The sequence below is a fragment of the Dactylosporangium sp. NPDC051541 genome, assembly GCF_044454505.1.
Classification (GTDB): domain Bacteria; phylum Actinomycetota; class Actinomycetes; order Mycobacteriales; family Micromonosporaceae; genus Dactylosporangium.
In genome coordinates, this window is the sequence record NZ_JBITDU010000008.1 from 117,818 (window position 1) to 175,488 (window position 57,671).

Here is a 57,671-nt window from a genome sequence, read left to right on the forward strand (position 1 = left end):
ATCGTCGCGGCGACACCCACGCTGCACGTCGCCGTCCGCCCCCGCCACCTGCCCACCGACGCACTCGAACAGACAGTCGCAGTCGCACACTAGGCGTACGTCGCGCCCGGCCGGATCGTCGCGGCGACACCCACGCTGCACGTCGCCGTCCGCCCCCGCCACCTGCCCACCGACGCACTCGAACAGACAGTCGCAGTCGCACACTAGGCCGACGTTGCAGCGCTCATCAACGACCGTCGCACTCGCTCGCCCAGACCACGTCCGTCGGACAAAGCCGGACGAACGCGCAGCCCGTCGTCGGACAAAGGCGGACGAACGCGCAGCCCGTCAGGCGTAGTCGGCGAACACCTTTTGGGCGGCGCCGTCGACGGTCATCCGGCCGCCGTGGGGCAGGATCCACTGCGGCCGGGTGTGGCCGAACGGGATGCCGACGCACACCACGGCGTCCGGGTTGTAGCTGGTCACGACCTCGACGACCCGGTCGCGCTGCTCCGCTCGCAGCCGGTCGCGCTCAGTTGCGGACGGCCGGCGCGCGAAGTCGGACACCGGCGGGCGCGCGAGGAGTACCGCGGCGACGGCGGCCAGCAGACCCCGCTCCCCCAGCGACCGCATGATCCAGGCGACCTCGCGGGCCGGCAGCAGCTCCTCGGATGTCTCCACGAGCAGTACCCCGCCGTCGAGCGCGTCCGGTCCGAACGGGAACCGCCCCGCGGTGAGCACCCATTGGAGCACCTCAATGCAGCCGCCCCAGGTGCGGCCGGTGACAGATCGTTCGGGTCCGTACCAGTCCCAGGGTGTGGTCGGCTCCCGGGCGCCGTACTCGGTCAGCGCCCGCGGGTCGTCCCACGACACGCCCGTGTCCTCGGACTCGCCCGGGTCGGTGATCTCCAGACGTTCGCCGGTGAGCAGAGCGGCCCGCAGCGAACGGGCGTGCAGGTCGTCCACGGCCGGGCCGGGGCCGAGGTGCACCTGCGTCGAGCCGCCGTAGAAGCTGGCGACGCCATGGGTCCACAACCACTGGTGCACGTTCGTGTTGTCACTGGTACCGACGAATGGCTTGGGATCGGCCAGCGCCAGCCCGGGATCGAGGTGCGGCACCACCGTGATCTGGTCGTCACCGCCAATCACGGCGTGAATCGCCCGGATCCGCGGGTCGGCGAAGGCGGCATTGATGTCCGCGGCCCGATCCTGCGGTGTCGCCCCGGGCCGGCGGGTCGTCGGGTACTCCACCGGCACGAGCCCGGTCACCTCGGTCAGCCGCCGCATCGCCTGCCCGTGCACGGCCGGGAACAGCGCGGGCGCGGCGAACGACGGCGACACGACAGCGATGCGATCGCCGGGCCGCGCCTTCGGCGGATGGATGAGTTCACGCGTCACAAGTGTCGATTCAAGCACGCTGCTACCGTCCAGACATGAACGATTTCGTCGACCGCGAGCTGCCAGGTGCGCGTTTCACGAACGTCAAACTCCCCGACGCGCACCTCACGGACGTCGACCTGCACGGTGCGCAGTTCACGGACGTCAACCTGCGCGACGCGCACTTCACGAACGTCGGCCTGCATGGTGCACGCATGCGCGGTGTCGACTTGAGCGGCGGGCACCTCACGGACGTCGACCTGCACGGTGCGCAGTTCACGAACGTCGGCCTGCGCGACGCGCACTTCACGAACGTCGGGCTGCACGGTGCACGCATGCGCGGTGTCGACCTGAGCGGCGGGCACTTCATCGGTGTCGACCTGTGCCGCACGGTCATCGACGGCGACGTCGAAGGGCTCGTCATCAACGGCGTCGACATCGCACCCCTGGTCGAGGCCGAGCTCGACCGCCGCGACCCGGAGCGGGTCAAGATGCGCCCGACAACGCCGGAGGGCTTCCGCGCGGCCTGGGACCTCGTCGAACTGCGGTGGTCACAAACCGTCGACCGCGCGCGCACCCTGCCGCCGGAAAAGCTGCACGAATCTGTCGACGGCGAGTGGTCGTTCATCGAAACCCTGCGCCACCTGGCGTTCGCGACAGACTGCTGGGTGCGCCGCGCCATCCTCGGCGACCCCGCCCCGTGGCACCCGCTGGACCTGCCCTGGGATCAGATGGAGGACACGCCGGGGGTACCGCGCGATCGCGCCGCCCGCCCCACGCTCGACGAGGCCCTGGCCCTGCGCCACGACCGGATGGCGACCGTGCGGACCCTCGTCGACAGCCTCACCCCCGAGTCCCTGGCCGCGAGGACGACCCCGGTCCACGGCCCCGGCTGGCCCCCGCCGGAGGCGTTCGGTGTCGGCGAGTGCCTGCGGGTGGTGCTCAACGAAGAGTGGTACCACCGGAAATTCGCGGAACGCGACCTGGCCGCGCTGGAAGCCTGACCGCGCATGTGGCTGCGCGTATCGACAGTAACGCTCATCGTCGTGTTGCTGTACGGCGGAGGCGTGCACGTGTACCAGCTCGCCGTGGACGGCTGGCCCCCGTACGCGTGGGCACCGCCGTGGCTCGCCGCGTACTTCACGGCCCTGACCGTCCTCGACCCGCTGGCCGCGATCCTGCTCTGGACCCGCCGCCCGGCGGGCGCGTACCTGGCCGCGGCCGTCCTCGTCACCGACGCCCTCGCCAACGCTTACGCCACATACGTCCTGCTCGAACCGGAACCGTTGGCCCGCATCGGCCAGGCCGTGATCACCGCCCTGGCCGTCGTCGCCATCGCCACCGCCCGGACCGGGCACCGCCGCTCGGCCACCGCCCGGACCGGGCACCGCCGCTCAGCCACCGCTCCGATGTCAAGTGCCGATGCGGATGCCGAGGACACCTGAAGACCTCGTGCTCGCGAAGGAGTGGCAGCCACATCAGGGTAGGTCGAGTGTGATCGGGAGGCGGCGGAGCCAGTGGTCGAGGCCCAGGATCAGCTCCACCGCGCGGCGGGCGGCGGCGTAGGGCGGGGGTGCGATCGGGGCTACCACCAGGTGCCAGGCGCGCTGGCGGTCGAGCAGGGGCAGGGCCGGGCTCGCCGAGTCCTCCAGGACGTGCAGCAGTTGAGAGCGGAGGGCCAGTTCGTACTCGGGGCCGGTTGGTGCCGGGTATGGGCTCTTCACGCGGTTGAGGACGACCGGCGGGATGTCGGTGGCGACCGCCTCGCGGAGGAGGCGTTTCGACTCCGCGGGCCAGGGGATGTTGGTGACGTACTCGACCAGGTGGTGGTCGCAGAACGGTACCCGGGCCTCCACGCCGCAGGCCATGCTCATCCGGTCCATGCGGTCCAGCAGGATCGGCAGGAGGCGGGTCAGGTGGAGGTGGCGCCGCTCGCGGACCCGATCGGCGGGCCCGTCGCCGGTCCGCTCCACTTCGGACAGTGCTTCGCGGTAGGCGTTGTCACGGTACGCCTCCAGGTCCAGGGCCTTGCTGAGCACCGGGTCGAGGACGTCCGTCGGCGGGCCTTCCGGGTCGGCCTGGACTCCGTGCGGCGGGGTGAGCCACGGGAACGCGCCGCCGGGGGCGTCCCACCAGGGGTAGCCGCCGAAGAGTTCGTCGGCGGCCTCGCCGGTCAGGGTCACCGTCGAGTGTTCGCGGACGGCCCGCATCAGCAGGTACAGGGAGGTGTGGAACGCGCCGAGGCCGGTCGGGAACTCCAGCGCCTGCAAGGCCGTCGCGCGGTTGATCGGGTCGGCCAGGTCGGCGGGGGTGATCGTCACCTCCTCGTGGTCGGTGGCCAGAAGCTGGGCGGCGGCCCGCGCCGGGGTGGCGTCGACCGGCTCGGCCAGGGTGACCGTCCGCAGTGGACGTGGGGCCAGGGCGGCTACGGCGGTGGAGTCCAGGCCGCCGGACAGCAGGGCGCAGACGGGGACGTCGGCGCGGGACTGGGTGGTGACGGCGGCGGCCAGCAGGCTGCGGACATTGTGGACGGTGGTGCGGTGGTCGTCCCGGTGTTCGGCGTTCGGCGGGCTCCAGTAGCGCACGGCGTGCAGGCCCGCGCGGTCGACCCGGATGAGTTCGCCGGGGCGGACCTCGCGCAGGTCGCGGTAGGCGGTGCGGCCGGGGGTACGGACCGAGGACAGCAGTTCGCGCAGGCCGTCCAGGTCGACGCGGAGCCTCGCCCGGGGGTGGGCGGCGATGGCCTTCGGTTCGGAGGCGAACAGGACGCCGTCGGGGAGCGGGAGGTAGTACAGCGGCTTCACGCCCATCCGGTCGCGGACGAGGAGCATCGTCTCGCGGGCGGCGTCCCAGAGGGCGAACGCGTACATGCCTTCCAGGCGGGTCACGAAACCCTCGCCCCACCGCAGATACGACCGCAGCACCGCCTCCGTGTCGGTGCCCGTCCGCGCGTCCAGGCCCAGGGTGCGGAAGTTGTACGTCTCGCCGCCGTAGGCCAGGGCGGCCCGGACCTGGCCGGCCCGCATCGCCAGCATCGGCTGGGCGCCGTGGCCCGGGTCGAGCACGGCCAGACGGCGGTGGCCGAGAGCGGCGTGCTCTGAGAGCCACACCCCTTCGCCGTCCGGCCCCCGCAGTGCGAGGGTGGCCGTCATCGCCCGGAGCACGGCGGCGTGGACCCTGAGGTCACCGTCGAAGGCGACCCAGCCCGCGATCCCGCACTACTTCAGGATAAGCCCAGGTCAGGGCCGTACACCCGGGCATTGCTCAGAAGATGTCGACCGAGCGCAGGTCCCGGTGCGCGTGGTGCACCTCGACGATCCCGGCGAGGGCGTCGCGACCCAGTGCCCGATAGGCGCCCGTGAGGAGCTCCGTCGACTCGGGCCGGTACTCGTCGGCGTCGAGCCAGTGCAGCTCCCCGCCCACGACCAGGGCCAGCGCGGGGCGGCCGGCGGCCAGCTCGGACCGCGCCGCCGCGATGACGGGGGCGGCCCTCGCCGGGTCGCGGTAGGTGTCGAGCCGCTCGCCGGACTCGGCCGCCCTCGGGTCACCGGCGTCCTCCGGCAGGACGGGGCCGATGGTGATGGCCACGCGCGGCCGCGGCGCGCCGGCCCACGTGACCGGGCCGTCGGCGGCGAGGGCGGCGGCGTCGGCGTCCGCGTAGGCGTCGAGGGCGGCCTCGAGGGGCTCGAACGGGGGCATGCCCTCGTAGTGCTCCGGCCCGTCGAGCTCCACGTCCCGCTTCGCGTCGGCGAGGCGGATGCGGATCTCGTGCAGCAGCGTCGGGGCGTGGTGGCTCCAGGTCTCGGCGGAGTCGCGGGCGTAGTTGTAGGCGATGAAGCTCGGGAGCTCGGCCGGGTCGTCGTACCAGAGTCCGAAGTGCAGGCCGTCGGTGTCACCGCCCATGACGGTGACGAACTCGGCCGGGTCGCGGCGGAACCGGCAGTGGAGGCGCTCATCGAGGCCGTCGCGGGTGACCCGGTCGAGCCCGCCGTCCTCGAAGTATTCGGTGATGCCCCACGGAGACAGGCCCAGCCGCTCACTCAGGCACCGGGCGGCGTTGTCGGAGAGGCCGGCCCAGAAAGCGGCGTAGACGGCCAGGTGCCGGGGCAGCCTCAGGGAGTACACCCGGCGGAAATGCTCCTCGACGCTCGGGAAGCGCGCCTCCATGGTGGCGAGCGCGGTGGGCGGGTCCAGTCCTTCGGGTGTTGTCCGCATCCGCCTTTGATATCAGGTGGCTTCGGGGCCGCCGCGCAGGGAGCCGACCATGCTGCGCAGGATGCGGAGCGCGGCGATCCGCTCGGGCGCGGTCAGGCCGGCGAGCATGCGCAGCTCGACCTGGCGGACCGCCGCGGACGCCTGCTCGAGGCCGCGGCGGCCGCGGGGCGTGAGGCGGGTGGGCAGGACCTTGCCGACCGGGGCCTCGGCCGGTCTGGTGACGAGGCCCTCCCGCTCCAGGGCCTGCAGCAGCACGTTCATCGACTGGCGGGTCACGAACGCGCCCCGGGCGAGGTCGGAGTTGGACAGGCCGGGGCGCTGGGCCAGCAGTTCGAGGCACGAGTAGCGGGTGACGTTCATGCCGAGCGGCCGCAGGACCTCCTCCATCGCCACGCGCAGCGCGCTCGACGCCTCTTTCAGCAGGTAGCCCAGGGACGTCTCGAGGTCGACGCCGGCATCGTCTTGACTCATGTCAGCATTCTGACATACCTTGGTACGTGTCAGGATACTGACACGCTTACACCCGAGGAGTGCACCATGGCCGTCACCGGACCCGACTTCATCTCGCTGCAGACCCGCGACCTTGACGCCGCACAGGCGTTCTACGAGCGGTACCTCGGCCTGGTTCGCTCGCCGGCCGGGCCGCCGCACGCCGTTGTGTTCGACACGAAGCCGATCGCATTCGCACTGCGGGACCTCGTGCCCGGCACCGACCTGGCATCCGCGCCGCAGCCCGGCGTCGGCGCGGCGATCTGGCTCCACGCCACCGATGTGCAGGCCATTCACGACTCGCTCGCGGCCGACGGGCACACCATTGTCTCCGCGCCGATCGACGGGCCGTTCGGGCGGACCTTCACCTTCGCCGACCTCGACGGGTATCAGATCACGCTCCACGACCGCGCTTGATTCTTAGTCTGCGCACAGATAGTCTTCGCGCATCCTAATTGCTCGGGAGGGCGAATGTGGGCTTATCAGCACAGCGTGGAGACAACGGCGGCGCCTGAGGTGCTCTGGCGGCACTGGTCGGCGGTCGCGCAGTGGCCGGAGTGGAACGCGGGGGTCGCGCGGATCTCGATCGACGGGCCGTTCGAGGCCGGGACGTCGTTCACCATGACGCCGCCCGGGGAGGAGCCGCTGCGGATGCGGCTGACGGAGGTCGTGCCGGGGAAACTGTTCACCGACGAGCTGGACGCCGGGGAGTTCGTCGTCCGCACGGTGCACTCGCTGGAGCCGGGCGCGGCCGGCACCACCCGGGTGGTCTACCGGACCGAGATCAGCGGGCCGGCCGCAGACGCAGTCGGGCCGCAGGTCGGGCCGGCGATCACCGCGGACTTCCCCGATGTCCTGGCCGCCCTGGTCCGGCTGGCCGAGAGCTGAGCCTCGTGGCCCTGGATCCGAACGACAGTCCCGGGTTTCTGCTCTGGCATGTCACGCTGCGCTGGCAGCGTGACATCGCTGCGGCGCTGGCCCCGCTGGACCTCACGCACGTGCAGTTCGTGTTGCTGGCGACCACGTGGTGGCTCAACTCCCAGGGGTCGTCGCCCAACCAGCTCAGCGTGGCCCGGCAGGCCGGGACCGATGTGAAGATGACGTCCCAGGTGTTGCGCAAGCTGGAGGCCAAGGCGTTGGTCCGGCGGGAGGTCGATCCGGCGGACACGCGGGCCAATCTGCTGCGGGTGACCGACCGGGGGGCGGAGGTCGCCGCGCGGGCGGTGGCGGCCGTGGAGGCCACGGACGCCGCGTTCTTCCAGTCCGTCCGCGACCCCGCCGCGCTGCTGGAGACGCTGCGCGCGCTCAGCCGTTCGGGGCGGCGGTCAGCAGACGTCGACTGAGCCGCGCCGCGAGCAAGCCGGCGCCCACCAGTGCGAGCGACCCGCCGCTCACCGCGGCGCCCGGCGAAAGCGTCGAGCCGGTAGCCTTCCCCCATGACGTCGCCGCCGCCCGGGACGGACCTGACGCTCGCCCGCATCGGGGAGGCCGTGGCGCTGCATCACGGGCAGGGGCAGCGCGCGGCGGCGCGGGCGATGTTCGCGGAGATCTGGGCCGACATCGGCGGCGAGCGGGGCGACCCGCTACACGTCTGCGTGCTCGCGCACTCGATGGCCGACGTGCAGGACGACGTGCGCGACGAGCTGGAGTGGGACCGCCGCGCCCTGGCCGTGGTCGGGCGGATCACCGACGAGCGGGTGGCACGGGCGGGCGTGCCGTTGTCGGTCGCCGGCCTGTATCCGTCGCTGCACCTCAACCTGGCCGATTGCCACCGCCGGCTCGGCGACCGGACGACCGCCCGCGAGCACCTGGAGCTGGCCCGCGGCGGGCTCGAGGCACTCGCCGACGACGACTACGGGCAGCTGATCAAGGACGGCTTCAAGCAGGTCGCCGCGCAGCTGGAAGCCGAATGAACACGGCGCGGCGCGAGGGATCATGGGCCGGGGGAAGCGGCCAATGCACCTGACCGGCTCGGCGCGGGGGCCGGTCCGGTCGGGTGGTCATGCGGTGTGGGCGGTCACTAATTCCCGGACTTGCCCTTCACGTCGGCGGCGCGGTCGATGGCCTCCTGGCTCACGTGCAGGCCGGCTCCGAGCTCGAGGATCTGGTCACGGGTGAGCGGGACATCGACCTGGATGGTGGCGAAGACCGTCGGCGCGACCTTGATGAGCAGCTGCCAGGTCGGGCCGATCGGGTGCATGATGGCCTGGTGCCCGCCGACGGTCACGGTGTCGCCGCTCAGGTCGCCGTGGTAGGACTGCAGCTCGAGGTAGACGGCGATCTTGCCTTCCAGGTTCAGCGGGTCGTAGATCGGGTCCTTGGACGGGTCCACGCCCGGGCTCGGGTGCTTGACCCGGTCGGGGGCGATGGTCAGGCCGCCGTAGTCGTCGGCCTGGATGAAGTAGCCCGCGGGCACCTTGTCGATCGTGAAGAACTTGGGCTGAGGGCCGTGATATGCGACCAGGGTGAGGCCGCCGGCCGACGACTCCGCGACGGCCTGGCCGCGGTCCGCGTTCGTGACCGGAGCCGTGGTGCCCCCGCCGAATGCCAGCGCGGCGGCGAGCGCGGCCACGCCGACAGCCGAGCCGGTCGCCAGGACGGTGGTGCGGCGGCGGCGCACGGCGCGGCGGCCGCGGTCGAGGTCGGCCGCGATGCGCTCGGCCGGCACCGGCTCGATCGGCCCGCCGAAGCGGTCGAGCCGCGAGTGCAGATCCATTGTCACTTGACTCCTTCTGGGATTGACTGCAACCTTGCGCGGAGCTTGCTGAGGGCTCGCGCGGTCTGGCTCTTGACGGTTCCTGCCGAGACGCCCAATGCCTCGGCGGTCTGCGCGACGTCCAGCTCGTGGACATACCGGAAGACGACCGCCGCCCGCATCCGGGGCGGCAGCTCCCGCAGCGCGGCGGCCAGCTCCGGGTCGTCGGCCCCGGCGACGGCCGGCCCGGCGCGGTCCGGGAGGTCCGGAACACTGCGTTCGAACCGCCGCCAGACCCGCCGGCGCTCGTCGGTCAGCGCGTTGACGAGCACCCGCCGCACGTATCCGTCCGGGTTGTCCGCCCGCCGGAACGCCGACCATGAGACATACAGCTTGGTCAGAGCCGTCTGCACGAGATCTTCGGCCAGATGCCCATCGCCCGCGGTCAGCAGCCGCGCCGTGTGCAGCAACGCACCGCGCCGCCGCGCCACGAACTCGTGGAACTGCTGATCACGGCCGCTGTCGTCCGGCCTTCCAATGAGTCTCACGTCCACCTTGACCGGCTCCATACAGCCTCAGGTTGCACCGGGCCGTCGCCAATCGGACAGCGCGCGGCCGCGCACCGTGTGCCACCCTCGCACGCATGAAACCCGTCGTGCGGGACGTGCTCAGTGTGGTGCTCGGGCTGGCCGGAGCGGCCGCCATGTGGGTCGGGATGAACTGGCTGCTCAACACCGGCAACTGCGCGTCGGGCGGGCCGTACATCAGCACGCGTTCGTGCCCGCCGGGGACGATCACGTTCTCGTTGGTGCTCGGCGGCGGGACGCTGCTGTGGCTGGCCGGGATCGCCGCCAGCCGCAAGGGGCTCAACGCGCGGGGCACCGGGCAGCTGGTGTGGCTCATCGGGTTCGTCGGGCTCGGCCTGGCGGTGATCCTCAAGGCCGCGCTGCAGGACTCGATGCCGTCCGAGTCGCGGCTCGGCGCGTTCATCATGGGCGGCGTCTTCATCCCCGTCGGCATCGGCTTCGTCGTCCAGCGCAAGTCGGAGACGACAGCGGCGCCGGAAGACCCCAGATCGCCCCGCAAGCGGCTGCGGCGGCTGCGCGACAACGGGGTGCTGGACGCGGAGGAGTTCGCGCGGCTGCGCAGCGTCATCGGCGAGGAGGGCGCGGCGGACCGGCTCGACGTGCTGGAGCGGGCGGTCGCCGACTACGCGTCGGGGCTGCTCAGCACGCCCGAATACGAGGATCGCAAGCGCTCCGCAACTTTCACGGGCTGACCTGGGCGAAGGCCGCGGCCGGGGCGGCTTCCTGGCCGACGGCTGAGGATCTTGCCAGTGTCGATGCATGGTCAAACGCCTGTTCGCCATCGGTACCGCCCTGGCCGCCCTCGTCGCCGCGATGTTCCTGGCCGTCGGCACCGCGAGTGCCGAGTCCAACGGCGGCGTGAAGGTGATGCCGCTCGGCGACTCGCTCACCGAGGGCCTCAGCGTCGCCGGTGGCTACCGGATCGACCTGTGGAGCAAGCTGGTCGCCGGCGGATACAAGGTGGACTTCGTCGGGTCGATGTCCAACGGCCCGTCGACCCTCGGCGACCACGACCACGAGGGCCATTCGGGCTGGACCATCGCGCAGATCGACGCCCAGGTCGGCAGCTGGCTGCCCACGTACAACCCGCGCACGATCCTGCTGCACATCGGCACCAACGACATCTACGGCAGCGACCCGGCGGGCGCACCGGCCCGGCTGGCGACGCTGCTGGACCACATCACCGCGCTGGTGCCCGACGCGGACGTGTTCGTGGCCCAGATCATCCCCGTGCAGTGCTGCGACGCGACCGTGCGCACCTACAACGCGGCCATTCCCGGGATCGTGCAGACCCGGGTCAACGCCGGCAAGCACCTGCACCTCGTCAACATGTACAGCGCGCTGACCACCGCCGACCTGCTCGACGGCATCCACCCCGGGACCGTCGGGTACGGCAAGATGGCGACGGTCTGGTACGACGCCCTGCGGTCCGTGCCCGGCAGCCTCGGCAGTACCCCCGGATCGCCTTCTGCTTCTGCTTCCGCCTCTGCTTCGGCGTCGGCCGGCCCGTCGAGGTCGCCGTCCACCCCGCCCCCGGCCGGGGCCTGCAAGGTGGCCTACACCGTCAACGCCTGGAACACCGGCCTGACGACCAACGTCACCATCACCAACACGTCGGCCGCCGCGGTCAACGGCTGGGCGCTGAACTTCACGCTCCCGTCCGGGCAGAGCATCACCGCCGCCTGGAACGCAACCTACTCCCCCGCGAGCGGCGCGGTCACCGCCCGCAACGTCGGCTACAACGCGGCCATCCCGGCCGGCGGCTCGACGAGCTTCGGCTTCCAGGCCACGCACACCGGCAACAGCGCCGCCCCGGCCGCGTTCACGCTCAACGGCACGGCCTGCGGCACCGCCTGAGCGCGCGTACGGCGGGAACCGCCCCGGCGGTTGCGGTCTGTGGCATGTTCCATCCAACGAATCCGGCCTGCGGGGGCCCCGCGAATCCACCGGTGACACAGCCAGTCACCGATTGGAAAGGGGCCCCTCCCATGACGCTGCGCCGCTCGCTGGCCGCGTTCGCCGCCTGTGTAGCCGCCGGGATCTTCGTCGCGCCACTGCCCGCGCACGCCGCCGGCGCGAGCAAGGTGTCGGTCGTGCACGGCATCCCGGGTCAGCCCGTCGACGTCTACGTCAACGGCAAGAAGACCCTGGACAACTTCCAGCCGTCCAAGGTCGCCGGGCCGCTGGAGCTGCCGGCCGGCAAGTACGACATCGTGATCGTCAAGCCCGGTGACCCGGTCACCAGCCCGATCATCAAGGTCGACCAGGCCGCCGTGCCCGCCGACGCCAACATCAGCCTCGTCGCGCACCTCACCGCCGACGGTAAGCCGACGCTCACGCCGTTTGTCAACGACGTGTCGACGCTCGCCCCGGGCAAGGCCCGCCTGGTCGTGCGCCACACGGCGGCCGCACCCGCGGTCGACGTGCGCGCCGGTGGCCAGCCGGTGTTCAAGAACCTCAGCAACCCCAACGAGGCCAAGGCCGACCTCGCGGCCGGCTCCGTGAGCGCCGACGTCGTCCTCGCCGGCACGACGACGGTCGCGATCCCAGCGGCGAACCTCGACCTCAAGGAGGGCACGTCGACCATCGTCTACGCGGTGGGCTCGGCCGAGGGCAAGACACTCGGCGTTGTCGCACAGACGATTTCCGGCCTCCATGGTACTCCCGGCAGCGTCAACTCCGGCAGTGGCGGGACGGCCGACCAGGGCCCGGGCGCGCTGGTCTACGTCCTCGGCGGGGCCGGTCTGATCCTGCTCCTGGGGGGCGTGCTCGCCCTGCGCCGGGTCCGGACCCGGGCCTGATGCAAGGCCGGAGGCTCGGCGGCTGGTGCGCTGTGATGGTCGGTGGCGTCGTCGCGCTCGGCGCGGCCGTCACCGCCTGCGGCGACCGGCCGCCACCCCCGGTCGGCGCACCGGCCGCCGAAGCGCTCGCCTCGGCGTCCCCGGCCACGCCGGCCCCGGCGGACTCTCGGTCGCCGGTGGAGAGCCCGCCGGTGCCCCCGGCCAAGCTGCGCATCGACCGGCTCGGCCTCACCGCGCGGGTCGACCCGGTCGGTGTGGAGGCGGACACCGGCGACTTCGCGGTCCCGCCGAGCGTCGACGTCGTCGGCTGGTACAAGTACGGCCCCGCCCTCAACGCCACGACCGGCTCGATCGTCATCGCCGGCCACGTCGACAGCGCGAAGCAGGGCGGCGGCGCGTTCTTCCGGCTGCGCGAGCTCGGCCCCGGCGACGCGGTCGCGGTCACCGGCGCGGACGGCACGGTGCGCCGCTTCACGGTCGTGGCCCGCGAGATCTACCCGAAGCCACAGCTGCCCATGGACCGGCTGTTCGCCCGCGACGGCGCCGCCCGGCTCACGCTCATCACCTGCGGCGGTCCCTTCGACCGCGGCAGCGGCCACTACCGCGACAACGTCGTCATCACCGCCGAGCCGGGCCCGAACGGCTGACCCGCCACCCGGCTTCCGCATACCGGGCCAACCGGCCGCCGGGGCGTGGTGTGCTCGGGGGGGAGGCGCCGACCGAGCGGCGCCCGGCACACGGGGGTGGCCAGCATGGAACGCAACATCCGACGCACCGGCACGGCGATCGGCGCGGCGACGATCGCCGCGGCCGCGCTGATCGCACCGGCGGCACCCGCGGCGGCGGGCGCCGCATCCGACGCCCGGCGCGCCGCCCCGGCCACCCAGATCGTCCTGGAGCGCTCGGGCGGCTTCGCCGGCGAGCACACCGCGTTCGTCGTGGACGAGACGACGGTTGGCGGCCGGCCGGCGCTGCGCCTGGCCGGCACGCGCCGGTTCCAGCGCCTGCACGCCGCGTATCAGCCGAAGCACACCTGCTGCGACCGCTTCGCCTATCGGGTCACGGTCACGTTCCCGGGTGACCGCCACCAGACCGTCGCCACCATGCAGGGGGCCAAGGCCCCGCAGATCCTGTGGGACGTGATCGCGCAGTCCGAGCGCTACGGCGTCCGCCCGTTCGCACCCAGGTAGAGCTCGTCGAGCCGGGACCGGACCCGGCCCGCCTCCGGCACGTCGAGCCGCTCGTAGAGCTCCAGCGCGCGGGCGTAGTGCGACCGGGCCTCGTCCGGCCGCCGCCATTCGCGGCACGCGTCGCCCAGGCAGGCCTGCGCCCGGGCCTCCTCGTAGGGGTCGTCGACCGCGGCCGCCACCGCCGACGCGGCCGCGTGGCGGGCGGCGGACTCGGCGGGCCGACCGGCTCGCCGGGCGAGCTCGCCGAGGCTGTTGAGCACGACCGGCTCGGTGCGGCGGTCCCCGATCTCCCGGGCGATCGCCAGGGCCCGGAGCAGGGCGGCTTCGGCCTCGTCGAGCTCGTCCAGGCCGGTGTGCGCGATGGCGAGGCCGTCCAGCGCCATGGCCTGCCCGGCCCGGTCGCCGAGCGGCGCGAACAGGGCCAGCGCCCGCCGGTGGAGCTCGGCCGCGGGGCGGTGCCGGCCCCGGGCCTGCTCGACGCAGCCCAGGTTGTGCAGCGTGTATGCCTCACCGCTGTGATCGCCGTGGCGCCGGTACAGCGTCACCGCGGCCTCGAAGCACGCCTGCGCCGACGTCAGCCGGCTCTGGTTCAGCGCGACCAGCCCGACCAGGCTGTGGGCCTTCGCCTCGCCGATCTCGTCGCCGGCCACGCCGGCGATGGCGAGCGCCGGGCCGGCGTGATCCAGCGCGCGGTCGTATCGGCCGGACATCCATTCGATCATGCCGAGGCTGTATCGGGCCCGGGCCTCGCCGGAGGGCTCCGCCGCCCGGCGGAACAGCGACAGCGCCCGCTCGGCCAGCTCGGCCGCGGCCTGCCGGCTGCCGAGCTGCACATGCGCGTCGATGAGGCCGAGGAGGGCGTGGCCTTCCCCGGGCCCGTCACCGGCCGCGCGGGCCGCCCGGCGGGCGTGCTCGTGCACGACCAGGCCGTCGCTGTAGAGACCGCCGGCCAGGTAGCGGAACAGCGTGGCCGACATCCGCGCGCTGTGACCGGCCCGGCCGTGCCGGGCCGCGTGCTCGGTCATCACGACGAGCGTGGCGCGCTCGTCGTCCAGCCAGCGGCGCGCCGAGGACGGCCGGTCGAGCCGCGGAAGCTCCGGGGGCCGGGGCGGCGGTGGCGGCCGTCGGTGCCGCTCGGCCGGGAACAGGCCGTCCATCGCCGCGGCGGCGGCCGCGAGGTAGTAGTCCAGCAGCCGCTCCCGCGCCGCGTCCACGGCGTCGGTGCCGGTGTCGGCGGCGGCCAGCGCGCCCGCGTAGGCGCGGAGCAGGTCGTGCATGCCGTAGTGGTCGTGCTCGCCGGCCCTGATGAGGTTGGCCCGCGCCAGCAGCCGCAGGGCGGCCCGGGTCGGTTGCAGGCCGGCGCCGGTGAGCGCGGCGGCGGCGTAGGCGTCGAAGCCCGGCCCGGGGTGCAGGCCGAGGAGCCGGAAGGTGCGAACCGCCGCCGCCGGCAGCCGCCGCAGTGACCACGAGAACACGGTGGTGACGTCGGCGTGGGCGTAGCCGCCGGCGTCGAGCAGCTCCAGCCGGTCGCGGTGTTCGGCGAGCTCGCGCACCAGGTCGGCCAGGGACCGGGCGGGCCGGGCGGAGGCGAGCTCGGCCGCGATCCGCAGCGCCAGCGGCAACCGGGCGCACTGCTGGATCAGCGTCGCCGCGGCCGCCGGCTCCGCGTCGACCCGGCCGCCGATCAACCGGCGCAGCAGCAGCGCCGCGTCGGCCTCCGGCAGCAGGTCGAGGTCCATCCGGTGGGCGCCGTGGACCGCGACCAGCCCGGCCACGCTGTCGCGGCTGGTGATCAGCACGGCGCCGGGTCCGGTGCCGGGCAGCAGGGGCCGGATCTGCTCCGCCGACACCGCGTTGTCGAGCACGATCAGCACCCGCCGGTCGGACGCCGCGAACCGGTATCGGTCGACCCGCTCGGCCGGGTCGATCGGGATGTCCCGCTCGCCGACCCCGAGCGACAGCAGCAGCCGGGTCAGCGCCTCGGCCGGCTCCATCGGCCGGTCGGCGTCGTGGCCACGCAGATCGAGGTAGAGCTGCCCGTCCGGGAACCGGTCCCGGGCCCGGTGGGCCCAGTGCACGACCAGGCCGGTCTTGCCGACTCCGGCGGTGCCGGTGACCGCCACGATCACCGGCGGCGACCCGGCATCGGTGGCCGGCTCGGCCAGCAGGCGCTCGAGCTCGGCCAGCTCATCGGCCCGGCCGGTGAACGCCCGCACGTCGGCCGGGAGCTGGCGCGGCACCGGCCGCGGGGCCGCGGTGAACGAGTCCGGCCCGGCGTATGCGGCCTGAGTGAAACGCTCGCGTTCCGCACCGTGCAGGCCGAGCGCCGCCACCAGCAGCGCCACCGACGACATCCGGGGCGTCCGGATCTGACCCGCTTCCAGCCGGCGGAGGCTGCGCTCGCTCAGGCCGGCCTTCTCCGCGAGGCTCTCCTGCGTCAGGCCCAGCCGGAGCCGATGCGCGACGATCATCCGACCGAACATGTCCGCCCCCCGCAGAACATCGTCGTCCTCGAATATACCGCGCAGCGGCCAGGAAATGTCCGGTCGATGGCCTGTCCTCCCGGGCGCCGGTTCACGAGAGTGTCCCTGACGGTCGCGGCAGAGTCGACGGGGGTGCCGGGGATGACATGTCGAGCGCGGGGGCTGATCTCACGAGCGGCCGTCCTCATCGTGGTGGCGGGGCTGGCGATCCACGTGTGGGAGGGTGGGGGGACGGCCGCGGCGGTGGCCACGGTTGCGTGCGGCGACAGCGAGCGGGACGCTCGCAGGGCCGCAACCATGGCCGCCGCCTGCGGCCGGAGTGTGGAAGACCTGTCCGGCCGGTCGCCGACCGCGCGGACCCTCGCCCGCCCCGACGGCAATCGGGAGCTGGTCGAATACGCGCAGCCGCAGTGGGTCCGGCGGGCGGACGGCTCGTGGGACTCGATCGACACGTCGCTGCGCCACGAGGGCGCGGCCGTGAAGCCGGTGGCGACGACCGTCCCGACCGAGTTCTCGGGAGGTGGCGACGCCGCGCTCGCCCGGCTGACCAGCGGTGCCGGGATGCTGGCCATGACCTGGACGCAGCCGCTGCCGAAGCCGGTGCTCTCGGGCGACACCGCCACCTATCCGGAGGTGCTGCCCGGCGTCGACCTGCGGCTGACCGCCACGCCGACCGGGTTCGAGCAGGTGTTCGTCGTCAAGACGCGGCGGGCGGCGGACAATCCCGCGCTGGCCGCGGTCCGGTTCGGGCTGTCCACGGCGGGCCTGTCGGTGTCGGCCGTCAAGGGCGGCGGGCTGGAGGCCCGCGACGCCTCCGGCGCGCCGGTCTTCACCTCCCCGCCGGCGCTGATGTGGGACTCCACCGGCGAAGCCGCGACGGGGCCCGGCGGTCTGGCCCGGTCCGCGGTCATGGGCGAGCACCTCGACGCCGGCGGTGTGACGGTCGTGCCGGACCGGGCGTTCCTGACCGACCCCAGGACCAGGTATCCGGTGTTCCTGGACCCGTCCTGGGCCGGCGGCGTGTCGGGCAACGTCTGGAAGGTCGTGGCCGACCGCTCGGACCTGGTCAACAGCTCGACGTTCGTCATGAACAACGGCGCGGCCAAAGGCGACGCCGGGTCCGGCCGGACGTGCGACGAATTCAGCGGCAACACCTGCCTCAGTCCCCAGTACCGGGTGCGCTCGTTCGTCCGGATGGACATCAACGGCGCCCGCGGCAAGCACGTGCTCGCCGCCACGTTCAACATCACGCAGAAGTGGGCCTGGACCTGTGCCCCGGCGTCGCCGGCGAAGCTGTGGGTGACGAGCGCCATCTCGTCCGCGACGACCTGGAACACGCAGCCGAACTTCCGGGACGACCTCGTCGCCACCGCCAACGCGTCCTTCCGGGCCGGGGGCGGCGCCGGCTGCGGGGACACGGGGACCGTGTCCTTCAACGCCAAGACGATGGTCGACACGGCGTACGCGAGCGGCTGGGGCGACCTCACCCTGGGCCTGCGCGCGATGGACGAGGGCGCCACCGCGCAGTGGAAACGCTTCGACCACAACTCCGCCGCACTGTCCATCGTGTACAACACCGTGCCGAACCTGCCCGATACGCAGAGCACGCACGGCCAGGCCTGCGCGACCGGCTCGGGCCGGCCCGTGGTCGCGGTGACCACCCCGGTGCTGTCGGCCCGGGTGAGCGACCCGGACGGCGCGACCGGCGGCGACATCGGCAGTGTGCTGCGCGGAGAGTTCGAGTGGGAGCGGTTCGACGCGGCCACGAGCACCTGGACGGCGGCCGGGTCGGCCACCGGCACGCCCCAGTCCGGCGGGGTCACGTCGCCGTCCCCGGCGCCCGCGTTCAGCACCGGCTCGGTGTACCGGTGGCGGGTGCGGGCCGGCGACTCCTGGTCCTACGGCGGGACCTCCGGCAAGGACACCTCCGGCTGGACCGGGTGGTGCGAGCTCGAGGTGGACGCGGTCGCGCCGAGCGCGCCGCAGGCGGCCGCCGACCCGGCCAACCAGCCGTTCGCGGCGGGCCGGACGGTCCGGCTGACCCTCGCCGCCGGCGGCAGCCCGGCCGACACCGACCTCACCGGCTTCCAGTGGTGGGTCGTGGACGGCGCCGGCACCCACGCCCCGTCGTTCGCGGCCGGGACCTCGGCGACGATCGCCTGGACGCCGATCGCCGGGCAGGGCACCATCCACGTCAAGGCCAAGGACCGCATCCAGCTCAGCGCCGCGGAGACGACGTACGCCTTCAACGCGGCCCAGGCCGCCACCGAGGTGGCCCGGTGGCCGCTCACCGACCCGGCCGGGTCGACCGGCGCGGCCGACGTCACCGGGCACGGCCACAACGCGTTCGCGAATCTCCAGGGCGACTCGCGGTTCGGCGCCCCCGGCCGGACCGTGAACGGTGACTCCGCGCTGTACATGAACGGCGCCACCGACACCGACCTGCGCCTCGACGGGCCGGTACTCGACACGAGCCGCAACTTCACGGTCGCGGCCTGGGTCAAGCTCGACGACAACTCCGAGACCCGGGAGATCCTGACCATCGCCGGGACCAACTTCGGCGCCGTGTACGTGCAGTACGACCGGCCGTACGACCGGTGGGTGGTGGGCTCGCCGTCCGCGGACGTGCCCAACCCGCAGTGGGACGCGGCCCGCTCGCGGACCGTGCCGAAGCTCGGCGTGTGGACGCACGTGACAGCGGTCTACGACGCCGCCGCGCCCAGCCTGAGCATCTACGTGGACGGCACCCTGGAGACCACGCTGACCGGCCGGACCCTGTTCGCCGGGGCCGGCCGGCTGTGGATCGGCCGGAGCCAGGGCGGCGCGCACTGGACCGGCAGCCTGTCCGACATCCGCCTGTGGGACCGGGCGCTCGGGGCCGCGGAGATCGCCGCCGTCGTGGACCCGACCCAGCCGGCGGCGAACCTCAACGTCGCCCGCTGGCTCATGAACGAAGGCAGCGGGGGTACCGCCTTCGACTCCTCCGACTACTTCCACGACCTCAACCTCACCCTGGAACCGGGTGTGACGTGGACGGCCGGCGGTCAGCAGGGCTCGGCGCTGTCCTTCGCCGGCAACGGCGCCGCGCGCAGCATCGACCCCACGACCGGATCACCCGGGCCGGTCCTGCACACCGACCAGTCGATGACGGTGTCGGCCTGGGTGCGCCTTGACACAATGCCGGCCTGGAACTTCACCGCCGTGGGGCAGTCCGGCGAACGAGTCAGCGGTTTCTATCTCGGCGTGCGGCAGTTCGGCCAGGGGTTCAAGTGGTCGTTCTCGCTACCGGACGTCGACAGCGAGAGCTCGGCCGGATGGGTCCATGCCGCCGCGCCGGCCGCGCTGACCGCGGCCGACCTGGGCACCTGGGTGCACCTGGTCGGCGTCTACGACGCCGTCTCCGGCGCCGTGTCGCTCTACGTCAACGGGACCCTGGCCGGCACCACGACCCGGACGGCCGCCGGCTGGAATGCGACCGGCCCGCTGACCGTCGGTGGCGCCCAATGGACCGATGCCGGCGGCAGCACCCCCACCCGCCTGATCAACTTCTGGCATGGGGCGATCGACACGGTCACCGTGTACCAGGGCGCCGTCCCGGCCGCCTCCGTCGCCACCATCCCCTGATCCTCAGTCGCCCGGAGGCAGCGTCGTGTCCACTCTGAAGATCGTTGCGGTGCGGCTGCTGTGCGTCGCGCTCGTGGTGACCCCGGCCGCGGTGGCCCGGCCGGCGGCCGCCGCCCCGCCATCCGCCCTGCTGCCGACGCAGACCGACCGGCCGATCCCGGGCGTCCCCCTCGCGGCGCAGTCCCGGCCCGCCGATCCGGCGGTCGCGGCCGCGGCCCGTACGGCGGCCCGCGCCGCTCCCGTCTGGCCGGCCGCCTCCGCCGCCGACGTCCGGGCCGAGTCGATCGGGCCGGCGGCTCCCGGCCTGCGGCTCACCGTGCTCGACCAGCAGGCGGCCGGCGCCGCGGGCGTGCACGGCACCCTGATCCGGCTGGACCGGGCCGACAGCGCCGCCGCCACGGTGCCCGGCCGGGTGAGCATCGACTACGCCAAGTTCGCGACCGGATACGGCGCCGACTGGACGAACCGGCTGCGGCTGCTGCGACTGCCCGCCTGCGCGCTGACGACACCGGCCGCCAAAGGCTGCACCGACGGTACCGTGCTCACGTCCACCAACGACGTCAAGGCCGGACGGATCTCGGCCGCGGTCGCCGTGCCACAGGGCGGCGCGGTCGTGGCGCTGAGCGCGGGCCCGGCCGGCGGCTCCGGCGACTTCGCGGCCACCTCCCTCGCGCCGGCGTCGACCTGGTCGGCGGGCGCCAACGCCGGCGACTTCTCCTGGAGCTACCCGATCCAGGTCCCGCCGTCCCTGGGCGGGCCCGCGCCGGACATCGCGCTGTCGTACTCCTCGCAGTCGGTCGACGGCCGCAACGCCGCCACCAACAACCAGCCGTCCTGGATCGGTGAGGGCTTCGAGTGGTCACCCGGCGCCATCGAGCGCCGATACAAGCCGTGCTCCGACGACATGGACGGCGTCGGCCACAACAACACGACCAGGACCGGCGACCTGTGCTACGAGACCGACAACGCCACGCTCGCACTGGACGGGCACTCCGGCGAGCTCCTCAAGGACGCCGCCAACCCCGACCGCTGGCATCTGCGCAGGGACGACGGCACGCTGGTGCTGCACAAGACCGGGGCCGGGAACGGAGCCAAGGACGGCGAGTGGTGGCTCGTGGTCACGCCCGACGGCACCCAGTACCACTTCGGCGCCACCCCGGCGGCCAACTCCACACTGACCGTACCGGTCTACGGCAACGACACCGGCGAGCCGTGCCGTCAGGCCACCTTCGCCGCGTCGAGCTGCGTCCAGGCCTACAAGTGGAGCGTCGACCGGGTCGTGGACACCCACGCCAACACCATGTCCTACTCCTACCGCAAGGAGACGAACGCCTACGCCCGCAACAACTCGACCACCGACCTCGCGACGTACGACCGGGCGGGTTACCTCGAGACCATCCGCTACGGCACGCGGGACACCGACACCGGCGCGGCCCCCGTGCAGGTCTCCTTCGCCGTCGCCGACCGGTGCGTGACGGCGAACTGCGGCACCCACGACGGGGTCAACTGGCCCGACACCCCCTGGGACCAGCAGTGCACGGCCGCACCGTGCCTGATCGGCTCACCGACGTTCTGGACCACGAAACGGCTGACGTCGGTCACCACCAGGATCTGGGACCCGGCCGCCGCACCACCCGGCTACCGCGACGTCGACGCCTACACCCTCACCCAGACGTTCCCCGACCCCGGTGACGGCACCCGGGCCGGCCTGTGGCTGGCCAGGATCTCGCACACCGGCCTGGCCGGCGCCGCGACGACCGTGCCCGACACGCAGTTCTCCGGCGTGCAGCTGCGCAACCGCGTCGACACGCTCACCGACGGCAAGCTGCCGATGAACTGGTGGCGGATCGCCCGCATCGACACCGAGAGCGGCGGCGCGATCCGCGTCGCCTACTCCGAACCCGACTGCGTCCCGGGCTCGCGCATGCCCGACGTGTCGGCGCCGCAGAACAACACGCTGCGCTGCTACCCGGTCAAGGTGCTCGACGCCGGATCGACGACACCGCGCGACGACTTCTTCCACAAGTACGTGGTGACCGAGACGCGCGAGGGCGACCTCGTCGGCGGCGCGCCGGACGTGGTGCACGCCTACGAGTACGTGGGCGCGCCGGCCTGGCACTACACCGACGACGACGGGCTGACCAAGGCGCAGTTCAAGACCTGGTCGGTGTGGCGCGGGTACGAGGCGGTCCGGGTCCGCACGGGCGACCCGGCCCGCACGACGCCGACCTACACCGAGACCCGGTACTTCCGCGGCATGCACGGCGACCATCTTCCCGGCGGCAGCCGCACCGTGACGCAGCCGGCGGTGGACGTCAACCGCAACGGCAGCACCGCCGACGCCGGTGTCGACGCGCCGGCCGTGGCCGACGAGGACGCGTACGCCGGCCTGACCCGCATGTCGATCACCTTCAACGGTGTCGGCGGGCCCGAAGTGTCCGCGACCGTGTCCGAGCCGTGGCGGTCCGCCCCGACCGCGAGCCGCACCATCAACCAGAGCACGGTGGAGGCCCGCTTCACCGACATCGAGGCCACGCACACCCGCACGACCCTCGACACCGACGGCGGGCGGCGCGCGGCGGGCACCCGGACCACGTCGAGCCGGTCCTCGTTCGACGGGTTCGGCATGACCGTCGAGGTCGACGACCGTGGCGACGACGCGGCCGGGGGCGACGAGACCTGCACGATCACCACGTACGCCCGCAACACCGACGTCGCGGCCGGCACCTGGCTGACCGCCCCGGTGGCCCGCACCCAGACCTTCGCCACCGGCTGCGCGACCGCGAAGGCCGGCGGCCTGGGCGAGGCCGACGTCATCGGCGACACCCGCACCGCCTACGACGGCCGCCCGTTCGGCGGCCCGCCGACGAAGGGCGACGTCACCGAGGCGCAGGAGCTGCGGACCTACAGTGCCACCGGCCCCACGTACATCACCGTGAGCCGGACCGGATACGACCTGTACGGCCGGGTGACCGACGCCTGGGACGTGGACGGCGACCACATCACGTCCGGCTTCACCCCGGCCACCGGCGGCCCCGTCACGCAGACCACGACCACCAACGCGCTCGGCTGGACCACGACCACGACGCTCGATCCGGCCCGGGGCCGGCCGGTCTCCACCGTGGACGTCAACGGGCGCCGCACCGACGTCGCCTACGACGGGCTCGGCCGCACCTCCGCCGTGTGGCAACCGGGCGCGAGCCGCGCGGCCGGCCAGCCCGCGTCGACGACGTTCACGTACACCGTGCGGACCGGCGGCGCGAACGCGATCACCACCAACACGCTCAACGCCGCCGGCGGGTACGTGACGAGCGTCGTGCTCTACGACGGCCTGCTGCGCCCGCGCCAGACCCAGGTCGCCGACGCCTCCGTCGCCGGGGCCCGGGTGGTCACCGACACCCTGTACGACAGCGCCGGCCGCGCCTGGAAGACCACGAGGGCGTACCCGATGACCGGACCGCCCGGCACCGACGTCTCCGTGCCGCGGCCACCGGACTACTCCGGACCGGAAGAGATTCCGGCCTGGACGGAGAGCGTCTTCGACGGCGCCGGGCGGGAGATCGCCTCCGTCTTCAAGGCGCGCGACGTGGAGCGGTGGCGCACCACGACCGCCTACACCGGCGACCGCACCGACGTGACCACCCCGGCCGGCGGCAGCGCGACCTCGACGATCACCGACGCGCTCGGGCACACCGTGGCGCTGCGGCAGTTCGCCGCGAACACGCCGACCGGCTCGTTCGACACCACCACGTACACGTACAACCGCAAGGACCAATTGACCGGCGTCACCGACCCGCGTGGCACCCGCTGGTCATACGTATACGACCTGCGCGGCCGCCAGACCCAGATCGACGACCCCGACAAGGGCCGCACCACCCGCGGCTACGACGACGCCGGCCGGGTCGTCAGCGAAACCCGGGCCGGCGACACCCTCGCCTACACCTACGACGCGCTCGGCCGCAAGACCAGCCTCCGCAACGGATCGGCCACCGGGTCCAAGCGCGCGGAATGGGTGTACGACACCGTCACCGCCGGCACGGGCCTGCTGAGCAAGTCGATCCGCTACGACGGGTCCGGCAACGCGTACACCTACGAGGTGCTCGGCTACAACCCGGCCAAGCAGCCGACCAGCGTCCGCTACGGCCTGCCGCCCGGCGAGACCGGCTTCGGCGCGACCAGCTTCACCTACGTCTACACCTACAACGCGGACGGCTCCCCGGCGTCGACCCGGACGCCGGCCGCCGCCGATCTCGGCACCGAGAACCTCACGTTCGGCTACAACGCGCTCGGCCGGCCGACCACCCTGTCGACGAACCTCGGCGGCACGCTCGTCACGTCCACCGGCTACACGAACTATGGGGAGACCAACGTCGTCACCCTGCGCAACAACAGCGGGGGCATCGTCCAGATCGGCGACTACTACGAGACCGACACCCGGCGGCTCCACGAGATCAAGACCAGCACCGCCGTGCAACCGGCCACGATCTACGCCGACCTCGTGTACAGCTACTCCGACGCCGGCGACGTCACCCGGCTGGCCGACACCGTGTCCCGCGACACCCAGTGCTTCGGCTACGACGGCCGGCGGCGGCTCACCGAGGCGTGGACGCCGGAGTCGGGCGACTGCGCCGCCGCGCGGACCGTGGACAGCCTGGGCGGACCGGCCCGGTACTGGCAGTCGTGGACGTTCGACGCCGCCGGCGATCGGCTCACCCAGACCGGCCACGCCACGACGAACACGACGGCCACCTACACCTACCCGGCGGCCGCGGGCCCGCGCCCGCACGGGGTCACCTCGATCGCCTACACCGGCGCGACCACCGGCACCGACGCCTACACCTATGACGCGGCCGGCCGCACCGCCGGCCGGCCCGGGCAGACCCTCACCTGGGATGCCGAGGACCACCTGGCCACGCTGGCCGACTCGACCGGTTCGACGGCGTACCTGTACGACGCCGACGGCAACCGCCTCGTGCGCAGAGACCCGGACGGCAAGACCCTGTACCTGCCGGGCCAGGAGATCCGCTTCACCACCGCGACCGGCACGGCCAGGACGACCCGCTCCTACTCCTACGCCGGCGGCGTCATCGCCACCCGCGGCGGGGCCGGGCTGACCTGGCTGTCGGGCGACCACCAGGGCACCGCCTCCCTCGCCGTCGCCGCCACCACACAGGCCGCCTCCGTCCGGCGGTTCACCCCGTACGGGATGCCGCGCGGCACGATCAGCGGAGCCTGGCCGCCGGCGATGGACAAGGGCTTCGTCGGCGGTACCGTCGACAACACCGGACTGACCCACCTCGGCGCCCGCGAGTACGACCCGGCGCTCGGCCGTTTCATCAGCGCCGACCCGGTCTTCGACGCCAAGGATCCGCAGAGCTGGCAGGGCTACGCCTACGCCGGCAACACCCCCGTCACCGCCAGCGACGCGTCCGGTCTCACCGCGTGCCTGCGCATCGAGGACCCCAGCGGCCCGTGCGCCAGCCAGCTCAAGACCGCCGCCGGCCAGCGCCGCCTCGACGAGGTGGTCCGGGCCGAGGCGAAACGGCAGGCGTACTGGACCAAGTTCCACCGCGACCTGAACACGTTCAACCGCCGCACGGGCGAGGACCGCGAGCGGGTCACGAAGCCGGCGCCGAAGCCGATGCCGGTGATCGTGAACAGCCACACCTCGGGCTGCGGCGGGTGGGGCAGCCTCGCCTGCGCCGCCGGCCAGGCACTGCGCGGACCGGCCCGTGGACCGGACCAGGACAAGGACAAGGGCGCCGGCTGCCCATGGTGGACGGGGCTCAGCTGCGCGGCCATGCAGATCGCCGGCCGCGGCACCGTAGCCGGTTGCGGCAATGTCGGAGGGGTGGCCGCGGCCTGGGGCTGGAGCGCCGAGATCTGCGTCGGCATGGACAAGGACGGCATGTTCATCGAGGCGACCAAGGCCGACAAAGGGTCGATCTTCGGCGGACTGTTCGGGGCCGGCCTGGGCTACCAGGTCTCGACCGCCGAAACGGCCGAGGGCCTGAGCGGCCCCTTCTACTTCGCGACCGTCGACGGTGGCGAAGCCGGTGCGACCCTCGCGACGGACGGCAAGGTCATCGCATACTCGGCCGGAGTCGGCGCGAGCGCACCGCTGGGCCTGGCCGTGGGCCGCTCCGAGACCGGCGTCGTGCGGTACGGGTTCTGCGGCGGCTTGATCGGGGTCTGCCTGGGTCCGCCGGGAGAATGACCCGTGTATCAGGAGGGCGGGTCGCGCATCTGGACAGGTATGGACAACGACGTCGACTACGCTCCCCTCTACTGTGCTTTACCGCCGCAGCCGCCGCCGGTCGTGCCGGCCGGGCTCGACGCCGACCGGGCCGATGCGCTCATCGTCGGCGGGGCGATGTGGGTCAACGGTACTGTGCTGCACTACTACTTCTTCGACCAGGACACCGACGAGTCGGCGCTCACCCTGCCCGACGGCAGCACGACCGTCACCTCCTGGGTCGGCAAGCCCGAGCAGCTCGACGCGGTGCGGGCCGCGTTCACCGCGTGGAAGGACCTCGGCATCGGGGTCGAGTTCAAGGAGGTGACGGACCGGTCCGAGGCGGAGATCCGGATCGGTTTCCAGCAGCGCGCCGGGTCCTGGTCGGCGGTGGGCCGCGGCGTGCTCAGCTACGGCGTGAACCAGCGCACCACCAACTACGGCTGGGACCTGACCACGCCGCACGGCCGCTCGACCGCCCTGCACGAGCTCGGCCACGTCCTCGGCATGCCGCACGAGCACCAGAGCCCGCTGTCGGGGATCGAGTGGGACGAGCCCCGCGTCTACGAGTACTTCGCCGGGCCGCCGAACTCCTGGGACCGGGTCAAGACCTTCAACAACGTCATCCGCAAGCTCGACCCGGCCCAGGTGCACGGCTCGGTCTGGGACGGCCTGTCCATCATGGAGTACGCGTTCCCGCCGGGCCTGATCGTCCAGCCGGAGCAGTACCGTGACGGCCTGGTCCCGCCCGGGACCATCTCGGTCCTCGACACCGAGTTCGTCCGCCAGTGGTACCCGCGGATCGGGCCGGCCGCGCCGCCGACCCTGGTGCCGTTCGAGTCGGCGGCGCTGAACCTCGACCCCGGCCAGCAGGCCGACTTCGAGCTCACGCCGCCGGCGTCGCGCGACTATCAGATCGGGGTGTTCGGCGCCGCCGACACCGTGGTCGTGCTCTTCGAGGACATTGCCGGCGACCTGCGGCAGGTGGCCGGCGACGATGACGGCGGCCAGGACCGCAACGCCCGGATCGCGGTGAAGCTGTTCCAGGGCCGCCGTTACATCGTCCGGGTCCGGCTCTACTCGGCCTGGGCCTCGGGCACGGTCGCGTTGATGTACTGGTGAGGCGGGCGCCGCGTCAGACCCGGAAGCGGCCGACGGCCTGTTGCAGGTCGCCGGTCACCCGGGTCAGTTCGGCGACGGTCTGGTCGACCTCGGCCAGGGTCGAGGTGGTGGTCTGGGCCGCGTCGGCGACGCCGGAGATGTTGCCGGCGATGCTCGTCGCGCCGTGGGCGGCGTCGCCGACGCTGCGGCTCATCTCGCCCGTCGTCGCCGTCTGCTCCTCCACCGCGGAGGCGATCGTCAGCTGGTAGTCGTTGATCCGGGCGATGATCTGACTGATCTCACCGATCGCCGCGACCGCGTTGTGGGTGTCGGCCTGGATCGCCTCCACCCGGCGGGAGATGTCCTCCGTCGCCCGGGCGGTCTCCTGGGCCAGGTCCTTCACCTCGCTGGCGACGACCGCGAAGCCCTTGCCGGCCGCGCCGGCGCGGGCGGCCTCGATGGTGGCGTTCAACGCCAGAAGGTTCGTCTGCTCCGCGATCGACGTGATCACCTTCACCACGTTGCCGATCTCGGTGCTGGAGTCACCCAGCTTCGACACCGTCTGGTTCGTCTGCTCCGCCACCCCCACCGCCTCCGAGGCGACCCGGGCGGCGTCGTTGGCGTTCTGCGCGATCTCCCGGATCGACGCGCCCATCTCGTCCGCGCCCGCAGCGAGGGTCTGCACGTTGTTGGAGACCGTGCCCGCGTCACCGGCGACGACGTTCGCCCGGGCCGCGGCGGCCTGGGCACTGTCACCGATCCGCGCGGTGACCCCGGTAAGGCGGTGGGTGCTCTCGCCCAGGGTGCGGGCGGCGGTGGTCAGCGTCTCCACAGTACGACCGATGCCGGTATTGGCCTGATTGACGGCGGCGGCCATCGCGCCCAACTCGTCCCGGGACAGCACGTCCGCCCGCATGGTCAGGTCTCCCTCGGCGGTGCGGCGCAGGGTCTCGGAGACGGTCCGCAGCTGCCGGTTGGTGCGCCGGCTGATGAGGCCGACCACGAACAACGCCACCGCCAGGCCCACGATCAGCGAACCGATGGTCCAGTTGCGGGCCGTGTGGTAGGCGCTCACGCCGGCCGCCGCCTCGGTCGCGGCCTCGGTGCCCTCCAGCTGCTGCAGCTGCGACAGCGAGTCGTTCATCTGCTTCTCGAGCCCCTGCCACAGCGTGTTGCGCTCGGCCGCGTCGGCGGTGACGGTGGTGCCGGCGGCCGGCTGCTCCTGGAACACGACGACGTTGCGCAGGTTGCTGTAGTCGGCCCAGGCCTTCGCGAACTTGGCGAGGGCGGCCGCGCGGGTCGGCGAGTCGACGGTGCGGTCCTGGTACGCCTTGATGGCCCCGCTGACCAGCGTGTCACCGTTGGTGCGGGCGTCCTTGGCCCGGGGCCCGAGCGTCGGGTCGTAGGCCGCCCAGGCGAACAGCGACTGGGCCCGGTAGTTCTCCGAGACCCCCTGCCGGATCACGACCAGCTGCTGCACGCTCTCGAGGTGCTCGGACTTGAGGTTGTCGAGCCGGTTGTTGATCCGCCCCATGCTGACGATCGACAGCACCCCGACCCCGATGGCGACCAGCGCCACCAGCGCCACGCCGATGAGGTTCTTCACGCCGACGGGCCGGTCGGCGATGAACGCGGCGATCGCACTACGCCGGACGGTCACCTCGACAGGGCCCGGCGAGGTAGGTCCGGACCGCTGCTGCGGCGTCGAGTTCACGGTCATGCCGGTTCCGTCCCATCCGAGCCAGGCTGTCTTGGGTACAGCCGGTAACCGTCCCATCGGCCGCGAAGCGCCGGGCTTTAGCGGTGTTCCCCCGGCGATACGTCTGACCGTTGGCCACCGCCCGGAGCCGTGGCCCGCGGCGCACCACGGCTCCGGGCGACGATCACGCGACGAACACCTGGATGATCCCGCAGTCGACGAAGCCGGCCAGCAGACCCGGTGTGCCGGCCGCGGTGGTGTAGGTCAGCGTCACCACCACATGGAACGTGTGGGCACCGGGGGCCGCGATCAGGTTGAGCGGCCCGTTGACGGCCTGGACGTAGGTGCCGTTGGCCGGGGTCAGGCTCACCACGATGGGGGTCGCCGGCCATTGCTGGTCGTTCGTCCCGCCGAGCTGATCGATGTTGAGCTGCAGGTTCCAGTCGCCGGCGAGCATCGGCACGAGCAGGCCGGTCAGCTTCCACTTGACCTCGACCTGCCAGTTGTCGCCGGCCTTGATGACCTGGGGCGGGTTGCCGCCGGGGTCGAGGATCGCGGCCTCGAGGGTGCCCGCCAGCAACGTCGGCGGCAGCTGGTTGACGGATTGGAACACGCCGATGGTCATGATGTCTCCCCCTGGTTCGGAACAGCGAACACGGATCGATCGGTGGTGCTCAGGACGGCGGCCGCGCGGATCATCGCGAGGCCGAGCAGTCCATAGGCCACGGCGAGGTACAGCCCTGTGACCGTGGTGCGCACGCCCGTCGGAGCCCAGCTGATCGCCAGGTCGACGGGTATCAGCAGGCTCGCGGCGAGCGGCAGGTGGCGCAGTGGAGCCGGCCACCGTCCCGCGCGGGCGACGAGCACGCCGACCGCGATGAGTCCGGCCATGCTCAGCGGCCAGCACGCGTCGAGGACGGCGAGCACCCCGGTGCCCGGCCGGTTCGCGTCGAACAGGTAGGGCACCGTCCAGGCCACGGCGAGGAGCATCAGGATCACCTCGCCGGCCACGACCCACCGGGCCGCCCGCCCGGAGCCGGCCGCGGCGGTGGACCAGATGGTGGCCAGCAGCACCAGCACACCGAGCTGGAAGACGCCGCCGGCCCAGATCTCGACCTGGCTGTTGTGGCCGGGCCGGGACGGGGCGAGCAGGAACGCCGTGCCCCAGATGATCCCGCCGAGCGCCACCACGGCGCCGCGGGCCCGCAGGTTCGATGACTTCACCGCTCCAGATTCGGGGCGCGGCCCCGCCGTGTCGTCCGTCCGCCGGCGGTCCGCCCGTCCACAGATCGGTGGACCGCCCGAGCCGCCGGCTCATCCGATCTGTTGACGACGGTGGATCGCCCGGCCGGTACTGTCGGCCTGTGCGATGGCCACGCCCGCTGGACGCGGTGTTCGCGGTCGTGCTCCTGGCCGTCGGGCTGCTGGAGGTCGGCGGGCACCACCTTGCGGTGGACCGCCCCGGACCGGCGGCCATGGCCATCCTCGCGGGCACGGCCGCGATGCTGTTCCGATCGCAGTTCCCGCTCGCCTGCCTGGCGGTGTTCACGGCCGTCGTCGCGGTCATGCTGTCGCTCGCGGACGGTGGCGCCCTGACCGCGGCTGTCATGATCGGCCAGCTGGTCGCGCTCGGCGCGGTCGGTCAGCTGGTCGCCGACCGGCTGAGCGGCGCCGCCGTGATCGTGGCCGTCGCCGCGCTCATGGTCGTCCCGCTGCTCGGCCGGCGGCCGTGGGACGCGATGGTGTTGCTCAGCTGCTCGCTCGCGTGGGTGGTGGGGCGGCTCATCCGCCGGGAGACGGAACGGAATCGCCGGTTGACGACGCTCGCGGCCGAGCTGGCCGGCGAGCGGGAGGCCCGGGCCCGGGAGGAGGTCGACTTGGAGCGCGCCCGGATCGCCCGGGATCTGCACGACGCGGTCGCGCGCATCGTCAGTGTCATGACCGTCCAGGCGGCCGGGGTCCGCCGGCGGCTCGATCGGCTGCCGGACCGCTCGGCGGAGCGCGATGTGCTGCTCGGCGTGGAGCGGCTGGGCCGGGAGGCGGTCGAGGAGCTCCACCGCGCGGTCGGCGTGCTGCGCGTCCCGGCGGCACCGGGGCACCGGCTCACCGACCTGGAGCGGCTCGCCGCCGGCCCGCGGGCGGCCGGGGTCCCGGTGTCGATCCGCATCGCCGGTGCGGCGCGGCCGCTCGCCGCCGGGCTGGAGACGGTCGCCTACCGGATCGTCCAGGAGGCGCTGACCAACACGCTGAAGCACGCCGGACCGGCCCGGGTCACGATCGAGGTCGCGTATCGCGAGGACGAGCTGTGCGTCTCGGTGCGCGACGACGGCGCCGGACCCGAGGCCGACGGCTCGGGCGACGGTCACGGTCTGGCCGGCATGCGCGAGCGCGCGGCGGTCTACGGCGGGACCGTCCACGCCGGCCCCGACCGCGACCGCGGGTTCGCCGTACGGGCGACGTTTCCGCTGGATCGGCCGGGTTGATGGCCATCCGGGTGCTGCTCGCCGACGACGAGGCGATGATCCGCGCCGGCCTGCGGATGGTGCTGGAGGCCGAGCCGGACATCGAGATCGTCGGCGAGGCGGGCGACGGTCTGCAGGCCGTCGCGCAGACCACCGCGCTGCGCCCGGACGTCGTCCTCATGGACGTGCGGATGCCCCGCATGGGCGGCCTGGCCGCGATGCGGCAGCTCCTCGCGGCCGATCCCGGCGTGAAGGTCGTGGTCCTGACGACCTTCAACGAGCCCGACGCCCTGTGCGAGGCGCTGCGGCTGGGCGCGAGCGGGTTTCTGCTCAAGGTCGCGCCGCCGGAGCGACTGCTCGACGCGATCCGGGTCGCGGCCGGCGGTGACGCGCTGCTCGATCCGCTGGTCACCCGGCACGTCATTCAGATGTTCACGACGCTGGCCGGGCGCGCCGCGACCCGCCGGCCCGACCTCACCGAGCTGACGCAGCGGGAGGCCGAGGTCCTGCACATGCTGGCCCGCGGCCTGTCCAACACGGAGATCGCCGCGGGCCTGCGGCTCGGTGACGCCACCGTGAAGACCCATGTCGCGCGGGTGCTGATGAAGCTGCACCTGCGCGACCGGGTCCAGGTCGTGATCTACGCCTACGAGCACGGCCTGGTCGCGCCGGACAGCGGCACGGGCTAGGGCCGTTCGGTGCGGGTCGGGTCGCCGCGGACGAGTTCGTCGTGGATGTGCCAGCGGGCGGTGGTCAGGGTCTGGGCGGCGGTGCGGTCGCCGCGCTCCAGCCGCGCCCGCAGCTGCTGCAGCGCCAGGCGCCGGTTGAGGCCGAAGTGCCGTTCGGTGTCGACCACGATGACGAGGCCGGTCGGGCGGTGGGTGGCGCGGACGGCGGTGCTGACCTTGTTGCGGTGCTGGCCGCCCGGGCCGCCGGTGCGGCAGGGTACGAGCGCGACGTCGGACTCGTCGAACACCGTGCGGGGCGCGTCGAGGGTGCAGCGCTGCCCGATGACGTACCAGTTCTTGCGGCCGTGGTTCGGCCGGTACGGGCTCGGCGCCTGCCAGCACAGCGTGCCCGTCCACGTCGCGGCGAACGCCACCTCGGCGGCGCCGCTCAGCGCGAGGATCACGGACCGCAGCGTGCCCGGGCGGTCGCCGGGCACGCGCTCCGCGACGGCCACGCCGACCCGGTGCCGGGCCGCGTCCGCGGTGAGCCGCGAGACCAGCTTGGCAACGGCCCAGGAGCATTCGAGCGGGCCGCGGCCGGCCGAGAGCAGGAGATGGACGGTCATACGCGGGCCCGCTTGCGGTCGTGGTCGGCGGTCTTGTAGGTGACGACCGGGACGGTGACGGCGACCGGGGTGGCGAGGTCGTGCGCGGTGAGGTCGGCGATCACCTGCTCGATCTTCTTGTAGGCGGTCGGGGCCTCCTCGAACAGCAGCTGCCGGTCGCCGCACACGACGAGCGAGCCGACCGGGGTGCGGCGCAGCTCCTCCACGGTGTGCTTGGCCTTGCCCCGGCGCAGGGCGTCGGCCCGGGACATCTTCCGGCCGGCACCGTGGGCTACGGACCACCCGGCGTCGGGCCCGGAGTGGGCGGCGACGACATAGGAGGGGGTACCGCGGGTGCCGGCGATCAGCACATCGCGCCCGTCGCCGGGGGCCGCGCCCTTGCGGTGCAGGTAGGCGCCGTCGACGACCTCGGCCAGGTTGTGGCACTGGTCGATGACGGGCTCGGTGGGCTGAGCGCCGAGCGCGTCGGCGACCCGCTCGGCGAGCAGCCGCCGGTTGCGCGAGCCCCAGCGGACGGCCTCGTCGTGTGCGGCGAGGTAGGCGGCCGGGTCGGGGGCCGGTCCGGCTCCGTGGAGCTCGGTGTGGGCCCGCAGGATCCGCTCGCCGAGCCCCCGCGATCCACTGTGGACGATGAGCACGAGGTCACCGGCGGCCAGGCCGAGCCGCGAGGCATGGGCGGCGTCCACAATGGAGTCGACCCGGGCGAGCTCGACGAAGTGGTTGCCGCGCCCGACCGTGCCGAGACCGTCGGGCCCGACCGGGACGTCGAGGTCGGGGAACCGGGCGGCGAGCCGCTCGGGCACGACCTTCTTCAGGGCGATCGGGAACACGGCGATGCCGCAGCCGATGTCGGAGCCGACGAGGAGCGGATACAGCACGGTCGAGAGCATCGCCGCGCCGATCGGTGCGCCCTTGCCGGGGTGCAGATCGGGCATGCCGGCGACGTGCCGCATGCCGTCGAGCGCGGCCACCTGGTGGCACTGCGCGACGGCGTCGGACTCGATCCAGCTGTTGGGGGACGCGAAGACGGAGACACTGGCAGGCAAAAGGAAGCATCCTTCGAAGGAGAGCAGGGAAGCAGACCCGTCTCAAGCCCGTCAGTACGTCATGCGTCCAGGATGCCCAGCGGCAACGCCACGGGCAACCGATTTACTCAGTGCTGGTACCGCTCCCCCGCGTACTGCTCCAAGGCCTCCTTCACCAGGTCGTCCCCGAACGCGCCGGTGCTGGTCAGGAAGAACACGCTGTAGGGCCGGGACCAGAACCGGGCCGTACCGTGGTCGCTGCCCAGCGCGGTGTTCGAGGCGGGGGTGCAGACGAGCCAGCGGGTCGCGCGATACGGCCGGATGTACACCGTCGCCATCAACGACCACGGGAACGTCGTGTCCTGCCCGCCCTTGGACACGGTGATGCCGGTGGCGTCGATCCGCAGCGGCCGGGTGTCGCGGGCACTGACCGTCCACTGGAACAGCTTCCACGCCGTGCCCGCCCCGCCGCCGAGGATCAGCAGCCAGCTCAGCACCGTGAACAGCACCCCGTCGAAGAACCCGAGGATCAGCCCCGCCGCCAGCACGGCCGCGAACCGGAACGTCGCCGCCCCGTGGAACCGGTACGGGTTGGGGATGAGCTTGCGCTTGTCCTGCGCCGGCGGCGGAGCCCCGTACGGGCCTGGGGCCACCGGCCCGGGCGGGGCGAAGGGCTGCGGCGGCATCTTGACCGTCACGGACTCGCGACGCGTAGGGGGAGCCGCGTCGACGACGACCGACTCCCGCAACGTCTGGGGCGCCACCGGGGTCACCGGAGTCACCGGGGTCGCGGGCATCTGCACAGTCCGAGGGCGCGGCGCGGGCTCGTTGCCCTGCATCGCCAGGTAGCGCAGCGCCCCCTCGGCCACGACGAGCTCCGGGTGCTCGACCCGGCGCGGCGAACGCCCTGTCGCCTGCCCGAGCAGGGTCCCCACGAGCGGCGTGCGGGTGGCCCCGCCGACGAGGAACATCTCGGCCCGGTCGTCCCGCCCGATCTTGGCCCGGCGCAGCACCTGCTCGGTCATCGCGACGGTCCGCTGCAGCAGCGGCCGGGCGTCGCGCTCGAAGTCGCCGCGGGTCACCGACACGTCCTCGTCGATGAGCGGCACCTGGACCCGGGCGACCCGCTCGGCGCTGAGCCGCTCCTTCGCCCCGCGGCAGTCGTCCCACAGCAGCCGGGCCAGCCAGCGGTCGGTGCCTTCGGGCTCCATGAGGCGGGCCCACTCGTCCGGGTACCGGTCGCCGACGCTCCGCCCGACCCGCCGCTGCACCACCTCGTCGAGGTCGAGGCCGCCGACGTCGTCGACGCCGGCCTTGGCCAGCTGCTGGAACTCGCGGCCGGTGCGCAGGACGGCGGTCACGTCGCAGGTCCCGGCCCCGAGGTCGTAGACGACGAGCGGGTCGCCGTCGGCGACGGCCGCGCCGGACGCGATCAGCTGGGCCGCGGCCGCCTCGGGCTCGCTGACCAGGGTCGGCTGGTGGAGCCCGGCGTGGCCGGCGGCGGCTCGCAGGACGCCCTGCCGGTCGGCGGACCAGGCGGCCGGGTGGGTGAGCACGACCCGGAGCCGGTCGGTCCCGGCCATGCGCACGGCCTCGCCGTACACCTGCGCGAGGGTGGCCCCGATCAGCTGGGCGATGTCGAACTCGTCGCCGCCGAGCAGGACCTTCTTCTCGCCGATGCGCCGCTTCGGGTTGGGCTCGTAGCGGCCGGGGTCCAGGCGCGCCGAGCGGACCGCGTTGTGGCCGGTGACCAGCGAGCGGTGCTCGTCGGCCCAGACGGCCGAGGGCAGCAGCGGCCCACCGTTGAACTGCAGCGCGATCGGCGCCTCGCCCGGGGGCTGCAGGTAGGCCACCGTGTTGGTGGTCCCGTAGTCGATGCTGAGCCGGAACTCGGAGCTCACTGCGACCCTCCCGACATGGCGAAGATGACGACGGCGACCAGCGCCACGACGACGAGCGCGGCCCCACCGATGATCATCAGCAGTCGCGGCTCGACGCCCCGGCGGACGCGCGCGGGTACCCCGGCCACGGCCGAGCGGGTGACGGTGCCGCCGGTCCGCTCGACGGGCTCGGAGCGTTGGCGCAGCACCTTCGTGCGGCGTTCGGTGCGCAGCAGCTCGTCCCGCTCGGGCCAGATGTCCTCGAGGCCGGCGGCCAGATAGAAGTCGCGGGCCGCGAGCTGATCGACCCGCGCCTTGCCGGCCAGGGTTCCGGGAAACGTGCGAAGCGCGAAAGCCAGCGCCGGGGGTACTTCCGGTGCGTCCTTGCGCCCCAGAAACTTCAGGACGTCGTGGTGGACCCGCCCGTGCTCGTCGCCGAGCTGCTCGCCGAACACCGCCCGCAGCAGCCGCTGCCACCGGTCCTGGGCGATCTGGGCGTCGCCGGGCAGGAACGGGATGCAGTAGATGAGGTAGTCGGTGCGCTCGAGGGCCATCTGGGCCGCGTCGAGCCCGCCCGGGTCGAACCCGCGCCCCTCGGCCGCGCTGAGCAGCAGCTCGGTCGTGTGGACGTTGGAGCCGGTGTAGCGGTTGGCCAGCTCGATCAGGTCGGCCAGGGCGATCCGGTCCATGAGGGCCTTGATCCCGGGCGACTGCAGCGCGGGCGGCACCCCGAACGACGCGGCGAGCTGGGCCAGCTCCACGATCGCGGCCGGCCCGGCGTTGGCGTTGCGGCCGTGCGCGGCCCAGCCGCGCAGGTGGGCGTCGACCAGGTCGGGGTCGAACGCGGAGCGTTTCAGCGTCTCGCGCAGGGTCTTGCTGGCCCCGGTGCGCATCGCCCGCTGCACGACGAGCCGGGTGATGACCTGGCCGGCCCCGGGGTAGTGGGCGGCGTAGGGCCCGCCCGGCTGCCAGGTCTGGTAGACGGTGGCGAGCTCGCCGTCGTTGAGCTTGGCCGCCTCGGCCTCGATCTGGCGCTGCCCGGCCTCGGTGCTGAGCAGGTCCAGGTGCTCGGGGGCGGCCTGGCCGGTCATGACCGCCTCCAGCAGCGTGGTCCGCAGGATGCGGCCGCCGACGACGACCTCCCGCTCCCACTGCTGCACGTCGGCGGCCCGGGAGAGGCTGCGCTGACCGCGCAGCGGGGCGAGCTCGGCCGCGCCCCCGCGCCGCCACATGTCGGCCAGCTGCTGGGTGAAGCCGTCGATGCGCACGCCGGGCTGGCCGGGGTAGAGCCGCTCGCGGGTGGCGGCGTAGCCGGAGCCGCCGGTGACCGCGTCCAGGAAGACCAGCCGGGGCAGGTCGGGGTCGGTGTCGGTGTCCTCGTTGGCGGCGAAGGTCAGGTCGCGCACGTCGCCGAGCACGTCGACGAGGCCGCGGACGAGGGCGGTGGCCGGGGCGTCGGGGAGCACGACGGTCAGCGGGGCGGCCGGGTTGGCCAGGACCCGGTCGAGCAGCTCGTCGAAGACCGGGCCCGGGTCCTGCACCGGCTGGGCCAGGGCGGCGTCGGCGTGCTCGCGCAGGACCGCGAACGGCACCGTGCCGATCCGGCCCGGCGGGTAGGCGCCGGGGTCGTTGCGCCCGGCCCAGTGCGGCCAGTGTTCGAGGCCGAGGGCGAGCTGGACGTTGACCAGCTCGGCCGGGCCGATGAGGGCGTGCGCGATCGCGGCGCCGGGCCGGCCGTGGTCGTCGCGGGCCGGGACCTTGTGCAGGATCACGCCCTGCCCGTCGACCCGCAGGTACGCGAGGGACGGCCGCTCGTTGCGCCCCGGGGCCCGGGTGATGCGCAGCGCGAGCCGCTCGTCCCACCACGCCACCGCGGACTCGGTCAGCGAGGTGGCGTCGGGGCCGACGCCGTCCTGGCCCCCGCCCGCCGTCGCCCGGGCCCGCCAGCGGAACACGATCTGGTCAATGCGGCCCGAAGGCTGAGTCATGAGAAGGTCCTTAGTTCCCGAGCACGGACCGGTCGAGGACACCGGTCATGGCGAACAGGGACAGGAGCGGGCGCAGCACCCGGCGCGGGCCGAAGCCCTCGGCCGGGAAGTGCCCGTCGCGCGGTGCGACACCGGCCGCGGAGGCGTAGTGCAGGCTCACGTCGCTGACCCGGTTCACCGGGGGCAGGAACCGCTCGGCGCCGTTGTTGGCGAGGAACTCGTAGACCTCCTCGCTCTCCTCGGCGACGGTCGCGAGCCGGGTGTTGTCGTCGCGGTCGAGCCACTTCGCGACCTCGGGCCGGCGCGGGGCGAGCAGGTCGGACTTGGCCACCACCATCGCCGCCGGGATCGGCAGGAACTGGGTGCCCTTCTCGCCGCGGACCTCGACGAGGCGGTCCATGACGGCGTTGAACGCGGGGTCGCCGTAGACGGTGGCGGGCTCACCGAGGGCCGACGGCAGCGCCTTCTCCGGATCGACGACGAAGATCAGCGCGTTGACCGCGGACAGGAACGACGTGTCGAGGAACCGGTCGCCGGAGCGGCGCCGGCGCAACTGCTCGCCGGCCACGTCGAAGAACGCGACGGCGAAGTCGCGGCGGGCGTGGGCGCTGTAGACCTTGGCGACGTAGCTGAACGCGATCGGGCTGATCTGCGTCAGCGGGAGCTGCTCGCGGCGGTGGCAGAACGGCTCCACGTAGCGGGTCATGTAGTTGTGCTCGATCGCCTCGTCGAGCCGCTCGACGCGCAGCCCGAGGTCGGCCAGCTCCAGGTTGTTGCGCAGCGCCTCGACCATCGCGGCCAGCAGCAGCGTCTTGCCGGCGGCGCGGTGCCCGACCAGGCCGATGACGATCGGGTCGCCGTAGTCGCCGTAGCGGTCCGGCAGGTAGTGGGTGGTGGCCATGCCGTCGCGCATGAGCGTGCAGGAGCGCTGCGCGCCGAGGCGCCGCTCGGCGAAGGCCTCCTTGGTCTCGTCGGCCCCGCGCGGGCGGAACGGCCGGTGCTGCTGGGTCTCCACGTCGACCTCGACCCGCTGCGCCTTGCTCCAGTGGATCCACTGCAGGCAGATCGGGCAGAGCACGCGGCCGAGGAGCCGGCTCGGGCTCGCGACGTTCACTTGGACCCTCCCAGGGTGGTGGCGATGAGCAGGATCAGCGTCAGCGGCACGCCGATGACGACGAGCGCGAGGACACCCATGATGATCTGGCTCGGCAACTCGTCGCGGCTGTACCACAGCACGTCGACCAGGCTGCGGCTCCAGCGCCAGGCCACCCGCTGCGGGGCGTTGCGCTGCTCGCGGTACTGCTGCTTGGCCTCGACCAGGCGGCGGAACTCGTCCCGGGCCGGGCTCAGCGCCACGGCGGCGCGGGCGGTCGTGGCCACCGGCATCGAAGAAGGCAGAGGTGGCGGGGGCGGTGGGGAGTACTGCTGCGGGATCTTGATTGTCGCGGTGGTGGCGTCGGCCGGGTCGGCGCTCTGCCAGACCGGCTCGTAGCGGGCCTCCTCGACCCGCCGCAGCAGCTGGTGGGCGTCGGGGCGGTCCCGCGGTTCGTCGGCGAAGACGCCCTCGAGCAGCGCCGACAGGGCCGAGCCGCCGCCCCGGCCGAGCTCCTCGCGCACCTCGGCCGCACCGGCCGGCCCGCGCTGCAGGGCGATGCAGAACACGACCATCCCGGCCTGGTACACGTCATCGGCCTCGGTCGCCAGGCGCAGCCCGTCGGGCCCGGCCGGCGGCTGCCACTGCGGGTCGAGGGCGGCCCGGGCCGGCTCGCCGACCGCGACCGTCTCGCCGAGGTTGACCAGCTGGGCGTGGTGGCCGTCCCAGAGCACGAACTCGGGCACGATCGCGCCGTGGGTGAGCCCGGCCTTGGCCAGGTGCTGGATCGCCACCAGCAGATCGCCGAAGATCTTCAGCAGCGTCTCCGGCAGCGGCGCGCCGGGCTGCCCGGCCACCGGCACACCCCGGTAGGTGCTCGTCACGTAGGGCTGGGCGGCGCCGGTCAGGTCGTGGTCGACGACCCGGCACAGCTGCGCCGGGTAGGTGGTGCCGGGCTGCGCGTCGAGCAGCCGCCCGGCGTGCACCTCGGCCCGCACGAGCCGGGAAGCGTCGGGGGTGCGGGCGGTCCGGCGCAGCACCCGCTCCCCCGTGGAAGTGAGGCGGCCCCACTGCAGCTCGAACTGGTCCGTGAACCGCCGGTCCGCGTCGAACTCGATGTGCACCGTCATGTGGGCAGTCGCTCCCCGTCGTCGGCGTTGATGGCGAACAAGGTGTATCCGTTGTCGACGTACAGGACACCGTCGCCGACGACCGGCGCGCGGGTGACGACGATGTCCGGCGCAGACCAGCGGGCGGTGCCGTCGTGGCGCGAGTAGGCGCGCAGGACGCCGGCGTCGACCACGAACACCAGTGTCCGGGTCGCGTGCACGCCCGGCCACACGGCGACGCCCGGCACGCGCCAGCGGACCTCACCGTCGGGTCCGAGCGCGGTGAGGCTCTCGGGCTCGGCGACGAACACGGCACCGGGGACGGCGTGCGGTACCCCCGCACCCGGATGTTTCCAGCGCAGTGTCCCGTCGGCCGGGTCGAGGCCCAGCAGCTCCCCGGCGGCCGGCTGCACGACGATCTCGGCGGTCGCGGCCGGTGCGACCCGCGGCGGCAGCCCGCCCCGGCGCAGCCGCGGCACCCCGTCGCGCGCGCCCAGGCCCAGCAGCTCGTCGCCGGACCGGACGAGCACCAGGTCACCCGCGGCACTCAGCCCGCCGGCGGGCGCGGGCAGCTCGCCGTGGCACCAACCGGCAGTACCGTCGAAGCGTCTTTCTCTGACCATGAGCCCCTGCCCGATCACGACGCCGGCCGGCACCGGCACCGGGCGCAGCGCCGCCGCCGCGGTCCGCCACACCTCCGCGCCCGTGTCGGCGTCGACGGCGAAGAGATTGCGCTTGCCGGGGCCCAGCACGTGGACGAGGCCGTGCGCGTAGACCGGCTCGCCGTGCGGCGCGACCGGCAGCTGCCAGCGCTCCTGCCCGGTCCGCAGGTCGAGGGCGACGAGCCGGTTCGGGGCCGGGCTGATCACCGTGTCACCGGCGACGATCGGCCGGTAGCCGGGTGCGGTCGGCTCGGGGTGGCGCCAGCGGACGGTACCGTCGCCGGCTTCGATGGCCTGCACACCATCGTCGGCGCTCACCACGACGGTCGGGCCGGAGACGACGATCTCGCCGCGGGCCATCGCGTGCCCGGCCCGCCACGGGCGACGGCGGCCCGCCCGCAGCAGCCCGGCCGCGGCCCGTTCGCGGGCGTCGATGGCGGCCAGGACCGGCGCCGGCAGCCACGGGCCCGAGGGGTTGGCGAGCCCGGCCGCCAGCCGCTCCCGGACCTGCCGTGCGGTGGGCCGGTCCTCGGGGGCCGCTTCGAGGCATTTGCGCAGCGTCCAGGTCATGCCGGCGGGGACGCCGACGAGGTTGGGGGCGCTGTAGTGCACGGCGTAGAGGTATTCGGCCATGGTCTTGCCCTCGAACGGCAGCCGCCCGGTCGCGGCCCGCACCAGCACCGCCGCGAGCGCGAAGACGTCCGCGGCCGGCGTGCCCGCCTTGCCCGCGAAGCGCTCGGGGGCGATGTAGCCGACGGTACCGTGAAAGTATTGCGACGCCGTCAGCCGCGGCGCATCATCCGGCCGGGCGATCCCGAAGTCGATGATTTTGATCTGGTCGCGCAGCACGAGCACGTTGCTGGGCTTGAGATCGCGGTGCACGACCCGCGCGGTGTGGATGGCGGCCAGCCCGTCGGCGAGCGCCGCCCCGAGCCGCCGCACGAGGTCCTCCGGCAGCGCCCCGGCCACCTCCTCGACCTCGGCCAGGGTGAGCCCGGGCACAAACTCGGTGGCCAGCCACGGCGGCGCGCCCACGGGGTCGGCGTCCAGGACCCGCGCGGTGTGCTCGGAGCGGATCTTCGCGGCCGACTCGACCTCCCGCCGAAACCGTTCGACCAGCTCCGGGTCGTAGCCGGCCCCGAGGTGCAGCGTCTTGACCGCGGCCGCCGCACCCGCGGGGTCGCGGCCCAGGAAGACCTGCCCCATGCCACCGGCCCCGAGCCGCCCGAGCAGCCGGTAGGGCCCGAGCCGGCGCGGGTCGTCCGGCCGTAAAGGCTCAACCACCGCTGCTCACGCCATCAATGGTGCCTGCCGCGCGCAACCGGGGCGATCCCCTAGGGGGACCGCCGGCAGTGTCAAGAAATACCGCAGATCCCGCATTGGTACTGTCGTGAGCCCGCCATTCGGCCGCACGTGACGATGCCGCCACATTCCGTCACGTTCGTCGAAGCCGTACAGCGCTCGGAGCTCGGCGCCGTGGGCCGCGATCAGGTGGACGGCCGCGACGATGTACTCGAACTCGTCCTCGCCGAGGTAGTACGCGAAGCTCACCCGCGCCCAGCCCGGCTTCACCCCGAACCAGCCGGCGTTCGCCTGGTCCGCGAGGTGCTCGGCCCGCTCGGGGGCGATGCCGAGCAGCTCGTGGCCGTATGGCCCGGCGCACGAGCAGCCGCCGCGGGCCTGGATGCCGAACAGGTCACTGAGTAGCGTCACGACCAGGTTGTGGTGGAGCCCGTCGATGGTGAACGACACGATGGGCAGGCGGTCCCGATCCGCGTCGCCCAGGATGTGCATCCGCGGATCGCGCCGCCACGAGTGCATGGCCCTTCGCACGTAGTCGGTCTCGCGCCGCTGGATGACGTCGAGGCCGACACTGCGGTGCAGGTGCATGACCAGGCCGGCGCGGATCGACTCGATGATCGCGGGGGTGCCGCCCTCCTCGCGGTGCTCGGGGTCGGCGAGGTAGTACCGGGCGCCGGGGTGCACGTAGCTGACCGTGCCGCCGCCCGGGACCGTCGGCACCGGGTTGCGGATCAGGTCCCTGCGCACGACGAGCACGCCCGGGGTGCCGGGGCCGCCGGGGAACTTGTGCGGGGACAGGAACAGCGCGTCGTGGGCCCGGATCGGCCCGTGCGGGCCGGCTGCGGCGTAGTCCCAGCAGGCGAGGGCGTCGTAGCGGTGCAGGAGCGCGCTGACGCCGTCGACGTCGGCCTTGACGCCGGTCACGTTCGAGCCGGCGGAGAACGAGCCGATTATGGTCCGGCCGGTGTGTTCGCGGAGCTGCCGTTCGAGGTCGGCCTCGGTGGTGCGGACCACCTCGGCGCCGGACTCGCGCCACAGCAGCTCGTTGGAGTGGTGCTCGTACGGGCCGACGAACACCACCGGCCTTCGCGGGAAGCCGGCGCCGATGATGCGGATGAACTTGTCGATCGCCGCGGTGGAGCCGGACCCGCAGAAGATCACCGCGTGCTCGTCGCCGGCCCCGACCGCCGCGCGGACCTGCCGCCGGGCCTCCTCGCGCAGGGCGGTCATGCGGCGGCCGGTGGCGGAGGCCTCGGTGTGGGTGTTGGCGTACCACGGCATGACGTGCTCGCGGATGTGGTCCTCGATGAAGCCGAGCACCCGCCCGGACGCGGTGTGGTCGGCGTAGACGAGCGGGCGCACGCCGAACGGGCCCGGTATCCCGGCGCCGTCCCCGATGACCGATGACCTGATCTGCCGCACGATTGGCGGCTCTTCCGCCTTCATACCCAGCGCCACGCATTGACCGCCGGCTGTGGCCGCTGCCGTCAGGAAACCGACTTGGCCTTCTTGGCGGCGATGCCTTCCAGGATCAGGTCGACGCCGGCGAGGAACTGGACGCGGTCGTCGTGTTCACGCAGCTGGCCGGCGACGTCGCGGGTGAAGGAGTACACCCGCGGATCCAGGTTTGTGGAAGCGGCCTCGAGCACCTCACTGCGCCGGGTCCCGGGCTCGATGGACTGCCGCTGCGCGGCGTGCTGCCCGGCCACCCCGAGCACGTAGTTCAGGATCGCCGACGCGGAGGTGAACTGATCGGTCTCGGGCACGCCGAGCGCCTGCACCTGCCGCCCGATCCGCTCGAAGATCCGCAGCACGGTCGGCTGCGACGGGAGCCGGGCCAGCTGCGCCCCGGCCCACGGATGCGCGTCGATCGCGTCGAACACCTCCAGGGCGAGGGTCCGCAGCGCCCGCTCGGGCTCGCCCGCCGGCGACTCCGTGTCCTCGATCACGGCGTCGGCGGCCGCGGCGAGCAGCTCGCTCTTGTTCGCCACGTGCCAGTAGATCGCGCCCGGACCGGTCCTGAGCTGCGCCGCCAGCGCCCGGAAGGTGAGCTCACTCCCCCCGTCGAGCATCGCCACCGCGGCGTCGACGATCTTCTTGCGGGACAGCGCGTCCTCCCGCTCCCCCGACCGCGCCTTGATGACCATGCCTTCATCTTGACACGACTGGAACGTTGTTCCAAGCTAGGTGTTGGAACGACGTTCCAGGGTTTCAGTGGTTTTTGTACGGCATTAGTCCGTTTTAGGAGTGATTGTTATGTCTAGCATCGCTATCGTCGGCGCCGGCCTCGGCGGCCTGACCCTGGCCCGCGTCCTGCACGTCCACGGCATCGCCGCGACGGTGTACGAGTCCGACCCGTCCCCGACGGCCCGGACCCAGGGCGGCCAGCTCGACATTCACGAACACAACGGCCAGCGGGCACTGCGCGAGGCCGGCCTGTACGACGAGTTCCGCGCGCTGATCCGCCAGGGCGCCGAGGCCACCCGCATCCTGGCGACGGACGGCCGGGTACTGCTGGACCTCCCGGACGACGGCACCGGCAGCCGCCCGGAGGTCCTGCGGGGCGAGCTGCGCCGGCTCCTCCTGGACTCCCTCCCACCCGGCACCGTGCGGTGGGGCCACAAACTGCGGTCGGCGACCCCCCTGGGCGACGGCCGGCACGAGCTGACCTTCGACAACGGCACCCAGGTCGAGACCGACCTGCTGGTCGGCGCCGACGGAGCCTGGTCGAAGGTCCGCCCGCTGGTATCGCCGGCGAAGCCGGAGTACGTGGGCATGTCGATGATCGAGACCTACCTGTACGACGCCGACGCCCGCCACCCCGCGAGCGCGCAGGCGGTAGGCGAAGGCGCGATGCTGGCCACCACGCCCGGCAAGGGCATCCAGGCCCACCGCGAGGCAGACGCCGTCCTGCACACCTACGTGGCCCTGTCCAAGCCGATGGACTGGTTCGCGAAGGTCGACTTCACCGACGCTGCGTCCGCGACCGCAACGATCGCCGCCGAGTTCAAGGACTGGGCCCCGGCACTGACCGCCCTGCTGACCGACGGCGAAACACCCCCTTTCCTACGCCCCCTGAACAAACTCCCGATCGCCCACACCTGGCCCCGAGTCCCGGGCGTGACCCTCCTGGGCGACGCCGCGCACCTGTCCCCACCGAACGGCGAGGGCGCCAACCTGGCCATGCTGGACGGCGCCGAGCTGGCCAAGGCCATAGCCGCAACCCCGTCCGACGTCGAGGCCGCCTTGTCCACCTACGAGCAAACCCTGTTCCCCCGCAGCCAGGCCGAGGCCGAGGAAGCGGCCCGCGACTTCGAGGTCATCTTCGGCGCCAACACCCCCGACAGCGTCCTGCACCTCTTCACCGCCCACGCCCAGTCGAGCTGAGTGCGGTCAGGCGGTCGCGGAGTCGTGCTCGGCGCGGTTGGCGAACACGTCGTCCATGTGGTCCTGGGCCCACAGTTTCAGGCCGCGCATCATGCCGAACAGCGACAGGCCGAGGTCGGTCAGCTCGTAGGAGACGGTCACCGGGACCGTCGGCGTCACCGTGCGGGTGATCAGCCCGTCGCGTTCGAGGGAGCGCAGGGTCTGGGTCAGCATCTTCTGGCTCACGCCGGCCAGCAGGCGGGACAGTTCGGAGTAGCGCATCGGCCGGGGCGCGCCGGCGCAGTCGGCGCCGCTGCCCAGTGCCGACAGGATCAGGGCGACCCACTTGCCGGAGATGCGCTCCAGCAGCTTCTGGCTCGGGCACACGGCCAGGAAGGCGTCGTACTTCCCCATCGATCTCCCTCCCCAGGTGCGCTACGCACCTTGAAGTGCCTACTTCCCGTTAGAGAGTTACCACACCAGAGTAGAGCCATGTCGTTCAACTCCCTTTCCGGCGGCACGTGGACGCTCGGGGATCTGGCCGTCACCCGGTTCGGGTACGGTGCCATGCAGCTCGCCGGGCCCTACGTCATGGGGCCGCCGGCCGACCCCGGCGAGGCGGTCAACGTCCTGCGGGCCGCCGTCGACGCCGGCATCACCCACATCGACACCGCCGACGCCTACGGCCCGCACGTCACCAACCGGCTGATCCGCGAAGCCCTGCACCCGTACCCGGCCGGCCTGCACATCGTGACGAAGGTCGGCGCGGACCGGGACCCGCGGGGTGGCTGGCCGCCGGCCCGTGACCCGCAGAGCCTGCGCCGGGCCGTCCACGCCAACCTCGACGGGCTCGGCCTGGCGACCCTCGATGTGGTCAACCTCCGGCTCGGCAACGCCGAGGGACCGCAGCCGGGCTCCCTGGCCGAGGCCTTCGAGACCCTGGTCGAACTGCGGCGGCAGGGCCTGATCCGGCACCTCGGGGTCAGCAACGCCACGGCCGAGCAGGTGGCGGAGGCGCGCTCGATCGCGCCGATCGTCTGCGTGCAGAACCTGTACAACCTCGCCCACCGCCACGACGACGCCCTCGTCGACGAGCTCGCCGCGGCCGGGATCGCCTACGTGCCGTTCTTCCCGCTCGGCGGCTTCAGCCCGTTGCAGTCCACGGCACTGTCGAGCGTGGCGGCCCGGCTCGGCTCCACGCCCATGTCGGTGGCGCTGGCCTGGCTGCTGCACCGCTCGCCGAACATCCTCCTGATCGCGGGTACTTCCTCCACCACCCACCTCCACCAGAACATCACCGGCGCGGGCCTGCGGCTCTCCGCCGAGGACCTGACCGAGCTGGACAAGATCGGCCGCTGAGGGGACAGCCGGCGGCGCGGAAGCGGCCGCGGTAGCCGGCGCGGCTGCATCACGGATCTCCGTAATACAGCCGCGGCACTCAGCCCACGTCGGCCTCGCCGCCGAGCGACTCGCGCCCCGGGAACGCGTGGGTCAGCGCCTCGGTCCGGCTGGTGACGCTGAGCCGCTGGAAGATATTCTCCAAATGCTTGCGCACCGTGTGCTCACTGATCCGCATACGGCGCGCGATCTGGACGTTGCCATGGCCGGCATCGACCAGACGCATCACTCGTCGTCACTGGGCCGGTAGGCCGGGCCGCCGACACTTTGACTGCATGCGTATTCGTGCCGGACCACATCGATACCGTCGAAGTCGATCGCCGAGCACGGAATGAGTGCCTGAATATCAGCCAGGACCGACCACGGCAGACCGTCCCCGTCGGCGCCGCCGGCGGGCGCATCAACAATTCGGAGCAGCGCCCGTGTGCATCTCCACCCGTGCGGGCACCGTGGGAGCTACTGGAGAGCGCGAGCCGCAGGGCCGGGGTGTTGTTGCAAGGTCAAGGCCGACTGGGCAAGTCGAGTCCGGCCGCGTGGATCGTTTGGGCTCAACGTGTTGCAGTCGCGGTTCGAGACGGTGCCGTTGCCGTGACCGGCGCGGATGCGGCCCAAGACGCCGATGCTGCACGGCGGCGTCAGATCCATCCACCAACGCCTGCACCGGACCTGCGGCACGCAACAGCAACCGGCACGGCGTCCGGCACACCGTCACCGCCGCCCGCAACGCCGGCGTCGAGCGGATCGTCCTGCTGTCGTCGGGCTCCGTCATCCACCCCACGTCACAGGGCAACCCGATCACCGAGGAGCACCGCGACATCGAGCAGGCCTCGCAAAAGCAACCAGAGCAAGTGCAGAGCTGACGGTGGTACCGCTCCGTCCGCTGGTCCTGGCCACCAACGCACTCGGCTGGGCCCACCAGCTCAAGCGGACCGGCCGCATATCGCTCTACCAGCCGGAAGCCGAAACCGCGCCCATCCCCGAACGCGGTCGGACGCCTGAGCACGGCGTGACCCCGCCCGTCCGTCAGAACCCGTCGCAGCGTTGTTCCGACGGTTTCCGGGATGGGCGGAGGTTACGTGGATTCGTTCGTTGGCCGCAGCGACGAGCAGGACCGGTTCCGGCAGGTGCTGGCCGAGGTGTCCGGCAAGTCCGACGACGGTCCCGACGAAGGCTACGTGGTGCTCGTCCAGGGCTATGGCGGCATCGGCAAGTCGATGCTGCTGGACCGCTTCGTCGAGATCGCCCGGCGCGAGAAGCACACCGTCTTCAAGGTCGACTGGATGACGGACTCCAAGCTGCACCGCGACGAGTACGCCGGCTTCGCGGGGCCGCCGGTCTGGCGCATCCTGGAGCGCATCCGGGCCGCCCTGGAGGAGGAGGCCCGCGGCTGGGGCTGGCGGCGGCGCCGGCGGCTGCGGCGGTTCGCGGAGTTCCAGCGCCAGGTGGTGCGGCTGCCGGAACTGGAGCAGCGGGCGGCCGAGCTCGGCATCGGCCGGCAGGTGGGGCACCGGCCGGTCTCCCCGGAGCAGCTCGCGAAGGCGGCCGGGGAGTTCGCCCAGAGCGCCGGGGCGGCCGCGGCGGTGGCGGCCCCCATCGGTGCCGTCTTCACGGCGGTGGCGAGCTTCGGCTCGACACTGCTGCAGACCCGCCGGGCCCGCATCGACCCGGCCCTGTACCGGGCGCTGTTCGACGAGGTCAACGCGGTCGTGACGGCGTTCGTGGAGGGCGTCCGGGCGCTGGCCCGGCCCCGGCCGGTGGTGATCGTCCTGGACACCTGCGAGCTGCTGGGCGAGTCGGGGCCGTGGCTGCGCAAGGTGATGCAGCTCTGCGGCCGGCGGGTGGTCTGGGTGGTCGGCTCGCGCCTGCCGGAGCTGCTGGCCGAGCCGGACGACTTCACCCGCGAGATGCGCGAGCAGCGGCTGCGCATGTTGAAACTGATCCGTTTCGACGACCGCACCGCCATCGACTATCTCCGGCTGCGGCTCGGCGCGTTGCCGCCCGAACTCGACACCGGCCGGGTGATCGGCCTGACGCAGGGCATACCGCTGGCACTGAACGTCATCGCGGAGCTCATCGCCGACCGGCAGCAGGCCGGGCTGCCGTTCGACGACCTGTACCAGGAGGTGTGGCCCGACGGTACGGTGTCGTCGGTCGTGTATCGGATGGCCGAGCGCTACCTGGTCCACGCCGTCCGGGACAAGCACTCCGACCTGCGCCAGGACCTGCCCCTGCTCTACGGCCTGGCCCTGGTCGACATCGACCGCAACGGGCTCGACCCCGGCCTGCTCGGCGCGGCCTGGGACATCGACCCCGACCAGGTCCGCGATCGGCTGCAAGAGCTGCGCCCGCGCCACGGCTTCTTCCACAGCGGTGACGGCACACTGCACCGCGACATCCGCAAGGCCATCCAATACTTCCTGGTCGACTCGCTCGGCCGGGCCAGCGAGGTGGTCCGGCAGATCAACGAGCGGGTCGTGGAGCACCTCCGGGAGCGTCTCGGCGCCTTCGAGCACGACGACGTCGAGGCGCAGCTGCGCGACAGCGGGTGGCGGGCCGCGAACGCGGCACTGCTCTGGCACACGTTCTGGCTGGACACCGCCGACGGCGTCCGGATGCTGCGCCGGATCCTGCCGGCCGCGGCGATCCTGCACCGCAGCTACGCCCAGGTGCTCGTCGACAACGCCGTGTTCTTCCGCCCGCACTGCACGCCCGAGCAGAAGGACCTGATCAACGGGTTCGAGTTGGTGGTCGCCGCCCCCGCCCCGTCCGGCCTGGGCGACGCCGCGGACGCCACGCTGTTCGCCGAGGACGGCTCGCCGTACGTGCACCTGCTCTACGCGCAGGAGTGGTCCGTCTTCGACCTCGGCCTGCCCGAGCGGGTGCGGCACCTGCGGCTCGCGACCCAGAGCATCAAGCCGGCGAGCGGGTCCCTGGCCGACCGGATCGGCGAGGTCGCGCGGGCGCTGCCCAGCACCGATCCGGGCCCGCTCACCGCCGCCGACCGCAAGGTCCTGATCGACGGCTTGCGCATCGCCGCGCGCTACACCCGTACCGCCGAGGCGTTCAACAATCTCGGCAGCGCCCTCTACAACCTGGGCCGGGTCGGTGCCGCCGGGACCGCATACCGCCAGGCGCTGCGCTGCGACCCCGACTATGCGCTCGCGCACAACGGGCTGGGCGCGACGCTGCACAGCCGGGACCTGTTCGAGGCGGCGGAGACCGCATATCAGGAGGCCCTGCGCCGCGACCCGGACTACGCGCTGGCGCACAACAACCTGGGCTGCGCGCTGTTCGCCCAGGGCAAGTACGAGCAGGCGGAGGCCGCGCACCGGGAGGCCCTGCGGCTCGACCCCGGCAACGCCATCGCCCACAACGACCTGGGCAGCGCGCTCTACAGCCGGCACGAGTTCACGGCGGCGCAGGAGGCGTATCAGGAGGCGCTGCGCCTCGACCCCGGCAACGCCATCGCCCGCAACAACCTGGGCACCGCGCTGTATCGCCAGGGCCGGACGGGCGAGGCGAAGGCCGCGTATGAGCAGGCGCTGCGGTGCGATCCGGACAACGCCGTCGCGCGCGACAACCTGCGCATCGTCGAGCTCAGCCAGGCCCGCCCTACGGCATCGCCCGCTGGATGGTGATCGTGCCGTACCACGTGCGCGCGTGCACCTTCACGCGCTCCGCGAACCCTTCCGGGCCGGGGCGGACCGGCAGGAGGTTGTGCACCGAGCCGAGCGTCGAACGGGCGTCGATGTGCGCGGCGGTGCCGGCGGCGATGCCGATCTCCACCGAGCCGCGGGCCGTGCTCAGCTCCGCCTCGCCGCGGGCGAGCTCGCTGACCCGGATGGAGCCGTTGGCGGTCTTCGCCCGGACGCTGCCGGCCGCGCGGACCACCGTGATGCCGCCGCTGGCGGTGGACACGGCGATGTCGGCCGCGCAGTCCTGCAGCCGGACACTCGCGGTCGCGGCCTGCACGTCCACGACGCCGTCGACCCGGCCCGCGACGACGTCGGAGCCGGAGGTCGAGACCCGCAGCGCGCCGACGTGCTCCAGGTGAATGGGGCCGCTGACCGTGCTGAACCGGCAGTCGCCCAGTTCGCCCTCCGCGCGGATGTCGGCCCGGACGGTCCGCACCTCCAGGCTCGACCCGGCCGGCACCTCCAGGACCACGTCGATCCCGCCACCCGGCCGCAGGATCGCCCGGTGCGGCGCGCTCACGGTCAGCATCCCGGCCTCGTGCTCAATGGTGGTCTGCTCGGCCGCGGCGACGGCGGCCGAGCTCGTCCCGGCCGGGAGCACGGCGACGGCGGTGTCCGTCCGCCGCGTCGCGACGACCCGCACGCGGCCGGTGTCGAGCACGACGGTGACGGCGACCGGCGCCGGTGTGTCGAACGTCGGCATCCCGCGACCCCCCTATGGCGCCATTGTGGCGCCATCCTACATTGTTTCAGTCCCGGCGATCTTCGGCCGATAAAGCTTCCGTGTCCCGTTTCGGTGTCGTCGCGGCCGTCGCGGCCCGGCTGCTCGACGCCGCCCTCGATGAAGAGCGGCTTCTGGTGTACCTCACCGAGGCCGTCGAAGCCGAGGTGCCGGACCGGGCCGTGGCCGCCTCCGTCGAGTCCGCGGACGTGCCGGCGGGTTACGCCTCGGCGCCGCTGGTCGTCCACGGGCGGAAGATCGGCGCACTGGCAGTACAACTGCCGCTGTCCGCTCCTGATGCCGAGTTCGTGGAAGCCCTGGCCGTCGTCGCGTCGGCGGCCCTCGAACACGGCCGGGCCCTGGCCGCGACGCTGAGCCTGCTCGACGACGCCCGGCGCCAGAGCGACCTTCTGGACGCCATTTCCGATGCGGTCGTCTCGTGTACCGCCGACAACGTCATCGACTCCTGGAACGCGGGCGCGGAGCGGCTCTACGGCTACCCGGCCGGCGAGGCCATCGGCTGCGACCTGTTCGCGCTGCTGGCCACCGCGTGCTCCACCGCGGACGGCGTCGAGGTCGGGCCGCGCCAGGTCCTCGACGACCTCGACACGGTGGGCCGCTGGAGCGGCGAACTCCGCGAACGCCGCTTCGACGGCGCCCCGCTCACCGTCCTGTCGTCGGTCTCCACGCTCACCGCGCCGGACGGCACCCGGGCCGGCTTCGTGTACGTCAACCGCGACGTCACCGAACAACGCCGCCAGGAACACGCCGCCTCCCACGACCCCCTCACCGGCCTGGCCAACCGCCGCCGCCTGATCAACCGCGTCCACGACGCCGCCGGCCGCGTCCACCGCGGCGGGGGCCCGATGGCGGTACTGTTCCTGGACCTGAACGGCTTCAAACCGGTCAACGACCGCCACGGCCACGCCGCCGGCGACGAACTCCTCATCGGCGTGGCCCACCGCCTCCTGGCCGCGGTCCGCACCACCGACTTCGTAGCCCGCGTCGGCGGCGACGAGTTCGTGGTACTCCTGGAACAGATAGGCTCCCCGGACCGCATCCCGGCCGTGCTGGACCGCCTCCTGGCCGCGGTCGCCGAACCGGTCGCGCTCACCTCCGGCGAAACGGTGAGCGTGACCACGGCGATCGGCGTCACGGTGGTGGCCTCTTCGGAGGACGCCGCCATCGACCCGGAGCGCCTGATCAAGCTCTCGGACGAGGCGATGTACCGAGCCAAACACACCCCGGGCCACGTCGCGTACAGCGGCTGACGCCTCTCAGGCCGACGCGTTCCCGGGGCGCGGATCGCTCAGCGGCGAGGCCGACGTGGGCTGGGTGGCGCGGGCGCTCATGACGGGGCCGGATTGCAGCGAGGTGTTTCGACGCTTCGCCTCGCCGCCGTCAACGTGCGCTTGTTTTCTAGCCTGTAGCGGCGGGTTGTGGTCGAGGCCGCGTGCGGGGAGTTGTCGCGGTTCAGGTCGGTGTTGTACGGATGTCTGACCGCGCGGCCGGACGCGTTGTTCGAGCTGGGCGACGCACGGTCGCGCACCGGCGGCAACGCCCGCTCGATCCCAACGCCCGGGCGTCCGGCATCGCCCGCCCGGCCACGGCGACGTGCTGCTTGCGGTCCAGGGACACGCGCGTCCCCGGTCGGCCGGCACCACGAGCGGTGGTCAGTCGAGGCAGAACTCGTTGCCCTCGAGGTCTTGGATCACGAGGCAGGACTCGTTGTAACTGAGCACCTCGCACCAGAAGCGGGCCACCCTCATCAACGGCGCCCTATCGTGTGGGGGTGACGCTGGAGCGCGATGGGTTCGTGGTGCTGCCGGGGCGGCTGGACGCGGAGCGGCTCGCGGCGGCCGTCGAGCATGCCGACCGGCTGCTCGAGGGGGTCGGCTGGAGCGACAACGACTTCGACGGGCGGAAGACGCGGCGGGTGTACTCCCTGATGGGCCGGCTGGGAGCGTTCGAGCCCCTGCTGACCCACCCGGAGGTGCGTTCGCTGGTCGCGGCGCGGATCGGGGACGTGCACCAGTTCGGGATGCTGTTCCTGTCCGCGGTCGACCCGGGCCAGGGTGCGCAGTCGCCGCACTTCGACGCGGGCGTCTATCCGCTGCCCCGCGACGTCGAGGCCGAGACCAACGTCATCTGGGCCCTCGACGACTTCACCGCCGAGAACGGGGCGACGCTTGTCGCGCCCGGGAGCCACCGCTGGCCGGCCGGGCGGCGGCCGCGGCCCGAGGAGCTCGTCCCGGTCGTCATGGCGGCCGGCAGTGCCGTCGTCTACAGCGGCCGGCTCTGGCACGCCGCCGGGCACAACCGCGGCGCGGCCACCCGCCGGGCGCTGATCTGCGAGCACGTCCTGCCCTGGCTGCGCCCCGCCGACAACCACGGCCTCGCCACCGGCGTCGAGCGGCTCCGCGCGCTGAGCCCGCAGCTGCGGCGGCTGGCCGGGGTGGGGATGGCGGGCGAGTTCCTCGGCCTCGTCGCCGGCCAGGACCCCGAGCGCTGGCTAGCCGAGCGTTCCTAGCCCGTCCTCCAGCAGCCGCAGCGTGCGGTCGAGGTCCGGGGCGGTGCCGCTCTCGATGCTGCCCAGCACGGTCCCCACGAGCGCTCCGACCAGGGCGCCGGCCACCGCGCGGGCCAGGGTCGCGTCGAGCCGGGACGGGTACGCCCGCAGGAGCCACTCCCCGATCAGGCGCTGCGCGGCCAGGAGCCGCAGCATGGCCTGGGCCTGCAGCTCGGGCCGGGCCAGCAGGATCGCCAGGCGGTCCGGGCCGGGCAGGTCCGACGACGCCGACATCACCTGGGCCGCGATCCGGCGCAGGGCCTCCAGGGGCGTGGCGGCCGACACGTCCGCGAACGCCGCGGCCAACGCGGCCAGCCGCTCGTCGGTGCCGGCGAACAGGACGTCCTCCTTCGCGCGGAAGTACGAGAAGAACGTCCGCGTCGACACGTTCGCCCCGGCGGCGATGTCGGCGACCGTCGTGGCCTCGTAGCCGCGCTCGGCGAACAAGGTCGCGGCGGCCGCGATCAGGGCGGCCCGGGTCTGACGTTTCTTCTCCTCGCGCAGCCCCATGGCAAGATCTTACACCGCGATGTATTTTTGCATCATGATGCAGAAATTCGCCATACGAGCGGAGAAGCTGCGGATTCGGTACTCCCGCAGCCCGCACAACGCCGTCGACGGCATCGACCTCGCCGTTGCTCCGGGCGAGGTCTTCGGCCTGCTCGGACCGAACGGCGCCGGCAAGTCCACCACGCAGAAGGTGCTCACCGGCCAGCACCGCGAGTTCAGCGGCGCCGCCGAAGTCCTCGGCCGGCCCGTCGGCGACTACGGCCGGGATCTCTACGAGCGCATCGGCGTCGGCTTCGAGCTGCCCGCCTACTTCCCCCGCCTCACCGCCCGCGAGAACCTCGCCGCGTTCGCGAAGCTGTTCCGCCGGCCGACGATGACACCCGCGGAGGCTCTGGCCGCGGTCGGGCTGGAGCACGCCGCCGATCAGCGGGCGGCGACGTTCTCCAAAGGCATGAAGATGCGCCTCAACCTGGCCCGGGCCATGCTCCACCGCCCCGACGCCCTGTTCCTCGACGAGCCGACCTCCGGCCTCGACCCGGCCGGTGCGGCCGCCGTGCGCGCCGTGATCCGGACCCAGGCCGAGGCCGGCCGCACCGTCCTGCTCACCACGCACGACATGCCGGCCGTCGAGGAGCTGTGCACTCGCGTCGCGTTCATGCGCGCCGGCGCGATCGTGGCGCTCGACACGCCCCGCAACCTCCGCCGGGCGTACGGCGCCCCCTCGGTCGTGGCCGAGTACGCCGAGCACGGCCGGCTCAAGACCGCCGATTTCCCGGCACCGAACGACCCCGGCCTGATCGCACTGCTCGCGACCGGCGACGTGCGGACGGTACACACGCGGGAAGCCGCCCTCGCCGACGTCTTCATCGCCGTCACCCGAACCACACCATGACCGCCCTGCTCGCCCTCGAACTGCGCACCCAGTGGCGGCAGGGCATCCCGGCGGTCATCCTGGGCCTGGCCGCGATCTGGTCCGGGCTGGTGGCACTGTGGCCACCGGCGGCGCCCTATGTGATCTTCGTCGACACCGTCACCGTCGGCACCCTCTACGCCGGCGCCCTGACGATCAGCGACCGGGCCACCGGCATCGACGCCGCGCTCGCCGTGACCCCGACGCGGGCGTTCGCCCGGGTGGCGGCCCGGATCGTCCCGCTCACGGTGGTGACGACGGCCGGGGCCGCCCTGATCCAGAAGAGCCTCACGGCACTGCCGGCGGTGGCGCTGTCCTGCGTGCTGCTGCTCGGCGTGGCCATGGCGGTGGCCGCGCGGCGCGACGGCTTCGTGGCCTTCATGGTGGCGCTGCCGTTGCCGATGGTGCTGCTGCTGGCCGTCCCCCTCGCGGTGTCGATCGGGCTGCTGCACGGCCCGCTCTGGTACGCGGTCCCGACCACCGGAGCGCTCGAGCTCATCATCGATCCGCATCGGCCGCAACCGGCAGCGCTCGCATACCTGGCCCTGGTCGCCGCGGTCGCCGCCGGGGTGGCGGCGCGCCGGCCGGGGAGCATCGGACGGCGGGCAAAAACAGCCGTCGACCTGCCCGTCGTGATCGCGCTGAGCCCGCTGCTGCTGGCGCTCGCGCTGCGGTTCGGCTGGCCACCGTTCGCCGCCTGGTTCCGGGCCACCCGCGGCGTCGACCTGGCACCCTACGGGCCCGTGCTGGCGATCGGCGCGGTGGCGGTACACGTGCCGATGTCGTTCGGTATGACCGGGGCGCTCGTCATCCTCGACGACCTCGAGGACGGGGCCCTGCGGATCGTGCACACGTCGCCGCTGGGGATTCCGCGGTATCTGGCCCGGCGGCTCGTCGCCGTCACGCTGCTGAGCGCGGCCGGTCTCGCGGTCGCCGCGCCGCTGTCCGGGCTCGTGCCGGCCTCCGCCACCGCCGCGATCGCCCTCGCCGTGCCGGTCGCGCCCCTGGTCACCGTGGCCACCCTCGCCGTCGCCCGGACCAGGGTCCAGGGGGCGACCGCCGACAAGGTCCTGGCCGTGCCGGTGTATCTCCCGATCGCCGGCTGGTGGCTGAGCGGCGCGACCGGCTGGTGGCTGGCCCCGCTGCCGACGTACTGGATCGTGCGGACCTGGGATGCGACCGGTCCGCCGGAGGCGCTGGTCGGCCTGGCCGTGCTGGCGGGCTGGCTGGTGCCGCTGACCGGAACGGCTCTGCGCCGGCTCACACAGCGGTCAGGGCCTTGATGCGCTCCTCGGCGCGGTCCGGGATCTCCGGGCCCAGCTCGCCGAGGATGGCGTTGGTCCAGCGCAGCGCCGAGAGGTAGGCGGCGACGATCACGCCCGGCTCCACGTGGTCGTCCTCGGAGTCTGGGTCGGTGTAGGAGCGGGCGGCGTGCAGGACCTCGCCCAGTGGGCCCTCGCCGCGGCGCAGGGCCAGGAGCAGTTCGGCGTCCAGGGGCAGGCCGGCGACGATGCGGTCGACCGGGAGCGCGAAGTGGTCGGCGACCGCGGACAGCAGGCCGCCCAGGTACGCCGTGTCGCCCCGGCCGGTCGCGGCCGGGAAGTCGGCCGAGCCGGCCAGCAGCTGGCAGAGCCGGGCCCGGACCAGCATGCGGATGAGCTGCTCGTGGTCGGCGGTGGTGAGGTCGGAGACGAGCATCAGCGTCACCCACTGGCGCAGCCGGTTGAGGCCCATCGCGACGATCGCCTCCCGCACCGACGTCACCGTGCGGGTCAGGCCGAACGTGGCCGCGTTGGTGGCCCGCAGCACCCGCATCGACAGGCCGGCGTCCTGGCTGACCAGGGCCACCACCTCGTCGAGGTTCACGTCGTCGGCGGTGAGCGTGGCCAGGACGCGCAGCCGGGCCAGGCGGCCGGGGGTCACCGCGACCGTCGAGTCGACGTGCGGGCGGCCCAGGATGTGGCCCTGGAACAGGTCGAACCCGAGCTCGAAGGCGAGCCGCAGCGACTCCGCGCTCTCCAGGCGGACGGCCACCAGCTCGACGTGGTTGAACCGCCGGCACACCTCGACGCTCGCCCGGACCGCGGCCTCGTCGGCGGCCAGCATGTCGACTTTGACGTACGTGACGAGCGGCAGCAGGACCTCGCGGGGCCCGCCGCGCACGAAGTGGTCGATGGCGATCGTGTAGCCGCGCTCCGCCAGCACGGTCAGCCCGGCGACGAGGTTCTCGTCGACCTCGACGCCACCCTGGACCTCGAGGACGGCCTGGCTGTAGTCGAACGGCAGCGGGAGCCGGCCGGTGAGGAACTCCTTCGTCACGTTGAGGAAGCAGACCTTGCCGCCGGCGAGCTCCTCGACGCCGAACTCGGTGAACGCGGCCACGAGGACCCGGGCCGTCGCGTGCTCGTCGATCCGGGCCGCCGTCGAGGAGTCGGTGCCGGCCCGGAACAGCAGCTCGTAGGCGACGACGGCGCCTTCGCGGTCGTAGATCGGCTGCCGCCCGACGTGCGCCGCGGAACCGGCGATGGTGTCCTCCACCCGTCCGATTCTCGGCCGCTCGCCGCCCCAATACCCCGAAAACCGACAAAATGCCCGGCCGGTGGCCCGGCTCCGAGTCAACCGGAGGGGCCACCGGCGGATCCGGTGCCGACGCCGGGCATCGAGGCGGGTGGTTCCGAAAGCGGGCCGCCGTGCCGGGTCAGAAGCAGACCGGACTCCATTGAGAGCGGCGTTCCATCCCGTTCCACTGCACGAGCCAAAATCGCTTCGGGTGTACCGTGCGGCTGGTGCACTGGTTCCAGGAGTTGATCGACCGCTTCTACGACGCGCACTGGCAGGTCACCGCCGGGCAGTCGATCAGCTACCGGGAGATCGTGGGCAACGCGTTCGGGCTGGCGTCGGCGCTCTTCGGGCTGCGCCGCAGCGTGTGGGCGTGGCCGGTGGGGATCCTCGGCAACGTGCTGCTGTTCACCGTGTTCATCGGGCAGGCGGCTGGGAACGGGGCGGGGACGACACCGCTCTACGGGCAGGCGTCCCGGCAGGTCTTCTTCGTGCTGACCAGCGTGTACGGCTGGTGGCGCTGGCGGCGGACACGTGATGCGGCGGGCGGACCGGCAGTACACCCGAAATGGGCTTCGTCTGTGGAACGGCTCGCCCTGTTGACCGCCTCGCTGGCCCTGGTCGTCGCGTGTTTCTTTGTGTTCCGGGCGGTG

General features: G+C 72.9%; 48 protein-coding genes (1 of these 48 cut by a window edge). 24 read left to right on the forward strand and 24 right to left on the reverse strand.

From position 1 onward, the window contains the following. Positions 1-327: 327 nt before the first annotated feature. The gene (locus ACIA8L_RS32310; RefSeq protein ID WP_395910930.1) at positions 328-1,320 is read right to left on the reverse strand and encodes an LD-carboxypeptidase; all 993 of its coding nucleotides are present in this window, start codon (positions 1,318-1,320) and stop codon (positions 328-330) included. 92 nt (positions 1,321-1,412) lie between these two features. Here ACIA8L_RS32310 and ACIA8L_RS32315 point away from each other — a divergent pair, with 92 nt between their 5' ends. Both ACIA8L_RS32315 and ACIA8L_RS32320 read left to right on the forward strand, forming a co-directional pair. Continuing rightward, entirely contained in the window at positions 1,413-2,360 is a 948-nt protein-coding gene (locus ACIA8L_RS32315; RefSeq protein ID WP_395910378.1) for a pentapeptide repeat-containing protein, read from the forward strand. Positions 2,361-2,366: 6 nt separating this feature from the next. Next, the gene (locus ACIA8L_RS32320; protein ID WP_395910379.1) at positions 2,367-2,801 is read left to right on the forward strand and encodes a hypothetical protein; all 435 of its coding nucleotides are present in this window, start codon (positions 2,367-2,369) and stop codon (positions 2,799-2,801) included. Positions 2,802-2,834: 33 nt separating this feature from the next. On the opposite strand, the gene asnB is transcribed toward ACIA8L_RS32320, so the two are convergent. Genes asnB through ACIA8L_RS32335 form a run of 3 tightly spaced genes read right to left on the reverse strand, consistent with a single transcriptional unit; the run spans position 2,835 to position 6,042 of the window. Beyond that, positions 2,835-4,568: an asparagine synthase (glutamine-hydrolyzing) gene (gene asnB / locus ACIA8L_RS32325; RefSeq protein ID WP_395910931.1), complete on the reverse strand. Its 1,734-nt coding sequence runs from the start codon at positions 4,566-4,568 to the stop codon at positions 2,835-2,837. Positions 4,569-4,620: 52 nt separating this feature from the next. Next, positions 4,621-5,571, reverse strand: a complete 951-nt coding sequence (locus ACIA8L_RS32330; protein ID WP_395910380.1) for an ADP-ribosylation family protein — start codon at positions 5,569-5,571, stop codon at positions 4,621-4,623. A gap of 12 nt (positions 5,572-5,583) precedes the next feature. Continuing rightward, complete coding sequence (locus ACIA8L_RS32335) at positions 5,584-6,042, reverse strand: MarR family winged helix-turn-helix transcriptional regulator (RefSeq protein WP_395910381.1); 459 nt, start codon at positions 6,040-6,042, stop codon at positions 5,584-5,586. Between the two features lie 66 nt (positions 6,043-6,108). On the opposite strand from ACIA8L_RS32335, the gene ACIA8L_RS32340 reads away from it, so the two are divergent. From ACIA8L_RS32340 to ACIA8L_RS32355, 4 genes are all read left to right on the forward strand, one after another. Continuing rightward, the gene (locus ACIA8L_RS32340) at positions 6,109-6,477 is read left to right on the forward strand and encodes a VOC family protein (RefSeq protein ID WP_395910382.1); all 369 of its coding nucleotides are present in this window, start codon (positions 6,109-6,111) and stop codon (positions 6,475-6,477) included. Between the two features lie 54 nt (positions 6,478-6,531). Further along, positions 6,532-6,948 (forward strand): SRPBCC family protein, encoded by a 417-nt coding sequence (locus ACIA8L_RS32345; protein WP_395910383.1) that lies wholly within the window; start codon positions 6,532-6,534, stop codon positions 6,946-6,948. Between the two features lie 5 nt (positions 6,949-6,953). Continuing rightward, the gene (locus tag ACIA8L_RS32350) at positions 6,954-7,403 is read left to right on the forward strand and encodes a MarR family winged helix-turn-helix transcriptional regulator (RefSeq protein WP_395910384.1); all 450 of its coding nucleotides are present in this window, start codon (positions 6,954-6,956) and stop codon (positions 7,401-7,403) included. A gap of 93 nt (positions 7,404-7,496) precedes the next feature. Further along, positions 7,497-7,973: a hypothetical protein gene (locus ACIA8L_RS32355; RefSeq protein ID WP_395910385.1), complete on the forward strand. Its 477-nt coding sequence runs from the start codon at positions 7,497-7,499 to the stop codon at positions 7,971-7,973. A 107-nt stretch (positions 7,974-8,080) separates the two neighbouring features. On the opposite strand, the gene ACIA8L_RS32360 is transcribed toward ACIA8L_RS32355, so the two are convergent. After that, on the reverse strand, positions 8,081-8,776 hold the full coding sequence (locus ACIA8L_RS32360; RefSeq protein ID WP_395910386.1) for a hypothetical protein: 696 nt from the start codon (positions 8,774-8,776) through the stop codon (positions 8,081-8,083). 2 nt (positions 8,777-8,778) lie between these two features. Next, positions 8,779-9,309: a SigE family RNA polymerase sigma factor gene (locus ACIA8L_RS32365; RefSeq protein WP_395910387.1), complete on the reverse strand. Its 531-nt coding sequence runs from the start codon at positions 9,307-9,309 to the stop codon at positions 8,779-8,781. Positions 9,310-9,398: 89 nt separating this feature from the next. On the opposite strand from ACIA8L_RS32365, the gene ACIA8L_RS32370 reads away from it, so the two are divergent. The 5 genes from ACIA8L_RS32370 (at position 9,399) to ACIA8L_RS32390 (ending at position 13,333) form a co-directional block, all read left to right on the forward strand. Beyond that, a complete protein-coding gene (locus tag ACIA8L_RS32370; protein ID WP_395910388.1) occupies positions 9,399-10,034 on the forward strand; it encodes an SHOCT domain-containing protein in 636 nt (211 codons plus the stop codon). Between the two features lie 67 nt (positions 10,035-10,101). Then, a complete protein-coding gene (locus ACIA8L_RS32375; protein WP_395910389.1) occupies positions 10,102-11,199 on the forward strand; it encodes a cellulose binding domain-containing protein in 1,098 nt (365 codons plus the stop codon). 131 nt (positions 11,200-11,330) lie between these two features. After that, complete coding sequence (locus tag ACIA8L_RS32380) at positions 11,331-12,143, forward strand: DUF4397 domain-containing protein (RefSeq protein WP_395910390.1); 813 nt, start codon at positions 11,331-11,333, stop codon at positions 12,141-12,143. Beyond that, entirely contained in the window at positions 12,143-12,790 is a 648-nt protein-coding gene (locus tag ACIA8L_RS32385; protein ID WP_395910391.1) for a class F sortase, read from the forward strand. The genes ACIA8L_RS32380 and ACIA8L_RS32385 overlap by 1 nt, the downstream gene beginning before the upstream one ends. A 105-nt stretch (positions 12,791-12,895) precedes the next feature. After that, positions 12,896-13,333, forward strand: a complete 438-nt coding sequence (locus ACIA8L_RS32390) for a protealysin inhibitor emfourin (protein WP_395910392.1) — start codon at positions 12,896-12,898, stop codon at positions 13,331-13,333. On the opposite strand, the gene ACIA8L_RS32395 is transcribed toward ACIA8L_RS32390, so the two are convergent. Then, positions 13,303-15,804 (reverse strand): tetratricopeptide repeat protein, encoded by a 2,502-nt coding sequence (locus ACIA8L_RS32395; protein ID WP_395910393.1) that lies wholly within the window; start codon positions 15,802-15,804, stop codon positions 13,303-13,305. The two genes, ACIA8L_RS32390 and ACIA8L_RS32395, sit on opposite strands and share 31 nt — an antisense overlap. Before the next feature lie 153 nt (positions 15,805-15,957). Here ACIA8L_RS32395 and ACIA8L_RS32400 point away from each other — a divergent pair, with 153 nt between their 5' ends. The 3 genes from ACIA8L_RS32400 to ACIA8L_RS32410 are packed head-to-tail and all read left to right on the forward strand — an operon-like array spanning position 15,958 to position 26,797. Next, positions 15,958-19,440 carry a LamG-like jellyroll fold domain-containing protein gene (locus ACIA8L_RS32400; RefSeq protein ID WP_395910394.1) on the forward strand — a complete coding sequence of 1,161 codons (3,483 nt, stop codon included), beginning with the start codon at positions 15,958-15,960 and terminating at the stop codon, positions 19,438-19,440. A gap of 25 nt (positions 19,441-19,465) precedes the next feature. Further along, positions 19,466-25,657 (forward strand): RHS repeat-associated core domain-containing protein, encoded by a 6,192-nt coding sequence (locus ACIA8L_RS32405; protein ID WP_395910395.1) that lies wholly within the window; start codon positions 19,466-19,468, stop codon positions 25,655-25,657. Between the two features lie 39 nt (positions 25,658-25,696). Next, positions 25,697-26,797: a M12 family metallopeptidase gene (locus tag ACIA8L_RS32410; RefSeq protein WP_395910396.1), complete on the forward strand. Its 1,101-nt coding sequence runs from the start codon at positions 25,697-25,699 to the stop codon at positions 26,795-26,797. Positions 26,798-26,810: 13 nt separating this feature from the next. Here ACIA8L_RS32410 and ACIA8L_RS32415 read toward each other — a convergent pair whose 3' ends face one another. The 3 genes from ACIA8L_RS32415 to ACIA8L_RS32425 all read right to left on the reverse strand — a co-directional run bounded on the left by ACIA8L_RS32415 (position 26,811) and on the right by ACIA8L_RS32425 (position 29,699). Next, positions 26,811-28,496 (reverse strand): methyl-accepting chemotaxis protein, encoded by a 1,686-nt coding sequence (locus ACIA8L_RS32415; protein WP_395910397.1) that lies wholly within the window; start codon positions 28,494-28,496, stop codon positions 26,811-26,813. A 163-nt stretch (positions 28,497-28,659) separates the two neighbouring features. Beyond that, positions 28,660-29,100: a hypothetical protein gene (locus tag ACIA8L_RS32420; RefSeq protein WP_395910398.1), complete on the reverse strand. Its 441-nt coding sequence runs from the start codon at positions 29,098-29,100 to the stop codon at positions 28,660-28,662. Next, entirely contained in the window at positions 29,097-29,699 is a 603-nt protein-coding gene (locus ACIA8L_RS32425) for a hypothetical protein (protein ID WP_395910399.1), read from the reverse strand. The genes ACIA8L_RS32420 and ACIA8L_RS32425 overlap by 4 nt, the downstream gene beginning before the upstream one ends. A gap of 140 nt (positions 29,700-29,839) precedes the next feature. Between ACIA8L_RS32425 and ACIA8L_RS32430 the strand changes: the two genes are divergently transcribed. Continuing rightward, positions 29,840-30,958: a sensor histidine kinase gene (locus ACIA8L_RS32430; protein ID WP_395910400.1), complete on the forward strand. Its 1,119-nt coding sequence runs from the start codon at positions 29,840-29,842 to the stop codon at positions 30,956-30,958. Further along, entirely contained in the window at positions 30,958-31,626 is a 669-nt protein-coding gene (locus ACIA8L_RS32435) for a response regulator (RefSeq protein WP_395910401.1), read from the forward strand. Before ACIA8L_RS32430 ends, ACIA8L_RS32435 begins: the two co-directional genes overlap by 1 nt. Here the strand turns inward: ACIA8L_RS32435 and prfH are convergent. From prfH to ACIA8L_RS32480, 9 genes are all read right to left on the reverse strand, one after another. Then, entirely contained in the window at positions 31,623-32,231 is a 609-nt protein-coding gene (gene prfH, locus ACIA8L_RS32440) for a peptide chain release factor H (protein ID WP_395910402.1), read from the reverse strand. The two genes, ACIA8L_RS32435 and prfH, sit on opposite strands and share 4 nt — an antisense overlap. Next, positions 32,228-33,277 (reverse strand): RNA ligase RtcB family protein, encoded by a 1,050-nt coding sequence (locus ACIA8L_RS32445; protein WP_395910403.1) that lies wholly within the window; start codon positions 33,275-33,277, stop codon positions 32,228-32,230. The genes prfH and ACIA8L_RS32445 overlap by 4 nt, the downstream gene beginning before the upstream one ends. 107 nt (positions 33,278-33,384) lie before the next feature. Further along, positions 33,385-35,157 carry an Hsp70 family protein gene (locus tag ACIA8L_RS32450; RefSeq protein ID WP_395910404.1) on the reverse strand — a complete coding sequence of 591 codons (1,773 nt, stop codon included), beginning with the start codon at positions 35,155-35,157 and terminating at the stop codon, positions 33,385-33,387. Next, complete coding sequence (locus tag ACIA8L_RS32455) at positions 35,154-37,124, reverse strand: hypothetical protein (protein ID WP_395910405.1); 1,971 nt, start codon at positions 37,122-37,124, stop codon at positions 35,154-35,156. Before ACIA8L_RS32455 ends, ACIA8L_RS32450 begins: the two co-directional genes overlap by 4 nt. A gap of 10 nt (positions 37,125-37,134) precedes the next feature. Continuing rightward, complete coding sequence (locus tag ACIA8L_RS32460; RefSeq protein ID WP_395910406.1) at positions 37,135-38,238, reverse strand: hypothetical protein; 1,104 nt, start codon at positions 38,236-38,238, stop codon at positions 37,135-37,137. Next, positions 38,235-39,347 (reverse strand): hypothetical protein, encoded by a 1,113-nt coding sequence (locus tag ACIA8L_RS32465; protein WP_395910407.1) that lies wholly within the window; start codon positions 39,345-39,347, stop codon positions 38,235-38,237. Before ACIA8L_RS32465 ends, ACIA8L_RS32460 begins: the two co-directional genes overlap by 4 nt. Beyond that, positions 39,344-41,272, reverse strand: a complete 1,929-nt coding sequence (locus ACIA8L_RS32470; protein ID WP_395910408.1) for a PQQ-binding-like beta-propeller repeat protein — start codon at positions 41,270-41,272, stop codon at positions 39,344-39,346. The genes ACIA8L_RS32465 and ACIA8L_RS32470 overlap by 4 nt, the downstream gene beginning before the upstream one ends. A gap of 6 nt (positions 41,273-41,278) precedes the next feature. Next, positions 41,279-42,712: an aminotransferase class V-fold PLP-dependent enzyme gene (locus ACIA8L_RS32475; RefSeq protein WP_395910409.1), complete on the reverse strand. Its 1,434-nt coding sequence runs from the start codon at positions 42,710-42,712 to the stop codon at positions 41,279-41,281. A gap of 65 nt (positions 42,713-42,777) precedes the next feature. Beyond that, entirely contained in the window at positions 42,778-43,437 is a 660-nt protein-coding gene (locus tag ACIA8L_RS32480; protein WP_395910410.1) for a TetR/AcrR family transcriptional regulator, read from the reverse strand. A 109-nt stretch (positions 43,438-43,546) separates the two neighbouring features. On the opposite strand from ACIA8L_RS32480, the gene ACIA8L_RS32485 reads away from it, so the two are divergent. Next, the gene (locus tag ACIA8L_RS32485) at positions 43,547-44,677 is read left to right on the forward strand and encodes an FAD-dependent oxidoreductase (RefSeq protein ID WP_395910411.1); all 1,131 of its coding nucleotides are present in this window, start codon (positions 43,547-43,549) and stop codon (positions 44,675-44,677) included. Positions 44,678-44,683: 6 nt separating this feature from the next. On the opposite strand, the gene ACIA8L_RS32490 is transcribed toward ACIA8L_RS32485, so the two are convergent. Then, positions 44,684-45,070: a winged helix-turn-helix transcriptional regulator gene (locus ACIA8L_RS32490; RefSeq protein WP_395910412.1), complete on the reverse strand. Its 387-nt coding sequence runs from the start codon at positions 45,068-45,070 to the stop codon at positions 44,684-44,686. 78 nt (positions 45,071-45,148) lie between these two features. Here ACIA8L_RS32490 and ACIA8L_RS32495 point away from each other — a divergent pair, with 78 nt between their 5' ends. Continuing rightward, a complete protein-coding gene (locus ACIA8L_RS32495; RefSeq protein ID WP_395910413.1) occupies positions 45,149-46,015 on the forward strand; it encodes an aldo/keto reductase family oxidoreductase in 867 nt (288 codons plus the stop codon). 79 nt (positions 46,016-46,094) lie between these two features. Here ACIA8L_RS32495 and ACIA8L_RS32500 read toward each other — a convergent pair whose 3' ends face one another. Beyond that, positions 46,095-46,280 (reverse strand): response regulator transcription factor, encoded by a 186-nt coding sequence (locus tag ACIA8L_RS32500; protein WP_395910414.1) that lies wholly within the window; start codon positions 46,278-46,280, stop codon positions 46,095-46,097. Positions 46,281-47,130: 850 nt separating this feature from the next. Between ACIA8L_RS32500 and ACIA8L_RS32505 the strand changes: the two genes are divergently transcribed. Then, positions 47,131-49,692, forward strand: a complete 2,562-nt coding sequence (locus ACIA8L_RS32505) for a tetratricopeptide repeat protein (protein ID WP_395910415.1) — start codon at positions 47,131-47,133, stop codon at positions 49,690-49,692. Here ACIA8L_RS32505 and ACIA8L_RS32510 read toward each other — a convergent pair. Then, positions 49,667-50,452: a DUF4097 family beta strand repeat-containing protein gene (locus ACIA8L_RS32510; RefSeq protein WP_395910416.1), complete on the reverse strand. Its 786-nt coding sequence runs from the start codon at positions 50,450-50,452 to the stop codon at positions 49,667-49,669. The genes ACIA8L_RS32505 and ACIA8L_RS32510 overlap by 26 nt on opposite strands. Before the next feature lie 80 nt (positions 50,453-50,532). On the opposite strand from ACIA8L_RS32510, the gene ACIA8L_RS32515 reads away from it, so the two are divergent. Together ACIA8L_RS32515 and ACIA8L_RS32520 are read left to right on the forward strand one after the other, a co-directional pair. Then, on the forward strand, positions 50,533-51,741 hold the full coding sequence (locus tag ACIA8L_RS32515; protein ID WP_395910417.1) for a diguanylate cyclase domain-containing protein: 1,209 nt from the start codon (positions 50,533-50,535) through the stop codon (positions 51,739-51,741). A 521-nt stretch (positions 51,742-52,262) separates the two neighbouring features. Continuing rightward, a complete protein-coding gene (locus tag ACIA8L_RS32520; protein ID WP_395910418.1) occupies positions 52,263-53,000 on the forward strand; it encodes a phytanoyl-CoA dioxygenase family protein in 738 nt (245 codons plus the stop codon). Here ACIA8L_RS32520 and ACIA8L_RS32525 read toward each other — a convergent pair. Next, positions 52,983-53,549, reverse strand: coding sequence for a TetR/AcrR family transcriptional regulator (locus ACIA8L_RS32525; RefSeq protein WP_395910419.1), 567 nt, complete (start codon positions 53,547-53,549; stop codon positions 52,983-52,985). The genes ACIA8L_RS32520 and ACIA8L_RS32525 overlap by 18 nt on opposite strands. 34 nt (positions 53,550-53,583) lie before the next feature. Between ACIA8L_RS32525 and ACIA8L_RS32530 the strand changes: the two genes are divergently transcribed. Together ACIA8L_RS32530 and ACIA8L_RS32535 are read left to right on the forward strand one after the other, a co-directional pair. Further along, on the forward strand, positions 53,584-54,441 hold the full coding sequence (locus ACIA8L_RS32530; RefSeq protein WP_395910420.1) for an ABC transporter ATP-binding protein: 858 nt from the start codon (positions 53,584-53,586) through the stop codon (positions 54,439-54,441). Then, positions 54,438-55,742, forward strand: coding sequence for a hypothetical protein (locus tag ACIA8L_RS32535; RefSeq protein WP_395910421.1), 1,305 nt, complete (start codon positions 54,438-54,440; stop codon positions 55,740-55,742). Before ACIA8L_RS32530 ends, ACIA8L_RS32535 begins: the two co-directional genes overlap by 4 nt. On the opposite strand, the gene ACIA8L_RS32540 is transcribed toward ACIA8L_RS32535, so the two are convergent. Beyond that, positions 55,720-56,997 carry an EAL and HDOD domain-containing protein gene (locus tag ACIA8L_RS32540; RefSeq protein ID WP_395910422.1) on the reverse strand — a complete coding sequence of 426 codons (1,278 nt, stop codon included), beginning with the start codon at positions 56,995-56,997 and terminating at the stop codon, positions 55,720-55,722. The genes ACIA8L_RS32535 and ACIA8L_RS32540 overlap by 23 nt on opposite strands. 248 nt (positions 56,998-57,245) lie before the next feature. Here ACIA8L_RS32540 and ACIA8L_RS32545 point away from each other — a divergent pair, with 248 nt between their 5' ends. After that, on the forward strand, positions 57,246-57,671 hold the 5' portion of the coding sequence (locus tag ACIA8L_RS32545; protein WP_395910423.1) for a nicotinamide riboside transporter PnuC. 294 nt of this gene lie beyond the right edge of the window; the window shows 426 of its 720 coding nt (coding positions 1-426); its start codon is at positions 57,246-57,248; the stop codon falls past the right edge of the window.

Coding starts and splice junctions, on each gene's coding strand:
- ACIA8L_RS32315 (WP_395910378.1), top strand. CDS start 1,413: ATGAACGATTTCGTCGACCGCGAGCTGCCAGGTGCGCGTTTCACGAAC.
- ACIA8L_RS32320 (WP_395910379.1), top strand. CDS start 2,367: ATGTGGCTGCGCGTATCGACAGTAACGCTCATCGTCGTGTTGCTGTAC.
- ACIA8L_RS32330 (WP_395910380.1), bottom strand. CDS start 5,571: ATGCGGACAACACCCGAAGGACTGGACCCGCCCACCGCGCTCGCCACC.
- ACIA8L_RS32335 (WP_395910381.1), bottom strand. CDS start 6,042: ATGAGTCAAGACGATGCCGGCGTCGACCTCGAGACGTCCCTGGGCTAC.
- ACIA8L_RS32340 (WP_395910382.1), top strand. CDS start 6,109: ATGGCCGTCACCGGACCCGACTTCATCTCGCTGCAGACCCGCGACCTT.
- ACIA8L_RS32345 (WP_395910383.1), top strand. CDS start 6,532: ATGTGGGCTTATCAGCACAGCGTGGAGACAACGGCGGCGCCTGAGGTG.
- ACIA8L_RS32355 (WP_395910385.1), top strand. CDS start 7,497: ATGACGTCGCCGCCGCCCGGGACGGACCTGACGCTCGCCCGCATCGGG.
- ACIA8L_RS32360 (WP_395910386.1), bottom strand. CDS start 8,776: ATGGATCTGCACTCGCGGCTCGACCGCTTCGGCGGGCCGATCGAGCCG.
- ACIA8L_RS32370 (WP_395910388.1), top strand. CDS start 9,399: ATGAAACCCGTCGTGCGGGACGTGCTCAGTGTGGTGCTCGGGCTGGCC.
- ACIA8L_RS32375 (WP_395910389.1), top strand. CDS start 10,102: ATGGTCAAACGCCTGTTCGCCATCGGTACCGCCCTGGCCGCCCTCGTC.
- ACIA8L_RS32380 (WP_395910390.1), top strand. CDS start 11,331: ATGACGCTGCGCCGCTCGCTGGCCGCGTTCGCCGCCTGTGTAGCCGCC.
- ACIA8L_RS32385 (WP_395910391.1), top strand. CDS start 12,143: ATGCAAGGCCGGAGGCTCGGCGGCTGGTGCGCTGTGATGGTCGGTGGC.
- ACIA8L_RS32390 (WP_395910392.1), top strand. CDS start 12,896: ATGGAACGCAACATCCGACGCACCGGCACGGCGATCGGCGCGGCGACG.
- ACIA8L_RS32395 (WP_395910393.1), bottom strand. CDS start 15,804: ATGATCGTCGCGCATCGGCTCCGGCTGGGCCTGACGCAGGAGAGCCTC.
- ACIA8L_RS32400 (WP_395910394.1), top strand. CDS start 15,958: ATGACATGTCGAGCGCGGGGGCTGATCTCACGAGCGGCCGTCCTCATC.
- ACIA8L_RS32410 (WP_395910396.1), top strand. CDS start 25,697: ATGGACAACGACGTCGACTACGCTCCCCTCTACTGTGCTTTACCGCCG.
- ACIA8L_RS32415 (WP_395910397.1), bottom strand. CDS start 28,496: ATGACCGTGAACTCGACGCCGCAGCAGCGGTCCGGACCTACCTCGCCG.
- ACIA8L_RS32420 (WP_395910398.1), bottom strand. CDS start 29,100: ATGACCATCGGCGTGTTCCAATCCGTCAACCAGCTGCCGCCGACGTTG.
- ACIA8L_RS32435 (WP_395910401.1), top strand. CDS start 30,958: ATGGCCATCCGGGTGCTGCTCGCCGACGACGAGGCGATGATCCGCGCC.
- prfH (WP_395910402.1), bottom strand. CDS start 32,231: ATGACCGTCCATCTCCTGCTCTCGGCCGGCCGCGGCCCGCTCGAATGC.
- ACIA8L_RS32455 (WP_395910405.1), bottom strand. CDS start 37,124: ATGACTCAGCCTTCGGGCCGCATTGACCAGATCGTGTTCCGCTGGCGG.
- ACIA8L_RS32465 (WP_395910407.1), bottom strand. CDS start 39,347: ATGACGGTGCACATCGAGTTCGACGCGGACCGGCGGTTCACGGACCAG.
- ACIA8L_RS32480 (WP_395910410.1), bottom strand. CDS start 43,437: ATGGTCATCAAGGCGCGGTCGGGGGAGCGGGAGGACGCGCTGTCCCGC.
- ACIA8L_RS32485 (WP_395910411.1), top strand. CDS start 43,547: ATGTCTAGCATCGCTATCGTCGGCGCCGGCCTCGGCGGCCTGACCCTG.
- ACIA8L_RS32490 (WP_395910412.1), bottom strand. CDS start 45,070: ATGGGGAAGTACGACGCCTTCCTGGCCGTGTGCCCGAGCCAGAAGCTG.
- ACIA8L_RS32495 (WP_395910413.1), top strand. CDS start 45,149: ATGTCGTTCAACTCCCTTTCCGGCGGCACGTGGACGCTCGGGGATCTG.
- ACIA8L_RS32500 (WP_395910414.1), bottom strand. CDS start 46,280: ATGCGTCTGGTCGATGCCGGCCATGGCAACGTCCAGATCGCGCGCCGT.
- ACIA8L_RS32510 (WP_395910416.1), bottom strand. CDS start 50,452: ATGCCGACGTTCGACACACCGGCGCCGGTCGCCGTCACCGTCGTGCTC.
- ACIA8L_RS32525 (WP_395910419.1), bottom strand. CDS start 53,549: ATGGGGCTGCGCGAGGAGAAGAAACGTCAGACCCGGGCCGCCCTGATC.
- ACIA8L_RS32530 (WP_395910420.1), top strand. CDS start 53,584: ATGATGCAGAAATTCGCCATACGAGCGGAGAAGCTGCGGATTCGGTAC.
- ACIA8L_RS32535 (WP_395910421.1), top strand. CDS start 54,438: ATGACCGCCCTGCTCGCCCTCGAACTGCGCACCCAGTGGCGGCAGGGC.